Origin of the sequence: Bradyrhizobium sp. NAS80.1 (assembly GCF_001908205.1) — a bacterium.
Classification (GTDB): domain Bacteria; phylum Pseudomonadota; class Alphaproteobacteria; order Rhizobiales; family Xanthobacteraceae; genus Bradyrhizobium.
Genome location: NZ_LGHL01000155.1, coordinates 1 through 40376, shown reverse-complemented (window position 1 = coordinate 40376; position 40376 = coordinate 1). Strand labels below are relative to the sequence as shown.

37 protein-coding genes and 2 pseudogenes are annotated in these 40376 nt (G+C 64.3%); 17 read left to right on the top strand and 22 right to left on the bottom strand.

Features of this window, described 5'->3' with window-relative positions; genetic code table 11:
- Positions 1 to 103: 103 nt before the first annotated feature.
- Positions 104 to 2113 (bottom strand): pseudouridine synthase, encoded by a 2010-nt coding sequence (locus tag AC629_RS31605; protein ID WP_084808739.1) that lies wholly within the window; start codon positions 2111 to 2113, stop codon positions 104 to 106.
- A gap of 118 nt (positions 2114 to 2231) precedes the next feature.
- Here AC629_RS31605 and AC629_RS31600 point away from each other — a divergent pair, with 118 nt between their 5' ends.
- Complete coding sequence (locus tag AC629_RS31600) at positions 2232 to 2690, top strand: nucleoside deaminase (RefSeq protein ID WP_084808738.1); 459 nt, start codon at positions 2232 to 2234, stop codon at positions 2688 to 2690.
- Here the strand turns inward: AC629_RS31600 and AC629_RS31595 are convergent.
- From AC629_RS31595 to AC629_RS31575, 5 genes and pseudogenes are all read right to left on the bottom strand, one after another.
- Complete coding sequence (locus AC629_RS31595; RefSeq protein WP_084808747.1) at positions 2687 to 3592, bottom strand: alpha/beta fold hydrolase; 906 nt, start codon at positions 3590 to 3592, stop codon at positions 2687 to 2689. The two genes, AC629_RS31600 and AC629_RS31595, sit on opposite strands and share 4 nt — an antisense overlap.
- A gap of 214 nt (positions 3593 to 3806) precedes the next feature.
- On the bottom strand, positions 3807 to 5090 hold the full coding sequence (purD, locus tag AC629_RS31590) for a phosphoribosylamine--glycine ligase (protein WP_084808737.1): 1284 nt from the start codon (positions 5088 to 5090) through the stop codon (positions 3807 to 3809).
- A 224-nt stretch (positions 5091 to 5314) separates the two neighbouring features.
- On the bottom strand, positions 5315 to 5614 hold the full coding sequence (locus AC629_RS31585) for a winged helix-turn-helix domain-containing protein (protein ID WP_084808736.1): 300 nt from the start codon (positions 5612 to 5614) through the stop codon (positions 5315 to 5317).
- Positions 5614 to 6165, bottom strand: a complete 552-nt coding sequence (locus tag AC629_RS31580) for a hypothetical protein (protein ID WP_084808735.1) — start codon at positions 6163 to 6165, stop codon at positions 5614 to 5616. Before AC629_RS31580 ends, AC629_RS31585 begins: the two co-directional genes overlap by 1 nt.
- Positions 6162 to 7171, bottom strand: a pseudogene (locus tag AC629_RS31575) (alpha/beta hydrolase). Before AC629_RS31575 ends, AC629_RS31580 begins: the two are co-directional and overlap by 4 nt.
- A 120-nt stretch (positions 7172 to 7291) precedes the next feature.
- Here AC629_RS31575 and xseA point away from each other — a divergent pair.
- Positions 7292 to 8932 (top strand): exodeoxyribonuclease VII large subunit, encoded by a 1641-nt coding sequence (xseA, locus tag AC629_RS31570; protein ID WP_084808734.1) that lies wholly within the window; start codon positions 7292 to 7294, stop codon positions 8930 to 8932.
- 443 nt (positions 8933 to 9375) lie between these two features.
- On the opposite strand, the gene AC629_RS45790 is transcribed toward xseA, so the two are convergent.
- Both AC629_RS45790 and AC629_RS31565 read right to left on the bottom strand, forming a co-directional pair.
- Entirely contained in the window at positions 9376 to 9525 is a 150-nt protein-coding gene (locus tag AC629_RS45790; RefSeq protein ID WP_143198508.1) for a hypothetical protein, read from the bottom strand.
- Positions 9526 to 9872: 347 nt separating this feature from the next.
- Positions 9873 to 10703 carry a dienelactone hydrolase family protein gene (locus tag AC629_RS31565; protein ID WP_084808746.1) on the bottom strand — a complete coding sequence of 277 codons (831 nt, stop codon included), beginning with the start codon at positions 10701 to 10703 and terminating at the stop codon, positions 9873 to 9875.
- 287 nt (positions 10704 to 10990) lie between these two features.
- Here AC629_RS31565 and AC629_RS31560 point away from each other — a divergent pair, with 287 nt between their 5' ends.
- The gene (locus AC629_RS31560) at positions 10991 to 11218 is read left to right on the top strand and encodes a DUF2093 domain-containing protein (protein ID WP_074122672.1); all 228 of its coding nucleotides are present in this window, start codon (positions 10991 to 10993) and stop codon (positions 11216 to 11218) included.
- Between the two features lie 16 nt (positions 11219 to 11234).
- Here the strand turns inward: AC629_RS31560 and AC629_RS31555 are convergent, their stop codons facing one another.
- The gene (locus AC629_RS31555; RefSeq protein ID WP_084808745.1) at positions 11235 to 11540 is read right to left on the bottom strand and encodes a hypothetical protein; all 306 of its coding nucleotides are present in this window, start codon (positions 11538 to 11540) and stop codon (positions 11235 to 11237) included.
- 373 nt (positions 11541 to 11913) lie between these two features.
- On the opposite strand from AC629_RS31555, the pseudogene AC629_RS31550 reads away from it, so the two are divergent.
- Positions 11914 to 13159: pseudogene (locus AC629_RS31550) on the top strand (ABC transporter substrate-binding protein).
- Between the two features lie 319 nt (positions 13160 to 13478).
- Here AC629_RS31550 and AC629_RS31545 read toward each other — a convergent pair.
- Both AC629_RS31545 and AC629_RS47185 read right to left on the bottom strand, forming a co-directional pair.
- Positions 13479 to 15113: an ATP-binding protein gene (locus AC629_RS31545; protein ID WP_168195621.1), complete on the bottom strand. Its 1635-nt coding sequence runs from the start codon at positions 15111 to 15113 to the stop codon at positions 13479 to 13481.
- The gene (locus AC629_RS47185) at positions 15044 to 15430 is read right to left on the bottom strand and encodes a hypothetical protein (protein ID WP_168195620.1); all 387 of its coding nucleotides are present in this window, start codon (positions 15428 to 15430) and stop codon (positions 15044 to 15046) included. The genes AC629_RS31545 and AC629_RS47185 overlap by 70 nt, the downstream gene beginning before the upstream one ends.
- 367 nt (positions 15431 to 15797) lie before the next feature.
- On the opposite strand from AC629_RS47185, the gene AC629_RS31540 reads away from it, so the two are divergent.
- Complete coding sequence (locus tag AC629_RS31540) at positions 15798 to 16781, top strand: AraC family transcriptional regulator (protein WP_168195619.1); 984 nt, start codon at positions 15798 to 15800, stop codon at positions 16779 to 16781.
- Between the two features lie 130 nt (positions 16782 to 16911).
- Here the strand turns inward: AC629_RS31540 and AC629_RS31535 are convergent, their stop codons facing one another.
- Complete coding sequence (locus AC629_RS31535; protein WP_084808744.1) at positions 16912 to 17310, bottom strand: hypothetical protein; 399 nt, start codon at positions 17308 to 17310, stop codon at positions 16912 to 16914.
- A 400-nt stretch (positions 17311 to 17710) separates the two neighbouring features.
- Here AC629_RS31535 and AC629_RS31530 point away from each other — a divergent pair, with 400 nt between their 5' ends.
- Complete coding sequence (locus tag AC629_RS31530; protein WP_084808731.1) at positions 17711 to 18097, top strand: cupin domain-containing protein; 387 nt, start codon at positions 17711 to 17713, stop codon at positions 18095 to 18097.
- Positions 18098 to 18213: 116 nt separating this feature from the next.
- On the opposite strand, the gene lpxK is transcribed toward AC629_RS31530, so the two are convergent.
- From lpxK to AC629_RS31500, 6 genes are read right to left on the bottom strand one after another with little or no spacing between them, the layout of a single operon-like run.
- A complete protein-coding gene (gene lpxK / locus AC629_RS31525; protein WP_084808730.1) occupies positions 18214 to 19230 on the bottom strand; it encodes a tetraacyldisaccharide 4'-kinase in 1017 nt (338 codons plus the stop codon).
- A complete protein-coding gene (locus AC629_RS31520; RefSeq protein WP_143199586.1) occupies positions 19223 to 20569 on the bottom strand; it encodes a 3-deoxy-D-manno-octulosonic acid transferase in 1347 nt (448 codons plus the stop codon). The genes lpxK and AC629_RS31520 overlap by 8 nt, the downstream gene beginning before the upstream one ends.
- Entirely contained in the window at positions 20532 to 21245 is a 714-nt protein-coding gene (locus AC629_RS31515; RefSeq protein ID WP_084808729.1) for a lysophospholipid acyltransferase family protein, read from the bottom strand. Before AC629_RS31515 ends, AC629_RS31520 begins: the two co-directional genes overlap by 38 nt.
- Positions 21242 to 21490: a DUF4170 domain-containing protein gene (locus AC629_RS31510; protein WP_084808728.1), complete on the bottom strand. Its 249-nt coding sequence runs from the start codon at positions 21488 to 21490 to the stop codon at positions 21242 to 21244. Before AC629_RS31510 ends, AC629_RS31515 begins: the two co-directional genes overlap by 4 nt.
- Before the next feature lie 60 nt (positions 21491 to 21550).
- Positions 21551 to 22369: a 3'(2'),5'-bisphosphate nucleotidase CysQ gene (locus AC629_RS31505; protein ID WP_084808727.1), complete on the bottom strand. Its 819-nt coding sequence runs from the start codon at positions 22367 to 22369 to the stop codon at positions 21551 to 21553.
- Positions 22356 to 23753: a TldD/PmbA family protein gene (locus tag AC629_RS31500; RefSeq protein ID WP_084808726.1), complete on the bottom strand. Its 1398-nt coding sequence runs from the start codon at positions 23751 to 23753 to the stop codon at positions 22356 to 22358. Before AC629_RS31500 ends, AC629_RS31505 begins: the two co-directional genes overlap by 14 nt.
- 250 nt (positions 23754 to 24003) lie before the next feature.
- On the opposite strand from AC629_RS31500, the gene AC629_RS31495 reads away from it, so the two are divergent.
- Complete coding sequence (locus AC629_RS31495; RefSeq protein ID WP_084808725.1) at positions 24004 to 24522, top strand: DUF6101 family protein; 519 nt, start codon at positions 24004 to 24006, stop codon at positions 24520 to 24522.
- 118 nt (positions 24523 to 24640) lie between these two features.
- Here AC629_RS31495 and ubiA read toward each other — a convergent pair whose 3' ends face one another.
- Both ubiA and AC629_RS31485 read right to left on the bottom strand, forming a co-directional pair.
- Positions 24641 to 25597 carry a 4-hydroxybenzoate octaprenyltransferase gene (ubiA, locus tag AC629_RS31490; RefSeq protein WP_084808724.1) on the bottom strand — a complete coding sequence of 319 codons (957 nt, stop codon included), beginning with the start codon at positions 25595 to 25597 and terminating at the stop codon, positions 24641 to 24643.
- A 156-nt stretch (positions 25598 to 25753) separates the two neighbouring features.
- Positions 25754 to 26413 (bottom strand): hypothetical protein, encoded by a 660-nt coding sequence (locus AC629_RS31485; protein WP_084808742.1) that lies wholly within the window; start codon positions 26411 to 26413, stop codon positions 25754 to 25756.
- 212 nt (positions 26414 to 26625) lie between these two features.
- Between AC629_RS31485 and AC629_RS31480 the strand changes: the two genes are divergently transcribed.
- The 6 genes from AC629_RS31480 to AC629_RS31455 all read left to right on the top strand — a co-directional run bounded on the left by AC629_RS31480 (position 26626) and on the right by AC629_RS31455 (position 32708).
- Positions 26626 to 27441 (top strand): 16S rRNA (uracil(1498)-N(3))-methyltransferase, encoded by an 816-nt coding sequence (locus AC629_RS31480; RefSeq protein ID WP_245332051.1) that lies wholly within the window; start codon positions 26626 to 26628, stop codon positions 27439 to 27441.
- A 102-nt stretch (positions 27442 to 27543) separates the two neighbouring features.
- Positions 27544 to 28695, top strand: coding sequence for an ATP phosphoribosyltransferase regulatory subunit (locus AC629_RS31475; protein WP_084808741.1), 1152 nt, complete (start codon positions 27544 to 27546; stop codon positions 28693 to 28695).
- 3 nt (positions 28696 to 28698) lie between these two features.
- Positions 28699 to 29676 (top strand): ATP phosphoribosyltransferase, encoded by a 978-nt coding sequence (gene hisG / locus AC629_RS31470; protein ID WP_084808723.1) that lies wholly within the window; start codon positions 28699 to 28701, stop codon positions 29674 to 29676.
- A gap of 86 nt (positions 29677 to 29762) precedes the next feature.
- Complete coding sequence (locus AC629_RS31465) at positions 29763 to 30809, top strand: glycosyltransferase family 2 protein (RefSeq protein WP_084808722.1); 1047 nt, start codon at positions 29763 to 29765, stop codon at positions 30807 to 30809.
- Positions 30806 to 31651 (top strand): ChbG/HpnK family deacetylase, encoded by an 846-nt coding sequence (locus AC629_RS31460; RefSeq protein ID WP_084808721.1) that lies wholly within the window; start codon positions 30806 to 30808, stop codon positions 31649 to 31651. The genes AC629_RS31465 and AC629_RS31460 overlap by 4 nt, the downstream gene beginning before the upstream one ends.
- A gap of 220 nt (positions 31652 to 31871) precedes the next feature.
- Positions 31872 to 32708, top strand: coding sequence for a DUF2076 domain-containing protein (locus tag AC629_RS31455; RefSeq protein ID WP_084808720.1), 837 nt, complete (start codon positions 31872 to 31874; stop codon positions 32706 to 32708).
- 167 nt (positions 32709 to 32875) lie between these two features.
- Here the strand turns inward: AC629_RS31455 and AC629_RS31450 are convergent, their stop codons facing one another.
- Complete coding sequence (locus tag AC629_RS31450; protein WP_084808719.1) at positions 32876 to 33673, bottom strand: L,D-transpeptidase; 798 nt, start codon at positions 33671 to 33673, stop codon at positions 32876 to 32878.
- 314 nt (positions 33674 to 33987) lie between these two features.
- Between AC629_RS31450 and AC629_RS31445 the strand changes: the two genes are divergently transcribed.
- On the top strand, positions 33988 to 34767 hold the full coding sequence (locus tag AC629_RS31445) for a protein phosphatase CheZ (protein ID WP_084808718.1): 780 nt from the start codon (positions 33988 to 33990) through the stop codon (positions 34765 to 34767).
- A gap of 195 nt (positions 34768 to 34962) precedes the next feature.
- On the opposite strand, the gene AC629_RS31440 is transcribed toward AC629_RS31445, so the two are convergent.
- A complete protein-coding gene (locus tag AC629_RS31440) occupies positions 34963 to 35484 on the bottom strand; it encodes a hypothetical protein (protein ID WP_084808717.1) in 522 nt (173 codons plus the stop codon).
- Between the two features lie 315 nt (positions 35485 to 35799).
- Between AC629_RS31440 and AC629_RS31435 the strand changes: the two genes are divergently transcribed.
- From AC629_RS31435 to AC629_RS31425, 3 genes are all read left to right on the top strand, one after another.
- Positions 35800 to 36096 (top strand): co-chaperone GroES, encoded by a 297-nt coding sequence (locus AC629_RS31435; protein WP_074122688.1) that lies wholly within the window; start codon positions 35800 to 35802, stop codon positions 36094 to 36096.
- A gap of 164 nt (positions 36097 to 36260) precedes the next feature.
- Positions 36261 to 37892 carry a chaperonin GroEL gene (groL, locus tag AC629_RS31430; protein WP_084808716.1) on the top strand — a complete coding sequence of 544 codons (1632 nt, stop codon included), beginning with the start codon at positions 36261 to 36263 and terminating at the stop codon, positions 37890 to 37892.
- A 258-nt stretch (positions 37893 to 38150) separates the two neighbouring features.
- Positions 38151 to 39362 carry a hypothetical protein gene (locus AC629_RS31425; protein WP_084808740.1) on the top strand — a complete coding sequence of 404 codons (1212 nt, stop codon included), beginning with the start codon at positions 38151 to 38153 and terminating at the stop codon, positions 39360 to 39362.
- The last annotated feature ends 1014 nt before the right edge of the window (positions 39363 to 40376 follow it).

Below are 40376 nucleotides of genomic sequence, written 5' to 3'. Positions count from 1 at the left end.
TGCCACGAGCGAGGACCTCCTGGCTGGGGTACCCCCCTCCCTAACCCTCCCCCGCAAGGGGGGAGGGAACGAGAGAGCGCCGAGTGACGAAGCGCACTCCACCTCAGTCCTCCCGCGGCTTCAGGTCGCGCTTGCCGTGATAGCCGCGCTTGGGACGGCGCGGCGGGCCGTAGCCGCTGGCTTCAAGCTCATTGCGCTCGCGCGCCTCCTCACTGCCGGTGCGCTGCACCAGCACGCGTCGGCCCTTGCGATCGCTGATCACCGCTCGCTTGCTGGCGGGCTTCTTCTCGCGCGGTGCATCATCGTCGCGCGAGGTGGATTTCGAGGGCACGTCGAACTCGGCGCCCGACTTCTCGATGACCTTGTCGCCGAGTTGCTCGCGCAGCACGCGCGACCTGATCTCGTCGACCTGGCCTTCCGGAATCTCGCCGAGCTGGAACGGACCGTAGGACACGCGGATCAGCCGGTTTACCTCGAGCCCGAGATGGGCGCAGACATTGCGCACCTCGCGGTTCTTGCCTTCGCGGATCGCGAACACCAGCCAGACATTGGCGCCCTGGTCGCGCTCAAGCGTCGCCTCGATCGGACCGTATTTGACGCCTTCGACCTCGATGCCTTTCTTGAGCTCGTCGAGCTGCGCCTGGGTGACGTCGCCATGGGCGCGAACGCGATAGCGGCGCAGCCAACCGGTATCCGGCAATTCGAGCGTGCGCGCGAGTCCGCCATCATTGGTGAGCAGCAGAAGGCCTTCGGTGTTGAAGTCCAGCCGGCCGACGCTGATCAGGCGCGGCAGGCCTTCGGGCAGATTGTCGAACACGGTCGGACGCCCCTCGGGGTCGTCATGCGTCGTCATCAGCCCGCGCGGCTTGTGATAGAGGAACAGCCGCGTGCGCTCGCGCGGCGGCAACGGCTTGCCGTCGACAGCGACGACATCGTTCTGCGTCACGTCGAGCGCGGGCGAATTGATCACCCGGCCGTTGACCGTGACGCGGCCCTGCGTGACCATCTCCTCGGCGTCGCGGCGCGAGGCGAGGCCCGCGCGCGCCAGCACCTTGGCGATGCGCTCGCCGGCCTTCTTCGGCTTCGGCGCTTCTTCGCGGCGCGGACGCCCCTCGAAATCACGATCGCGGTCGCGATAGGCGCCGCGGCCGCCGAAGGCGGGGCGGCGGGTGAAGATCTGGCTGTCGTCCTCATTGTCGCGCCGCGGACGATCGTGGAAACGGCCTTCGCTGCGCGGATGCTCGTGCCAATCGGAGCGACCTTCGGAGCGCTCGCGTGGCCGATCGAATTTCGGGCGGTGGCCACCGCGTTCGACATCGCCGTCACGGCGGGGCCGATCGAATTTTGAACGCTCGCGGAACGGACGATCGCCCGAGGCGCGATCGTCGCGCGAGCGCGAGAAGCGCGGACGGTCCTCGCCGCGTCCGCCTTCGCGGCGGTCGTCGCGCTGACGCCAGGGCTTTTCCTCGCCGCGATCCCGGCCGCCGAAATCCTTGTCGAAGCTCTTGCGGGGCCGGTCGCCGCGCGGACGATCGTCGCGCTTCTGCCACGGCTTTGAATCGCCCCGCTCGCCTCGATCGCGCGGACGGTCGCCGCCCCGCGAAAACTTCCGCTCGCCGTCGCGCTCCGGACGGTCACCACGCGGCGCGTACGGCCGCTTGTCGCCAAACTTCCTGTCGCCGAACCGGCCAGCGGGGCGAGAGTCGTCGCGATCACGGCTGCGCGGTGGACGGTCGTCACGCCCATAGGACGGGCGATCACCGCGCGGCTTGAACGAGCGCTTCTCGCCATCGCGCGACCCGCGATCGGAAAACGGCCGGTCGCCACGCGGCTTGAAGCTGCGCTCGCCACGATCCTCGCGAGCCCGGTCGTCGCGCTTGAAGCGCGGACGGTCGCTGAAGTCGCGGCGTGGCGCATCGCCCTCCTCGCGGCGGCGGAACGGACGGCCCTCGCGGTCGCCGCGGGGCGAACGGCTGTCGCGGTCGCCCTTGCCCTCAAAGCCGCGCTCGCCGAATTTCTTCTCGGGGCCACGCGGCTTGCCGCTGCGGCCCTTGGAAGGGCCTCGATCACGCCGGCCGCGGGAATCGTTGTCTTTGTCGCTGTCGCGAGGCATGAATAATCTCACTTAGGGGTGGCTAGTCAGCATTGTGCGCGCTCGTTCCGAGCCGCATGCTCAGGCAAAATCGGTATCCACTCTTGCTGAAGGCGGAGCTAGTAGCAGGTTTCTGGCAATGATACGAGGCATGAAAGCCCCTTCTTTCATGGATTTGGCGCTCAAGACGGCCGAAAATGCCGGAAAATCGGGCGAAGTTCCGATCGGATGCGTCATCGTCCGCGATTACGAGGTCATTGCCACCGCCGGCAACCGGACGCTGAGCGACCACGACCCCACCGCCCACGCCGAGATTGTCGCGCTGCGCGAGGCCGCGAAAAAGATCGGCAGCGAGCGCCTCGTGGACTGCGACCTCTACGTGACGCTGGAGCCCTGCACCATGTGTGCGGGCGCGATCTCCTTTGCAAGGGTTCGGCGGCTCTATTACGGCGCGGCCGACCCCAAGGGGGGCGCGGTCGAGTCGGGCGTGCGCTTCTTCGCCTCACCAACCTGCCATCATGTCCCGGACGTCTATTCCGGGGTCGGCGAAAGCGAAGCGGCGCGGCTGCTCAGGGAGTTCTTTCGCGAGCGGCGCTAAGACGCCGAGAAGAACTCGCGCAGTGCCTTTGCGGTGACGTCGGGGTTCTCCTCGGTGAGGAAATGGCCGGAATCCACCGGCATGCCGTCCACGTTCGTTGCCCACTGCTTCCACGTATCGAGCGGGGTGGATGCGGCTTGCGCGATGCCGGCGTTGCCCCACAGCGCCAGCATCGGGACCGTGATTTTCTTGCCGGCCTCGAAATCGGCCTTGTCGAGATCGTAGTCGAAATAGGCGCCGGCGCGATAATCCTCGCACATCGCGTGCACGCGGGCGGGATCACGGAACGGGGCGATGTAGTGCGCGAGTGCGCGCGCATCGATCGCATCGAGCGTCTTCGACTTGGTCTGGCTCGCCATCTTGAAGCGGAGGAAGAACTCGCCATTGCTCGAGATCAGCGTCTCGGGCAGCGGCGCGGGCTGCGCGAGGAAGGTCCAGTGATAGATCTTCAGCGCATAGGCGCGGTTCATCCGCTCCCAGTAATTGTAGGTCGGCAGGATATCGAGCACGGCAAGGCGCGACAGCCGGCCGGGATGGTCGAGCGCGAGACGGTAGGAGACGCGGCCGCCGCGGTCGTGGCCGGCAAGCGCGAAGTGCACATGACCGAGGCTCTCCATCGCCTCGACCATGGTCTTCGCCATCGCGCGCTTGCTGTAGGGCAAATGCTGCGCATCGCTCTCGGGCATGTCCGACCAGCCATAGCCCGGCAAATCAGCGATGATCAGCGTGAACCTGTCCGCAAGCTGCGGCGCCACGCGGTGCCACATCACGTTGGTCTCGGAGAAGCCGTGCAGGAGCAGCAGCGGCGGCCCCTTGCCGCCGACGCGCGCGAAGACGCGACCGGAGGAGGTGTTGATCCATTCGGAGGCAAAGCCCGGATAGAGGTCGGCGTGATCGGACATCTTCTGCATCGTCATCTGGTCGGTCCCACGGCGCGCCCGACAAAAAAATGTCGAAAACAACCCCATGCAAAGTCGCACGGCGGCCACCTGTGAGGGTTGCTAACCCCAACCGCCGATTGCGCATTTTTGGAATGTCGATGTGGCGAGGCGGTGGCGGCGCCCAAACCTCGGGATTCCGGATCGACGCGTTTCGCGCGTCGTCCGAAATGACGAGCTAGTTCTTGGCCTTCTCTGCTTCCACCGCCTGCCAGCCGATGTCGCGGCGGCAGAAGCCCTCGGGCCAGTTGATGCGGTCGACGGCCTGATAGGCGCGGTCCTGCGCTTCCGTCACGGTCTTGCCAAGCGCGCAGACATTGAGCACACGGCCGCCATTGGCGAGGATCGCACCATCCTTCGCAACCGTGCCGGCGTGGAAGATCTCGACGGTGTCGACCTTCGCGGCCTCGTCGAGCCCCTCGATGCGCGTGCCCTTCTGATAGTCGCCGGGATAGCCCTTCGCCGCCATCACCACGGTGAGCGCGGATTCCGGATACCAGCGCAGATCGAAATGCTTCAACTCCCCGTCGCAGGCGGCAATGAACGCCGGCACGATGTCCGACATCATGCGCAGCATCAGCACCTGGCACTCGGGATCGCCAAAGCGCACGTTGAACTCGAACAGTTTCGGGCCCTGCGTCGTCAGCATGATCCCGGCATAGAGCACGCCGCGGAACGGCGTGCCGCGCTTCTTCATGCCGGCAACCGTCGGCAAAATAATCCTGGCCATGATCGCGTCGTGGATCGCCGGCGTGACCAGCGGCGTCGGTGAATAGGCGCCCATGCCGCCCGTGTTCGGGCCGACGTCATGGTCGAACACGCGCTTGTGGTCCTGGGCGGAGGCCAGCGGTATAGCGGTCTCGCCGTCGCAGAGCGCGAAGAAGCTGATCTCGCGGCCCGGCAGGAACTCCTCGATCACGACCTCGGCGCCGGCCTCGCCGAAGGCGCCCTCGAACATCATGGCGATGGCATCCTCCGCCTCGCGCACAGTCTTGGCGACGACGACGCCCTTGCCGGCGGCAAGGCCGTCGGCCTTCACGACGATCGGCGCGCCCTGGCTGTTCACATAATCGCGCGCGTCCCTGGCGTTGGTGAAGCGCTTGTAGGCGCCGGTCGGAATGCCGAATTCGGTGCAGAGCGCCTTGGTGAAACCCTTGGAGCTTTCGAGCTGGGCGGCCGCCTTGCTCGGTCCGAACGCCTTGATGCCGGCGGCGGTGAGGTCGTCGACGATGCCGGCCGCCAGCGGCGTCTCCGGACCCACGACCACGAGCTCGACCGCGTTCGTCTTGCAGAAGTCGATCACGGCGGCATGGTCGGCGACATCGAGCGCCACGCATTCCGCCTCGCGCGCGATGCCGGCATTGCCAGGCGCGCACCAGAATTTGGTGACCAGGGTGGAGGCTGCGATTTTCCATGCGAGAGCATGTTCGCGGCCGCCGGAACCGAGCAGGAGAATGTGCATCGAAGGCTCGAAAAGTGGGGTTTGCTGGACGCGTCGGTCGCACGAATCGGCGCGCGTCTCAAGGGGGCGCCCCTCCAATTCCCCGTCATTCCGGGGCGCGGCGAAGCCGCGAGCCCCGAATCCATAACCACCATCGTGAGCATGGATTCCGGGCTCGCGCCAAGAGGGTGCGCCCCGGAATGACGGCGGAGAGAGGGGGACGCCCCGGAATGACGACGACGGAGCTAGACCTGCTTGCCCGCAATAATCTCCTGCAGTGTCGCGACATGCCGCGCGAAGGCGCCGCGGCCGGCGGCGGTCGCCGTCACCGTCGTCTGCGGCTTCTTGCCGACGAACGCCTTCTCCACCGAAACGTAGCCCGCCTTGGCCAGCGTCTCGATGTGCGCGCCGAGATTACCGTCGGTCGCGCCGGTGAGTTTCTTCAGCCGCGCGAATTCCAGGCCTGTGGCCGTCGGCAACGCGTTTAATGCGGCCATGATCTTCAGCCGCAGCGGCTGGTGGATGATGTCGTCGAACTCGCCCATCAGATCCGCCGCATCCAGAGGCCGCCGAGGATCAGGCCACCGCCATTGACGAAGGCCATCCAGAGCGGGAATGCCTCGCCGATGTAGAAGAAGCCGATCAGCGTCAGCGCGGTGATGCCGAGACCGATCGCCACGAACGCGTAGCCGAACCAGAGACCGGCGAGCGTGTAGAACAGCATGAAATAGATCGGCCAGAATGCGCCGAGCTGACGCGGACCGAAATGACCGATCACGCTGGTACAGACGTAGCCGAAGGCGAAGAACAACGCGAACACCAGCAACAGCCTGATGTCGAAGGCCGCAGTATGAGTCTGCGGCGGATTGAGCAGGCGGAAAGCAACCAGGCCGCCGACACCCAGGATGTCGACGGCGGGCCACGCATAAACCGCGTAGATCGGCCAAAGCCAGGTCACGACATTACCGGCGAAGACCAGAGCGCCCCACCACAGCGCCGCAAGACTCGCCAGTTCATAGAGCTGCGATTGCCGCAGGCGCTGGACGATATCGTCGATATCGGCGAGCGCCTCGGCGGCCTCTTTGCTGTCGATCATGACTGCCCACTCCCGCGCGTTGCCACGTCTTCGGCGATGGTGGAAACCGCCTTCGGGTTGGTGACTATGCCCATGTGGTTGACGCCCTCGATCACCTTGACGTCGACGGATGGCTTAATGGCCTGCACGGTCTCGGCATATTTGTCGGAGACCATCATCTCGTCCTCGGCGCCACCGAAGATCGTGAGCGGATGCGTCACCGCCGGCAGATCGAGGCGGTAGCCGCGTGTCGCAAAGTTACGCATGAGGCGATCCGAATAGGTCGCGACCAGAAACCGCTCGGAGTTCGGGGGCACGGCGAAGGCGAGCACCGGAAGCTGCGAGCAGCAATCGATGCCGAGCTTGCGTAGTGTGGCGAGCCCGAAGAGGCGCGGCAGATCGGCATTGGCCCAGCCACCGGAATGCGGCCTGTTGGTCGGTGCGTCGTAGCGAGATAGGGCGCGACCAGCACGGTACGGACGAACAGATCCCGCACGATCGGCGTCGCGGCGACGCGGAGCGAGAAGCCGGCGCCGGCGGAATGGCCGATCAGGGTCAGCGGCAGATCGGGCGTGGCCTTGCGGACCTGCGCGACGAAGTCGACGAGGTCGTCCTCGAGCTGGCCGACATAGCCGATATCGCCGCGCGTGCCGGAGGCACCGTGGCCGCGCATGTCGAGCGCCCAGGTCTCGACGCCGCGCGCAGCGAGCGCCGCGGTCAGCGCGTGGTTGATCGTGCCGGAGGAGCCGGCAGAGCCATGGATGAAGATGGCACCACGCCCGGTGGCGGCGCCGCTCGGCGCGTAATGGCGATAACCGAGCCAGGTGCCGTCGCGGGCCTGGAAGCGCTCCAGCGCCGGCAGGGTCGACATGTCGACACCTTTCACGGAGGCCGATACGGAGCGCAGCTCCGCGGGCCGCTCCAGCGGCGTCGCGATCAGGGCGGTCAACAGCAGTGCCATGGCGCCGGCCGCGCACAGGCCCCATTTCAGCAAGCTCAGAGCACCTCGCAGGAACTGCATCGCCATGGCGCAAACTCCGTTGATCTTACCGCATATAGAGAACTCTATATCACAGAGTACTCTTTTGATCAATCCCGGGATTGGCGCCGCGCCGCGAAAATCCTTAACGTCGGGTCTGACCCCAAAATGCCGAATCGTTTGCCGATGCCGCCTGCGGAACAACTGCTCAACGCGCCCGAATTCACCGTTTCCGAGCTCTCGCTGTCCCTGAAGCGGACGGTCGAGGACGCCTTTGGCCATGTCCGGGTCCGCGGCGAGATCTCGGGCTTTCGGGGGCCCCACTCCTCCGGCCACTGCTATTTCGCGCTCAAGGACGAGAGCGCCAAGATCGAGGCGGTGATCTGGAAGGGCGTGCACAGCCGCATGCGCTTCAAGCCCCAGGAAGGGCTCGAGGTTATCGCGACCGGCAAGCTCACCACCTATCCGGGCTCTTCGAAGTACCAGATCGTGATCGAGGCGCTGGAGCCGGCCGGCATCGGCGCGCTGATGGCGCTGATGGAGGAGCGCAAGAAGAAGCTCGCTGCCGAGGGCCTGTTCGACGAGGCGCGAAAACAGCTCCTGCCCTGGCTGCCGGAGGTGATCGGCGTCGTGACCTCGCCGACCGGCGCCGTGATCCGCGACATCCTGCATCGGCTCGAGGATCGCTTCCCGCGCCACGTGCTGGTGTGGCCGGTCAAGGTGCAGGGCGAAGGCTCGGCCGAGCAGGTCGCAGCCGCGATCCGCGGCTTCAACGCGCTGCCGGAAGGCGGCAAGATTCCGCGTCCCGACGTGCTGATCGTCGCGCGCGGCGGCGGCTCGCTGGAGGACCTCTGGTCGTTCAACGAGGAGATCGTGGTCCGCGCCGCGGCCGAGAGCATGATCCCGCTGATCTCGGCGGTGGGGCACGAGACCGACATCACGCTGATCGATTTCGTCGCCGACAAGCGCGCGCCGACGCCGACGGCTGCGGCCGAGATGGCGGTGCCGGTGCGCAGCGAACTGTTCGTCGAGGTCGCCGACCTCGCACGGCGCACGCGCGCCTATTGGCAGCGCGCCCATGAGAGCCGCCGCAGCGAGCTGCGTGCGGCTGCGCGCGCGCTGCCGGCGGCAGGCGATCTCCTGGCGATCCCACGGCAGCGGCTGGATTCGGCAGGCGCTGCCCTGCCCCGCGGGCTCAAGGCCAATACGCATGCGCATTTCCGCAGATTCACCGCCGCCAGCGCAAAACTGACGCTGCGTGTGCTGCACGGCCAGATCGCGCAGGCCGATCATCGGCTCACCGTGTGCGGCGAGCGGCTCGGCCTGTCCGCACGCTCGCTGCTGCGGCAGCGGCGCGACCGCTTTGCCGGGCTTGAGATTCGCTTGCGCGCCTCAAAGCTCTCCAACGCGCAGGCGCAGCGCAACGCGATTCTCCGCCAGCGCGAGCGCACGCATCGTCTTGCCGAACGCGCCAGCCGCGCGCTTGTCACATTGCTGCAGCGGTTAGATGCCCGCGTCGAGAACAGCGGCAAGTTGCTCTCGGCCCTGTCGTATCGCAGCGTGCTCGCCCGCGGTTTCGCGCTGGTGCGCGACGAGGCCGGCCATTCCCTGCATTCGGCCGACGCGATCGGACCAAATGCGCGGCTCGAGATCGAGTTTGCGGATGGCCGCGTTGCGGCGACTGCTGATGCGGATCGCCCTGCCCCGGCCACGAAGCGTGCGCCATCACAATCGAAGCCGGCCGCGCAAGACGCCAAGCCCGCGCCGAAGCGCGCGGCCAAGCCGGTGGATCAGGGCAGTTTGTTCTGAGCTCGGCGGCGGCGCTCAGCTCTCGACATCATTCCCCGCCACCGGGTCTCGCCTTCGGCGAGCCCGATGACAGGCTCCGGCGAGCAATCCAGTACGCCGCGGCTTCTCAATGAATCACAGACGTCTCGGAATACTGGATCGCCCGGTCAAGGCCGGGCGATGACAGCCAGTGTGTGGGTGGTGCGGAGCGCTCTCCCGCACACGGGAAGATCGTAGCCCGCATGAGCGAAGCGATATGCGGGAACAATTGCCCCGGATATCGCTTCGCTCATCCGGGCTACGACACTGAGCATTAGCTCCGTCATCCTGAGGTGCGAGGCTTGCGATGCGAACGCATCGCAAGGTGAGCCTCGAAGGATGGACGGCCGAGGTGCAGCCGGGCCGTCGCCCTTCGAGGCTCGCTACGCGAGCACCTCAGGATGACGGGACTAGCAAGGCGCGCTTCAGCGGCAGGACAATCCCGCGTCGATCGTGGTCCAGAAGCCGCAATGCTCGGGCGCGCGCTGCGGAGCGCCGGCATGGGCTTCGAACAGGAAGATCGCGACGGTGAAAACGACCAGTGCGGAGGAGAAGAGGACAATGCGGTTGCGCATGTAGATTGCGTTTAATCGACATCGTGGTCGAACTATGGCGCGGCTAGATTCTTGTTTTGACGCGTTTTCTTTACGCTAACCGGTATCCACTTCGCTCGAAAACGCTCCGGATGTTGAAACCGGTTCGGCACGCCATCCGTAGATTGACGGTCGGCCATCATGTTCCGTGCAGGGCGGTGGTCGATGCGGGGCCGTCCGCCTGACGTTGTTCCTCGGGCGGCCCCGCTTCGCAACGTGTAGCCCGGATGGAGCGAAGACGCGTAGCCCCTATGAGCGAAGCGATATGCGGGACCTACCTTCCCGGATGTCGCTGCGCTCATCCGGGCTACGAGACCTTCAGCGCCCGGTCACCGCGCCAGCCACTCCGCGACTTCCTTCTGCGACTCCGCACGCGCGTCCGCATCGGTACCGAGATGGCCGTGCTCGGGCGCCGCAGCGTCGGTGCTTCCGGCGAGCGCTTGCAACGGCGTGTTGGCCCGATCGAAATCGTGATAGGCGCCGGGATAGACCACGATGCGCGCGAGCGCGCTGCGGCCGTATGCGCCGTCGACCATCTGGCGGCAGGCCGGCGGCGACGACACGTCGTCATTGGCGCCGATCAGCACCAGGGTGGGCACCCGCGTGCTCCAGCCGAGGCCGGCGGAAATCCGGCAGTCCGGATAGAACGCGATCGCGGCGCGGAAATCAGGGCTCGCATCGCGCGCGGCGCTCTGCGGACGCACGGCCCACAGCAGCGCGCTCGCGCCGTGTGCCCAGCCAATCAGGCTGACGCGGCTGCGCGCCACCCAGGTCTGCTTCATCAGCCAGGCGCGCGACGCCGCGATGTCGGCAACGCGCTCGCGCCTAGCCTTGACGCGCATCTCCTTGACGCGGCATTGCGGCCCGAGATCGCGCGAGCCGTAGCTGTCAGGCAGCAGCACGGCGTTGCCGGTCTTGAGCAGCCGCTCGACCCAGTCGCGATAACGCGGCAGCACCGGATCGGAATGGTTGCCGAGGCCGCCGCAGTCGTGCAGCGCGATCACGGTCGGAAACGGTCCGTCACCCTCGGGCTTGTAGAGCTGCGCATGCAGGATTCCGGACGCCAGCGGAATGTCGACCTGCTGCGGCGCAGGCGCGGGCGCGGCGCGCGCGGCCGACATCAGGAGTGTCAGGAACAGGGCGGTCAGTCGAAGGTGCATCGGACTCTGCCGTATGAGGAACCGGCCTGTGCAGGCGACCATTGTTTGAGCATGATCTTTTCGGAAAACCGCTGCGCACTTTGCGCTAACGCGGCCCTTCGGGTCCGGATCATGCTCCGGACCAACGATCCTTTGCTCGAGCACTATCATGCGGGAACGACACCAAAACATCACAAACCGGTTGGTTTACCGGGCGGACAAGCCACCCTATCTATGCTACATCCCGTCCAACACATCGTGCCCTCCAGGGTTTTCCACGGAGAGGCCTTCCACGGAGACTTTCGACCGTGCTGAACAAATTCGGCCCCTCGGGCCACGGCGAAGCGCAGGTGCAGTATCTCGACGGCGATTTCCGCGTGATCTCGCCGGGGACTTTCGTGCGCTGCGCGATCACCGACACGCGGATCCCGCTCGACGAATTGAAGTACTGGAGCGTGGACCGGCAGGAAGCCTACGCCACGCCCACCGCCGTGTTGCAGCGGCACTTCCCCGGCGCGCTGAAGCCGCAGCCGTGAGATCGCGCCCGCGCGGCTATTGCTGTTCCGTGCCATCCACGCCCACGCAGGTCTTGATGAAGTTCTTCCGGGGCTCGCCAACGACCTTCTGATCGACCGCCTGTTTCAGGCAATCGAGCCGCGCCTGCGCCATGCAGAGCTGCATCTGGTCGCGTCTGTCCTGTCCCTTCAGGTTTTTCGTCGTCGCCAGACAAGTCACGCGCTTGGTCGCGGGAACCGGCACCGTGCCGGTTGGAGCCGCCAGCGGCGTCGTTTGCGCAAACATGGGCGCAATGATCAGACACACGAGGCTGGCGGCGACGGCCGCGAACGGCAGTTTCATCGAATTCTCCTGATCGTCCGAGATCGATAGGAGTCGTGCGATGAACGTCGCCTGAATGGCAGGCTGCCGGCGGGGTGGCATGCGGAAAGCGTGTCCACCAATTCCGCCATCTCATGAAAGCGCAATGTCGTTCTGTGGCCGACGGGGTCGTCGCTCGTTTCCCAAAAATGTCATCCTGTGCCCGATCGGAGTCGTATCGATTGTCTTCGAAAATTAAGGTCAGCCATGTTGACGAGCGGACGAACTGACACGCGCGTAAGCAACACTCATAAAGGTCGACAACCTCAGATAATGGGTGTTCAGTATTGAAGAGGAGACGATAGGTCGCCTCTACTTCGGCAGACACCTTCAATAATTCATAGGGAGAAGCGAAATGTCATTCGTCGCCCGACGATTGGCGGCGTTTTCGACCGCCATTATTTTATTGGCTGCCAGTCATGGCAGCGCACTTGCACAGAAGAAAATATGATACCGGTGCCACCGATACCGAGATCAAGATCGGCAACATCGTGCCGTATAGTGGACCGGCATCGGCCTACGGCATCATCGGCAAGACGATGAGCGCCTATTTTCGGATGATCAACGAGAGCGGGGGCATCAACGGACGCAGGATAAATTTCATCTCTTACGATGATAGCTACAGCCCCCCAAAGACGGTGGAGCAAGCTCGCAAGCTGGTCGAGAGCGATGGGGTTTTTCTGATCTTTGCTCCACTCGGGACCGCCACCAACGCCGCCATCCAGAAGTACATGAATACGATGAAAGTGCCGCAACTGTTCGTGTCGAGCGGCGCGTCGCGCTGGGGCGACCCCGAGCACTTCCCATGGACCATCGGCTGGCAGCCGAGCTACCGTGCCGAAGCGCGCGTCTACGCAAGCTACATTCTGGAGCACCATCCGACGGCTAAGATCGGCGTGCTTTACCAGAACGACGATTTTGGCAAGGACTACATACTGGGTCTAAAGGATCGGCTTGGTGACAAGTACGCCAGCATGGTCATCATGAGCGCGCCCTTCGAAGTCGGCACGCCGACCGTGGACTCGGAGGTCGTGGCGATCAAGACTGCGAATCCTGACATCTTCATCAATATCGCTACGCCGAAATACGCAGCGCAGGCTATCAGGAAACTCGCTGAACTCGACTGGCACCCGGTTCACATCATGACCAATGTCTCCAGCTCTGTTGGCGGGGTACTGAAGCCTGCAGGGCTTGAGAATGCCAAGGGCATCCTGACCGCTCTCTACAATATGGATGTCACGGACCCACAATGGGACAGCCACCCGGGCATGCAGCACTTCCGCGCTTTCCTGGCAAAGTACTACCCGGAAGCCGACAAATCCGATAGCGGTACGCTGGCCGCCTACTCACTCTCGACCGGGCTGGTCGAAGTCCTGAAGCGCTGCGGTGACAATCTCACACGCGACAACGTAATGAAGGTGGTCGCCAATCTTGATTTCGAGGTCGAAACCCTACGTCCCGGAATCCGCGTTAAGACCTCTCCGACCGATTTTTACCCGATCGAACAGCTGCGAATGAGCCGCTTCGGTGGAGAACATTGGGATGCGTTCGGCCCGATTATCGACGCGCATGTCGAGCAGGTGGCGCTTTCCGCAAAATAGACGTTTGCAGGAGAAAGGCAGAAGATAACGCCTTACGGCGGGGCGCATCCAGATGACCATTTGATGAGAGTGGGATGCCCCCTCCGGCGGACAAGTCGCTTTGCCCAGCTTACGGGATCACCGCGTGCTGAAAGTTGCCTGAATGGCAGGCGGCCGTCGGGTGGCAAAGCGCGGGGTGGTTGAGGCTTTTTGGCCCGTCAGCGCAGCGGCGGCGAGCCTGATCGAGTTCCACTCAGTGCAGCGCAGGAGGCCAGAGTTGGTCACGCTGCTAATTGGCATTTCAATCCAACAGCGGCCGACAAAACGACACCGCTATCACTCAGGAATGACGGAGGGCTGGCAGGCTGAACTGAAACGTCGCACCGCGCCTCGAATTGTTGGACATCCAGATGCGTCCGCCGTTCCCTTCTACGATCGTGCGGCATATTGATAAGCCCAATCCCATGCCGCTGGATTTGGTGGTGAAGAACGCCTCGAATAACCTATCAGCGTGCTCCGGATTGATGCCGACGCCCGAGTCCTGCACTGAAACGAGCGCTTGGCCGGTTTCATTTTCGCGCGATCGGATCACGACTTGACGCGGCCGGTCGTCCACTGTCGCCATGGCCTGAGCGCCGTTAATAATCAAATTGATGATGACTTGTAGCAACTGAACCTTGTCTGCAAGCACAGTAAGCGGTCTCGGCGCCAGATCGAGCAAAACCTCGATCTGCGTCGACTGAAGCTCATAATGGACACACTGCAACGCCTCTACGATGACCTCGTTGAGCGCCAATGAGGCCCGCTGCGGTGAGCGCCTCGATGCAAGGCCGCGGATACGCGCGATCATTTCACCGGCACGGCGTGCATCGGCAACAACGCGCCGCATCGCCTCAGATGCTTCGGCAATATTCGGCTCAGCGCGGTCAAGCCAGCGCAGACCGGCGTCACCGTTCATGGCGAGGGCAGCGAGAGGGTGGTTGAGCTCATGCGCGATCGACGCGGCAAGCTCACCAAGAACCGAGAGCCTGGCAGCATGAGCGAGCTCGGCCTGCGACTCCTGGAGTGCGGCATACGCCTTGGTCTGCGCCGTAACGTCCATCACGGCACCTACGAACTGTGTGCTCACCGTCTCGTCCGGCTTGCCCGCGATCCATTCGGTCAGCGGACGTGCGCGCAGATGTACGGTCTTGATCGTACCGTCGGGCATCAACAGGCGATGCTCGATGTCGACATCGCTCTTCTGTGTCGCCGTCCGTTCGATCGTGCTCGTTACGAGAGCCACATCGTCTGGATGCACGCGTTCCATGACCGAAGCGATCGAAGGCTTCAGAGTCACCTCGTAGCCGAAAATATGGTAAGTTTCCTCAGACCAGAAGATATCACTGCTAGTCACGTTCCAGCCAAAGCTACCAGTCATGCTGAGGCTCTGTGCCTCCGCAAAGTAAGCCGCTTGGATTCGACGGAGTGCCTCTTCGGCCCGCTTGCGTTCAGTGGTGTCCGAGTTGATCTCCAATATTCCCAACGGTTCGCCGTAGCGGCCTTTCTGAAGGGACCATCGACTGGCGACGAAAATGGGCGTGCCATCCCGTCGCATATGATGGAGCTCGCCTTCCCAGTGCCCGGTAGCCAACACCAGCCGCCTGATCTCATCGAGCGGCGCCGGGAATTGTGTTCTTAAGAGCTCGTGCTCTATCTTCCCAACCGCCTCGTCCCGGCCCCAGCCATAAAGCTTTTCGGAGCCCCGATTCCAATAGGCGATAACGCCGTCGAGACTGCGGACGAAAACCGCGTCATGAGTAAGGTCGAGGAGCCCGGTCTGTTCATGGTGCGCCGTGGCTAGATCGCGGAGATGTCGGACAAGCCCGGTGACGAAGAGCGACGCAAACAAGAAGGTGATGCACGTCAGAACATCTCGGGTATTTTCGATCTCGAACGAGAAAATGGGATAGGCGAAAAAAAAAAGGCGATGCAACCGATGGCGATCGCCGAGAAAATGATGGAGGACAGGAAGCTGCCTCCCAACAAGGACAGCACAATGATGACGATCAGATAGACGAGTGCGACGGCGCCGGGGTTGAGGCCAAGCGCGAAGCACACCGCAGTGGTCACGCCCAGAGCCGATGCGCCGACGAGCCAATGAGCCAGAAGGGTTGGCAGCTGCGGGAAGTCTCCACTCCAAACGCGTCGCAGCAACGCGTCGACATGAGACCAATAGCGGCGCGCCATTCTTCGAATGCCCCGGATTGCAGATCCTGAGCCGGGAATGCTTGCATCGAGGTCGCGAGTCATGCGCTGATCATCCGCGCTGCCTGCCGTTCGAGCTGGGTCGGAGACGCATGCCGAACAGGTGTTGTCCGAAGAATCCCGCCTCAAGCGCCAGACGCCTCCTCCCGCTGGGCCTCCATGGGAGGCCCAATCCGGCCGCCAAATGCCCTTATGATCGTGCCATTCCAGCCCTCACCGACCAGTCGCAGGCGAGACGACGTGACCTTGGCGACTATTTTATTCAAGCAGGGGGTCCAGAGTGTGGCTAGACTTATGGTTCTGTCGGCCACATCGCTGGCAAACCGGGCCAACACAGAGGCCCAGGAGCGGTCAAATGAAGCCTGGGCAACCATCACCGCCAACGGATCGGCGTACGAGCGCTGCATTCTGGGTGACCGGCGTCGCAAACGCGTTGGCCGCCGAGCAACTCGACGCGCCCGAGCTGTTTCGCGATTCGGGCCTCGATATCACAATGCTCGGCGATCCCGACGCCCGCTTCCCAACCGAGCAGGTCAGCTTGCTCTGGGAGCTGGCCGTAGCGCGGTCCGGCAATCCTGCGGTTGGGCTGATCGGCGCTGGGGGCGCCAAGCCCGGGTATTTCGGCGTAGTGGCCTACCCGTTGATGTCTGCACCCGACCTGCTCGGAATCCTACATCGGATCGTTCGGTACATCGCGATCGTTAGCGACGCAGCGATTGTCTCCCTGCACAAGCACGGAGATAGCTATCGCCTGGCCTTGGTTTTGAATGCGGGATCTCGTTCGGTGCCCCACGAGCGCTTCGCCTTCGACTTGCTGCAGTTCCTCTCGTTCTGCCGCTGGGTGACCGGTATCGACCTAAACCCCGTTGGCGTGGAGCTGAGCCATCGCGGGGATTCCAGCGCCGTATTCGAGGCGGCATTTGGCTGTCGACCCCGGTTCGGGGCGGCGGAGAACGCGATACTGTTCTCGTGCGCGAATGTGAATCGGCCGCTTCCGACTGCCCATCCTCGGCTGTCGGCTGTCCATGACCGCATCGCGACCGAGCAGCTGGAGCGAGTTTCAGGTTCGCAGTTCACACCTCGCGCGCGGGCGGAGATCGTGCGTTGCCTGCACGACGGCGCTCCGACACGGGCCGCCATCGCTCGCGCGCTGGCAGTGAGCGAGCGGACCCTGCACCGCCGCTTGAACGAGGAAGGCACATCGTTTCAGCGCCTGGTCGACGACACCCGTCGAGAGCTGGCGGAAAACTATCTGGCACGCCGAGACCTATCCGCGGCCGAGGTCGCCTATCTGCTTGGGTTCAAGGATCAAGGCAGCTTTTTCCGCGCTACACAGCGGTGGTTCTCTATGACGCCCCAGAATTATCGTTTGCGAGCCGCATCAGCCGCCGAATGATATGTTCGGCGCACCAGACGTGGCACAGTCGGGAGGCGCGGTGAAACTGGATTTCCGCTGTTAGACCTTGAGCGGAAGTCCTGTCTTCGGCGCCATGCAGACGTTCTACGATCCTCGCAAACCTTCGACGTCACATCGGGCAGCGAACGTACAGCATTTCCATGGGCACAGGCCCCTTGGAGCTGAGCGTGATATTGTTCTCTCCGGTGAACTTCACGTCGAATGTGATATCTGAAATCGCGACGCCGTCCGAACACGACGCAATCACTCGCTTATCCGGCCCGTCATCGTGTATCGATTTGACGGTGCATTTCTGCATTGTGCCGGTTATCTCCCTTCCCTGAACGATCAAACCGCCCGCGTTGAGATCAGCATCTTTCTTGAACGCAAGCTTGTTGTTTTCCTTGGTAAACATATTACCACAGGCAGAAGCGTCTATCGTCCATGCTCCGTTCAAATCCGCGGCCTGCGTCGAGGCCGATAGCGTAACGAGGAGTGTTAGCGACAGCAACGGGTTGAAGGTTTTCATGAAACTCTCCGATGAGATAGCCAATGAGCTACTGGAGCCCGTTCGAGTGAACGTGGAATTGTAGAAGCTTGGCGTGCAAGGGATTGGCACACCTCTCGTTGATCTAAGTCAATCCTTTGATCTGGATCAATTCAGGGCTGCATTGCCCGGCTTGTTTCACCCCCGATCTTCTACCGAAGGCCCCGCTACCAGGAAATTGCGTGAGGGTGCTTAAAGGCGGCTGGCATCTTTGCGATCTCGACTATTGCCGCCGCTATCGATCCGCCGTGCCCAATGCCAAGCTGATCGACACCAGCGCGAGCCGCATCGCAAGATCGATAGATCTTGAGTTGCGCGCCCCTGCTCAGGCTTAATCGAGCGTCCGCGCGATCGCAGATTTTGTGAAGTGGGGAGGATACGGATGAAGTTCTTGCCTGCAATTCTATTTGCGTCACTTTTCGCGTTTGCAGCGAACGCCCAGGACTCGCCGTTTCGAAAGGAGTTGAAGCGAGCGGATTTGACCGGCACGAATATGGAAGTCGTCACCAGTATCTCCGAGATCAAGCCCGGTGATACCTCGACGCTGCATATCCATCACGGAGAGGAATCATTCTACGTCCTGGAAGGTGGCACCATCGAGCTTCCAGACGGCAAGCAGGTACCCTTCCCTGCCGGTAACGCTGGCGTAAATGTTCGCAATGTACCGCATGGCGCCTTCAAGGTTGTCGGCGACAAGCCGATAAAGCTTCTGACGGTACATATCGTCGACAAGGGCAAGCCGCTCTACGACAAGCCACCGCCAAAGTGAGATTACGGGTTGGAGGCGCTCATCGCTCGCTAAGTGGATGGTGCGCCTCCACCTGATCACGTGAACGTCTCTTTTCATTGTTGGTGGGCACGCTACGCTTTGCCCACCCTACGGGATCATCGCCTGCTGAAGCGTCGCTCGCGTGCCTTGTAGAGATGATCGCTGATCAGTTCTCGCAGCTTTATCGGATCGTCGAATTCGAGCTGGACCGCGAACGGCACGATACCGTCAGGCACACCCTCAGAGCCGCGCAGGCGCGCGAGATCCTTTTCCGTCGTCACCAGCGTGAGCTGCTCGCGCTGTGATTCCGCCGCGAGCGCGGCGATCTCATTGTGCGAAAACACGTGGTGATCGGCGAAGGGACGTGTGCGCGCGACCTCGATGCCGCAGGCGCGCAAGCTGCGGAAGAAGCGCTCGGGATCGCCGATTCCGGCGAAGGCGAAAACCCGCTTGCCGAGGAGCTGCGCGACCGAGGCCGCATCCGGCTTCAGGCGCGCGCGCAGCTCCGGCTTGTTGCGCTTCGCAATCTCGGCCGCGACATCGTTGGCGGCATGACCGTTGCCGATCATCACCAGCGCATCGGTACGCGCGAGCTGCGCCTTCAGCGGCGCGCGCAGCGGGCCGGCGGGAAACACCTTGCCGTTGCCGAGGCCGCGCTCGCTGTCGATCACGATCAGGGAGGCATCCTTCAGCAGGGCCGGGTTCTGGAAACCGTCGTCCATCAAGATCACGGTCGCGCCTTGCGACTTCGCGAGCGCCACGCCGTCGAGGCGATCGCGCGCGACCGCGACCGGCACGTCGCGCACCATCATCAGCGGCTCGTCGCCGACTTCGGCCGCGGTGTGACGCTCGCGATCGACCATCACCGGGCCCATCAGGCGTCCACCATAGCCGCGGCTGAGCACCACCGGCGTCTCGCCGAGCTCGCGCAGGAGCTTCGTCAGCGCCAGCACCGTCGGCGTCTTGCCGGCGCCGCCGACATGGTAGTTGCCGACGCAGATCACCGGGATGCCGGCGTCAACGCCCTTGAGCGCCATCCGACGCGCCGTGAGCGCGCCATAGAGCGCACCCAACGGGCTCAGGACAAGCGACTGCGGGGAACGTGGCCGGTACCAGAAGGCCGGCTCACGCATTTGCGGCCCCCATCTCGATCCGCAGCTGCAACAGATAGGGCTCAAGCGCGGTCATCGTGCGATTCAGCGCGCCGCCGAGCTCCTCGACCACGCTGCTGCCTGCGCGCTGCATCCTGTCGCGCACGGTGGAATCGGCCAGCAACTGGCCGAGCTGCTTGACCAGCACTTCCTGCGTATCGGCCTGCCGTGCTCCACCGCTGCCGTCGAGCGCCTCGTAGACGTCGGCGAAGTTGAAGACGTGCGGGCCATGGACGATCGCGGCGCCGAGCTTGATCGCCTCGATCGGATTCTGGCCGCCATGGCGGATCAGCGATCCGCCCATGAACACGATCGGCGAGAGGCGGTAGAACAGGCCGAGCTCGCCCATGGTGTCGGCGACATAGACGTCGGTCGCGGCTGTCGGCAGCTCCTCGCGCGAACGCAAGGCCGGCTTCAGGCCGGACGCGGTGATCACGCCTGCGATCGAGGAGCCGCGATCAGGGTGCCGCGGCACGATCACGGTCAGGAGCTGCGGGAAGAAACCGACGAGGCTGCGATGTGCCGCGACCAGCATCTCGTCTTCGCCCGGATGGGTCGAGGCCGCGACGATGATCGGACGCCCGCGCGTCATCGCCATCAGCCGTTCGAGCTTCGCGGGATCTGCGGGGGGCGCCGGCACGTCGAGCTTGAGATTACCCGTGGTGACGACGTCGCGGCCGCCGAGCGCGGAGAAGCGCTCCGCATCGGTCTTCGACTGCGCGAGGCAGATGTCGAAGCGCGAGAGCAGCGCCGAGATGGTACCGTACATGCGCCGCCAGCGCGGGAAGGAGCGCGGCGACATCCGTCCATTGATCAGCACCATCGGCACCCGGCGCGCACCGCCTGCCAGGATCAGGTTCGGCCACAGATCGGATTCGATGAACAGCGCCAGGGACGGCTTCCAGTGGTCGAGGAAGCGCGCGACATAGCGCGGGGAATCATACGGCACGTATTGATGGATGACGTCGGGCGGAAAGCGTTTTGCAACGACGGCGGCCGAGGTGACCGTGCCGGAGGTGAGCAGGATGCGCAGGTTGAGATCGCGCAGGCGCTCGATCAGCGCGGCCGCGGCCAGAACCTCGCCGACACTGGCGCCGTGAATCCAGACCAGCGGGCCGTGCGGCCGCACGTCCTGACTGAGACCCCGCCGTTCGCCGACCCGCGCGGGATCTTCCTTGCCCTGCTTCAGCCGCCGCTTGATCAGCGCAGGCGCGAGCGGCACCAGGCCGCTGGCCAGACGCCGATACACTCGCAGCGTCATCGGCAGCGAATTGGACGGCGAATTAGACATCTTCGGGCCCCGGGCGGCCGAGTTGCGCATAGGCGCGGCGGGTCGCTTCGTTCAGCGTCTCTTCCAGCTCCAGCCGCAGTGCTTCCATGGTGGCCGCGTCAGCGTCTGGCGGGACGTGAATTTCCTTGATGCCGACCAATGCGCCTCGCCCGAACGGCAGGTTGATGGTGCTGCGGTCCCAGTTCTTGAGCCGGATGAAGCGGCTGGTCGCCATCGCGAAAGGCATGATCGGCCGTCCCGATTCCCGTGCCAGCATGATAATGCCGAGTCCCGCGACGCGCGAGCGCTTCGGGACATCGGCGGTCAGCGCGACATTACAGCCGTCCTCGAGCGTCCGCACCATCTCCTTGAAGGCGCCGACCCCACCTTTGCGGTGGAAAGCTCCGCCATGGTCGCCGGAACCACGAATGGTGCCGATGCCGAGCCGTTCGGCGGCGATCGCATTGAACTCGCCGTCGCGATGCCGGGAGATCAGGACCCTGGCCTTGTACCAGTCCTTGTTCTTGATGAAGGGGGTGAGGAAATGCTGGCCATGCCAGAAGGCGAAGATCGCCGGGATCTGCGGCTCGACGCGCTCATAGACGTCAGGCGGATCGAACGTGAATTTGTTGGTCCGCCAGACCAGACGCAGATATTCGGCCGCCAGGATCCCGACGGCACGCTGAAACCAGCTGCTTCGCAGCGTATTGCGAAGCAGTTTTTTCAACGCGCCGGCTTCGGTTCTTGATTCGGGTCGAGCAGCCGGTGGAGATGGACGATGAAGTAGCGCATCTGCGCGTTGTCGACCGTGCTCTGCGCCTTGGCCCGCCAGGCGGCGTGAGCGGACGCATAGTTCGGATAGAGGCCGACGATCTCGACGTCGTCGAGGTTCTTGAAGGTGTTGTGCTCGAGATCGAGCAGTTCGCCTCCAATGACGAGATGGAGCAGTTGTTGCGGGGCACTATCTGGCATGGGTTCTGTTCCTAAGGGGCTGCCCGGCAAAGCAGTGTTCGACAAGCACGACGAAAGCGCTTACGGCAAGGGACGGCTTCGAAAATGCGCGACAATGCTCGCATGACGATCGCGCCCCGCTGCCACCAGCACCCCGTGCGTCACTTCCCGGCGGTTATAGAGGATGGGATCTCCGGAGAGGTCGCTCATTCTACCATCCGCTTCCTGCACGATCAAATCGGCCGCCGCAAGGTCCCAATCATGGCTGTTGCCGCCCGCAAAAGCCGCATCCAGCACGCCATCGGCGACCCGGCAGAGGCGAAGCGCCAGCGAACCGATTCGCGAGTGTAGCCTGATGTCACCGCCAGAGCTATTGAGTCGCTCGACCATCGGTTTCGGGCCGGCGACGCGGGAGAAGTCGAGCGCGGATCCACCCGCCGCGTGCACGGCCTTACCGTTGAGGGTCGTGCCCCGACCGCGGACCGCGAAGAAGAACTCATCGCTCGTGGGCGCGAACACCGCGGCGAGGACGGGCGAAGCATCCTCGACCAGCGCGACGCTGACGCACCATTCGTCATGGCCGTTGAGATAGTTGCGGGTGCCGTCGATGGGATCGACCACCCATGTCAGCCGCCGCGACAGCCGCGCCGCATCGTCGGCGCTCTCCTCCGACAGCCAGCCATAGTCGGGCGTCGCAGTGCGCAAGCGCGCTTCGAGGAGGTCGTTGACGGCGATGTCGGCTTCCGACACCGGCGAGGACACGCCCTTGATCCACTTCTTCAGCTCGGTACGAAACATCGACAGCGCGAGCGCGCCCGCCTCCCGCACCGTGTCTCTCAGCAGCGCCGCATCACGTGTCAGGATGGTCTCATCGATAGATTTCGCGTCAGCGTCCGCCAAGCGTCAAACCCTCGATGCGCACGGTCGGCGCATTGATGCCGTAGCGGAACTCGAGATTGTTCGCGGGCTGCATCGACTTGAAGATCTCGAACAGGTGCCCTGCGATCGTCACTTCGCTCACGGGATAGGTGATCTCGCCGTTCTCGATCCAGAAGCCGGAGGCGCCGCGGCTGTAATCACCGGTGACGCCGTTGACGCCGGAGCCGATCAGATCGGTGACGTAGAAACCCTGCTTGATGTCGGAGATCAGCTCAGCCGGCGTCGGGGTGCCGGCTTCAAGATGCAGATTGTAGGGCCCCGGCGACGGCGAGGAGGAGACACCGCGATGGGCGTGGCCGGTGGTGGTGAGGCCGAGCTCGCGGGCGGTGGCGCAGTCGAGCAGCCAGGTCGTCAGCACGCCTTCGTCGACGAGAGCGATCCTCTTCACGGCAACGCCTTCTGCGTCGAAGGTCTGCGAGCGCAGCCCCCGCTTGCGCAGGGGATCGTCGATGATGCGGATATTTTTCACAAAGAGCTGCTGGCCGAGCTTGTCCTTCAGGAAGCTGGTCTTGCGCGCGATCGAGGCGCCGTTGATGGCGCCGACGAGATGACCGACCAGGGAGCCCGCGACGCGCGGATCGAACACAACCGGCACCTTGCAGGTCTCGACCTTGCGCGGATTGAAGCGCGCCACGGTGCGCTCGCCGGCGGAACGGCCGACGACTTCCGGCGACAAGAGGTCGGCACCGTGCGGCGCCGAGGTGAAATCGTAGTCGCGCTCCATGCTGGTGCCTTCGCCTGATATGGCGGTGGCCGAGATGCCCTGACTGGAACGCAAATAGGAACCATGGAAGCCGGTGCTGGTGACGAGCACCATGCCGCCCATTCCGGCAGACGCCGATGCGCCGCCGGATTTGGTCACGCCCTTCACGGCAAGTGCTGCAGCTTCGGCCGCGAGCGCGCGGCGCTCGAGCTCTGAGGTCGTGGGCACGTCGGGATCGAGCAGGTCGAGATCGGGAAAGTCGCGCGCGAGAAGCGCGGGATCGGCAAGGCCGACATATTGGTCGACGGGCGCGACCCTGGCCATCGCGACCGCGCGCTCGGCAAGCTTGGTCACGGCATCGCCGCTGACGTCGTTGGTCGAGACTACCGCCTGCCGCTGGCCGACCAGCACACGCAGGCCGACATCGTCGCCCTCGGAACGCTCGGATTCCTCCACGCGCCCGTCGCGCACCTCGACGCCTTGCGAGACGCCGCGCACCGCGACCGCATCGGCCGCATCCGCGCCGGCGCGCTTGGCCGCCTCCACCAGCCGCTGCGCCAGATCCGACAGCGCGGACTGATCGAACAGGTCGCGGTTATCAGCGGGAGAAAGCGTTGAGCTTGCGGATGGTGAAGCGTTCACGAACGAAATCCTGTTGGGGGCGAGGTTCGGGCTTTGAGGGCGACCAAACCCACCAGATGTGCCCGATTGGCACGGACTTCAAGCATTTTCAGCCCGCAAAAGCTCAGATTCGCAGTTTGCGCGCAACGTCTTGTCAATCATGCGCGGCGGTGAGGTTGGATTAACCAGCCTTCTTAAGCGGTTTCAGAAAGGCGCGCGCTAAGGTCCTCGCATCGACCGGGAACATAATCCCGGCGGGGAGACTAAAGCCGTGAGGCGTCAAACAGCAACATGCGGGGTCGCTCCCGCCGGGTCGAGCCGCTCCTTGCGGCTCGACCCTCTTTCCCTTCCGGTCCGCTTCGATGCGCACGATCCGCGCGCCGACGGATATGTCCGGCAGATCGAGCTTCATCGCGAGCGTGTCGTGCTGCGCCGTGCCGTCCGCGGCATGCAAATGGCAATCAACGTCCGCGTCAGTGACTTCACCGGCGTCGCGCTGCGCGGCAATGACGAGGCGCAGGCCCTCGTCCTCGTACATCGCGATCCCTCGCTCTCCGTTCCGCTGCAGGTCAGCGCCGACGGCGAGGAGCTCACGGAGGCCTGGGCGATCTGGAGCGAACTCTTCGCGCTGCCGCAGCTCGACGAAGGTGCGCGCAAGCCCACACCGCGCCGTCGCCGCTGCAACGCGATCCGCGCCCGCCGTCCGAAATTCCTGATGCGCCGCCGCGCCGGCATCGCGCGCGAACTTTCGGTTCATCAGGGCGAACGCGAGATCATCGCGCGGAATTGAGCGTGATTCCAAATCCGTAGGGTGGGCAAAGCGAAAGCGTGCCCACCTCTTTTGTCGCAATCTTGGAAAGATGGTGGGCACGGCGCGAGTGCGCCTTTGCCCACCCTACGAGTTCGCGTCAGGCCGCCCGCATCACTGCGTCGACGAGCAATCCCGCAAACAGCAGCAGCCCCGCATCGCGGTTCGATTTGAACAGTCGCAGGCAGAGTGCGGGATCGTTGATCCTGAGCCGCGCGATCTGCCATGCCAGATGCAGAGCAAAGACGGCGAGCCCGAGCCACGCCGGCCAGCGCGCATCGCCTGACGCCAGCGCGACGCCGATCAGCATGACCGCAAGGCCATAGAACAGGATCAGGGCCTGGTGCGTATGCGCACCGAACAGGCGCGCGGTGGACTTGATGCCGATCAGCGCGTCGTCCTCGGCATCCTGATGCGCATAGATCGTGTCATAGCCGATCACCCACGAAATCGAGCCGGCATAGAGCACGAGCGCGGTCAGGTCGATGCGTCCGAAGGTGACGGCAAATCCCATCAGGGCGCCCCAGGAGAAGGCGAGCCCGAGCACGATCTGCGGCCACCAGGTGATGCGCTTCATGAAAGGGTAGATCGCGACGATCAGAAGCGAGGCGATGCCGGTCAGCACCGCGAAGCGGTTGAACTGCAGCAGCACCGCGAGACCGATCAACGCCTGCGCCACCATGAAGACCAGCGCCTGCTTCGTGCTCACCTGCCCCGACGGCAGCGGCCGCGAGCGGGTGCGCTCGACCTTGTCGTCGAGGTCGCGGTCGGTGATGTCGTTCCAGGTGCAGCCCGCCCCGCGCATCACGAAAGCGCCGATGAAGAACAGGACGATGGTGAGCGGCAGGCGGCGGACGTCGTGCGCCATGCCGGCGGCGAGCGCCGCCGACCACCAGCACGGCATCAGCAGAAGCCAGGAGCCGATCGGACGATCGAAGCGCGACAATCGCAGGTAAGGCCGCGCCCATTGCGGCGCGAGCGTATCAACCCAGTTGCCAGTGGAGTCGGCAACGCGGGCGGATGGGCTAGTGCCCAGTTTTCGAAGTTCGTATTCCATTGCGATACATTCCGGTACGAACTTCGAAAACTATAAGAGCACTAGCAAGAAGAGCACTAGCAAGAAATTACAGTCCACGTGCCGCTTGTCGATTTGAAGTTCCTATGAGGAGCGCGCGGCAGACACCGGAGGAACTTCAAATCGGCGGCACGTGCCTCATCGGGTCAGGACGTTGCCGTTGAGCGTGTCGAAGGTGCTGCCGCCCTTCTTGCCCGCATTGGCTTCGGGCGCCGAGCCCGAACCCAGCACCTCGCTCAGCGACGGACCAGCCGGACCGCGCGGCTGGTTCTGCATCTGCTGTGCAACATTGCAGACCTTCGCCTGCATGGCCTCGGTGTTCTTGTGGCCGGCCTTCAACTGGTCGCCGACCTGCGCCGGGATCCCGCATTTAGAGGCGTTGGCCTCGATGTACTTGATCATCTTCGACTCAGCCTGGCTGAAATTGCGGATCAGCTTGCAGGCCTCGTCCGGTTGGGCATGACGGTCGCTCGCCGCCTTGATCAGCTTGCCGCGCTTCTCAGCTTCCTCGCGCAGGGGCATGAACTGCTTCATGCAGTCCTCGCCTGGACCACCTTGCGTCGGCGGGGCCGCGCTGAAAGCGCCGGCGCCACCGACGGGCGCAGCACCGTTCACGGGGAATGACGTTTGCGGCGCCGCGCCGACAGACGCGACCGGGGCAGAGCCGTTCACCGGCGGAAATGCGGAATCGGTCTTAGCCTGGCCGGGCAGCGGCGCGGGGAAACCCTGCGCGTAGGCGCCCGCGGCACCCATGGCGACCATGGCGGCAGTGATCGGAACCATCAAATGACGGATCATCAAGGCAGTTCTCTCCGGCAGGAGCTTACGGGGTTCGGCGTCTTCCCAATTGAAGCGCAACCAGCGTGCTCGCGTTTTTACGATTCCCGCCGGGGCTTAACAACCCGTTGAATAGGGCAAGAGCGCGGCGCGGAGACGCACCGGGTTGGCAATATTTACCCCTGAAACGGCTGCTTTCGGTTAAGAACGGCGGCAAATCGGACCTTTAAACGATGCCCTCGCACGATTTTCGCGCCCCGCGCCTGTTTGTCGACGCTCCCCTTGCCCAGGACGCCAGGGTCGCGCTCGACCGCGACCAGGGCAATTATCTCGGCAATGTGCTGAGACTTGCCGCCGGCGCCCCGGTTCTGGCGTTCAACGGCCGCGACGGCGAGTGGCAGGCCGCCATCGAAGGCCGCAAGCGGCCGGACGGGCTGGTCATCCTCCAGCAGACCCGGCCCCAGGACCGGTTGCCCGACCTCACTTACGTCTTCGCCCCGCTCAAGCATGCGCGGCTGGACTACGTGGTGCAGAAGGCCGTGGAGATGGGCGCCGCCACCCTGCAGCCGGTCCAGACCCGCTTCACCCAGGCCTCCAGGGTCAACACCGAGCGGATGCGCGCCAATGTCGTCGAGGCGGCCGAGCAATGTGGCATCCTGAGCCTTGCCGCCGTGGCCGAGCCGGTGCCGCTGGAGCGCTTCCTCAGCCAGCGCGCCGCCAACCGCCTGCTGGTGTTCTGCGACGAGGCGGCGGAGGTCGAAAACCCCATTCAGAGCCTGCAAAGCGCGCGCGAGGCTCATCAAGGCATCGACGTGCTGATCGGCCCCGAAGGCGGCTTCGCCGAGGAAGAGCGGGCGCTGCTGCGGCGGCAGCCCAAAATCCTGCGGCTGGCGCTGGGCCCGCGGATCCTGCGCGCTGACACGGCCGCCGTGGCGGCGCTGGCGCTGGTGCAGGCGGTGCTGGGCGATTGGGGGGGCAAGACTCCCTGGCTTCAAGACCAGCTTCAAGACCACTTGGCTACGCCGATTGGCGGGCCGTTAAGCGATTGATCCTTTGGAGGTCGAAACCGCTTTCAGGCCATGCTAAGGGCTGCGCCAATTCGAGTGCCTCCCCTTGCCCTGCCCGGTTCCACCGGGACGATGGACCCCGAGATGACCGCGACTGCCACCTCAAATGCTGCCGGCTCTGCCGCCTGGGCGGATACGCTGCTCTTGTCGTTCGCGCAGGCCGGCTATGTCAGGGCCGAGCCAGCCATCCTGCAGCCGGCCGAGCCGTTCCTTGACCTCTCCGGCGAGGACATCCGCAAAAGCCTGTACCTGACCAGCGATCTCTCCGGCGAAGAGCTCTGCTTGCGCCCGGATCTAACCATTCCGGTAGCGCGCGATTACCTCGCGTCCAGCCGCGCCGGCCAGCCGGCCGGGTTCAGCTATCTCGGCCCGGTGTTTCGTTACCGTAGCGGACGGGCCAGCGAATTCCTGCAAGCCGGCATCGAATCGTTCGGCCGCCAGGACCGCGCCGCAGCCGACGCCGAGATGCTGGCGTTGGCGCTGGAGGCGACCGCCGCCTTCGGCGTCCGCGATGTCGAAATCCGCACCGGCGACGTGGCGCTGTTCAACGCGCTGCTCGACGCGCTTAACCTCTATCCGGTCTGGCGCCGACGCCTCGTCAAGGATTTCAACCGCAAGATCAGCCTGGAGCAGGATCTGGAGCGGCTCGCGCGCACGGCCACCGCGACCCGCAGCGAGTATGAGGGCGTGCTCGCCGCGCTCGCCGGCTCCGACCGCAAGGCCGCGCTCGCCTTCGTCACCGATCTGATGTCGATCGCCGGAACCACCAATGTCGGCGGCCGCACCACGGCCGAGATCGCGGACCGCTTCCTCGAGCAATCGACGCTGAAGGGCGGCGCACTGCCACGCGAAGCAATCACCGTGCTCAAGCGCTTCCTGTCGATCTCGGGCAATCCCGACGACGCGATCGCCGAGCTGCGAGCGCTTACGGCTGATGCGAAGCTCGATCTCGCCTCGGCCATAGACCAGCTCGAGAGCCGGGTGGGCTTCATGGCCGCGCACGGCATCGACGTGAAGCAGTCGCGGTTCTCCACCGCGTTCGGACGCGGGCTCGACTACTACACCGGCTTCGAATTCGAACTGCATCACAGGGACAACGGCACCGAGCCGCTGGTCGCCGGTGGCCGCTATGACGGGCTGATGACCCAGCTTGGATCTGCCGAGCCGATTCCCGCGGTCGGCTTCTCGGTCTGGGTGGACGCGCTGACCCGGATCGGCCGCAAGGTGGGAGCTTAAGTCATGAGCGCGCCATTCGTTCTGGCCGTTCCCTCCAAGGGCCGCCTCCAGGAAAACACCGAGGCCTTCTTCGCCCGTGCGGGCCTCAAGCTGTCGAAGGCCGGCGGCGCCCGCGACTATCGCGGCACGATCGCAGGCCTCGACAATATCGAGGTCGCCTATCTGTCGGCGAGCGAGATCGCCTCGCAACTGTCCCGCGGTTTTGCGCATCTCGGCGTCACCGGCGAGGATCTGGTGCGCGAGAACATCGCGGACGCCGACAAGCGCGTATCGCTGATCGAAGGGCTCGGCTTCGGCTATGCCGACGTCGTGGTCGCGGTGCCGCAGGCCTGGATCGACGTCCGCACCATGGCCGACCTCGACGACGTCACCACCGGCTTCCGCGAGCAGCATCACATGCGGATGCGGGTCGCGACCAAGTTCATCAACCTCACCCGCGCGTTCTTCTCGAACCACGGCATCACGGATTACCGCATCGTCGAAAGCGCGGGCGCGACCGAAGGCGCGCCGGCGGCAGGCAGCGCCGAGCTGATCGTCGACATCACCACCACCGGTGCAACGCTCGCCGCCAACGGGCTGAGGGTGCTCGATGATGGCGTGATCCTGCGCAGCCAGGCCAACCTGGTTGCCTCGAAGGGGGCTGACTGGTCGCCGCAGGCGCGGGAGACCGCGCGCGTCATCCTCGATCACATCGCGGCACGGGCGCGGGCCAACAAGTATCGCGAGGTCCGGACCCGCTTCAGGCAATGCGACGAGGCCCTGCTCGGCGAAGCCCACAGCCGGTTCGGCGTCGAAGCCCCGTTCGGCGGGCCGACCTCGTCAGGCATGCTCACGCTGCACTGCCCACCGGGGCAGCTCTATGCGCTGGCGAGCTTCCTGCGCGAGCATGGCGCCGAGACCGTCTCGGTGGTTTCGCTCGACTACGTGTTCGACCGGGAGAATCCGCTGTTCGCCAAGCTCGAGGCGTTCCTGCGGCGGTGAGCCTCAGGTTCGTTCAGCGTAGCGACAGCAATTGGCAGCTACCATATGCTGTTGGAATGACCTAAACGCCTCTGGAACCTTGATCGATGACGCTGGGCTCTGACGTTTCCGGCCTGACGACCACCGCGGCCGGCGCCGCCGCGAAGGGACTGTCGATTGTCGTCCCCGTCTATAACGAGGCGGCGGGCCTCGCTGCCCTGCACCAGCGCATCTGCGATCTCGCGAAGACCTTGCGGCCGCGCTATCGCCTCGCCTGCGAGGTCGTTTATGTCGACGACGGCAGCGCGGACGCGACGCTGTCGATCGCACGCGGACTGCCGGCCGACGCGATCGATGTTCAGGTGGTGTCGCTGTCGCGCAATTTCGGCAAGGAGGCGGCGCTGATGGCCGGCCTCGACCATGCCCGGCTCGGCGCCGTGATGTTCATGGACGGCGACGGCCAGCATCCGCCAGCCCTGGTCGAGCAGCTCGTGGGGCACTGGATCGATGACGGCTATGACGTCGTCTATACCGCGAAAGCGCATCGCGACAACGAGACCTTCCTGCGGCGACTCGCCGTGCACGGGTTCTACGCGCTGATCAATTGGGGCGCGCGCCAGAAGATCCCGGAGGATGCCGGCGACTTCCGCCTGCTCTCGCCGCGGGCGGTCGCAGCGCTGAGGCAGCTGCCGGAGCGCAACCGCTTCTTCAAGGGGTTGGCGAGCTGGATCGGCTTCCGCCAGATCCGCGTCGACTACGAGCCCGCGCCGCGCGCCCATGGCGTCACCACCTTCAACGCCGCACGCCTGCTCGGCCTGTCGATCGAAGGCCTGACCTCGTTCTCGGTGGCGCCGCTGCGCTTTGCCAGCCTGCTCGGCGTGGTGCTCGCCGGCGGCGCGTTCCTGTTCGGCCTCTCGATCCTCTGGGAGGTCTGGACCACCGGCAAGCAGGTGCCGGGCTATCCCTCGCTCGTGGTCGGCCTGATGACCATCGGCGGCGTGCAGCTCATCATGATCGGCATCGTCGGCGAATATATCGGCAAGATCCTCTCCGAGCTGAAGGCGCGCCCGATCTACTTCGTCGCCGAGCACAGCGAAAAGCACTTCGAGATCGATAAGGCCGATGAGGCCTCGAAGAGGACGGCCGCCGAATGAGCGCGGCCGCGACGCCGCGGCGGATCTGGCTCTGCGCTGACGATTACGGCATCAGCCCGGGCGTCAATCGCGCCATCCGCGACCTGATAGAGCGCGGCCGTCTCAACGCCACCTCCGTGATGATGGTGGGCCCCGCGATCGAGCGCAGCGAGATCGAAGCGCTTCAGGCTGCCGCGAAAGCGAGCCCGCGCTGCGCGATCGGATTGCACGTGACGCTGTCGGCGCCGTTCCGGCCGCTCACCATGCATTTCCGCCCGCTCGACGGCGACATGTTCATGCCGTTTCCAAAGCTGCTGCGTGCCGGCCTTGCGCGGCGGCTCGACCGCGAGTTCTTTCGCAACGAGGTGAAGGCGCAGCTGGCCGCCTTCGCGGAAGCGTTCGGCCGTGCGCCTGACTTCGTCGACGGCCATCAGCATGTGCAGCTCTTTCCGCAGGTGCGCGACGGCTTCGTCGATGCGGTGAGCGAAGCCGCGCCGAACGCCTGGGTGCGCCAGGGCGGCCGCAACCTGCCGCTGGCGCAGCGGCTGGCCTCACCCAAAGCCATGGTGCTCGATATCCTCAGCGCGCAATTCCGGCGGCGTGCCGCCGGCGCCGGCCTCAGCTTCAATCCCGGCTTCGCCGGCGCCTATGACTTCACGCGGGCGGCCGATTTCGGCGAGCTGATGCGGCAATTCCTGGAAGACCTGCCGGATGGCGGCCTCGTGATGTGCCACCCCGGCTTCGTCGACGACATCCTTGCCGGTCTCGATCCGATGACCGACGTCCGCGAGCGCGAGCACGGCTATCTCGCCGGCGATGCCTTCGCGCGCCTGCTGGGTGACAGCGACGTGACGTTGGGATGAAACCGGCGCAAGCTGGAGCCTTCCGTTCCGATGGAATCGGAACGGGGCTCTAGATTCTTGTTTTGACGCGTTTTCTTCACGCGAACCGGTATCCACTTCGCTCGAAAACGCTCTACGAGGCAGCTTGTCGCATAACGAAATTTAATCCGCCCGCCACTGTTGGGGCCACAATGGAACCCTACATCCCGGTGGCGCTTGTTTCGCGCAAGGGAGACTGACCATGACGCCCCAGGAACGCCAGCTCGTTGACGAGCTTTTCGACCGGCTTTCGAAACTGGAAAATGCACCGCGCGATCCCGACGCGATCGCCGCGATTTCCGACGGCCTCCGCAAGGCGCCCGGCGCGATCTATGCGCTGGTGCAGACCGTGCTGCTGCAGGACGAAGCGCTGAAGCGCGCCCATGCCCGCATCCAGGAGCTGGAGGCGGAGCACGCGCCCGAGCAGGCCCAGTCCGGCGGCTTCCTGGATTCCATGCGCGAGTCGCTGTTCGGATCGAGCCCGTCGCGCGGCTCGGTTCCGAACGTACCGCCGCGTGACTCGCGGCCGGTCTGGAACAGCGGCCAGGCAATGCAGCAGGCCCAGCCAGGCTATGGCCAGCCGCCTTACGGTCAGGCTTATGGACAAGGTCAGGGCTATGGCGCTCCGCCGGTCGGCGGTGGCGGCGGCTCCTTCCTCGGCACGGCGGCGGCGGCCGCGGCCGGCGTCGTCGGCGGCTCGCTGCTGCTCTCCAGCATCCGCGGCATGATGGGCGGACCGCATCAGCAGGCCTTCGGCGACACCAACGCCTTGGGCGACCACAGCTCGGGCGACCGCAGCCCGTGGGGCGGTAGCGACCAGTCCGGCGGCTCGCTCGCGCGCGATGCCGGCCTCAACGACATCGGCTCGAACCGGGATTCCCGCCAGAGCTTCGCCGACCAGGCGTCGAACGACGATCGCAACAACAACGATCAGAGCTATAGCGATCAGGACTACGACGATCAGGACGACGACAACATCGACATGGCCGACGACAGCGATTTCGGCGGCGGAGACGATGGCGGCAGCGATTACGCGTGACGCTCATCTTCTCCCTCTCCCCGTTCTTACGGGGAGAGGGTCGGGGTGAGGGGCTCTATCCGCAAAGCCGGTAAGCGTTGAGCTCGTGGAGACTCCCCCTCACCGGGAATTCGCGCTTCGCCCGAATTCCGGCCTCTCCCCGCAAGCGGGGAGAGGCGAAGTAAGTCTCACATCACGACAACCTTGGTGCCGACATTGACGCGGCCGTAGAGGTCGATGACGTCCTCGTTGCGCATTCGGATGCAGCCGGAGGAGACGTTGGTGCCGATGGTCCAGGGCTCGTTGGAGCCGTGGATGCGGTAGAGCGTCGAGCCCAGATACATCGCGCGCGCGCCAAGCGGATTTTCAGGACCGCCCTCCATGTGCCTGGGAAGGTCGGGCCGGCGCGCGATCATTTCCGCCGGCGGGGTCCAATCCGGCCATTCGCGCTTGGCCGTGATCGACTTCACGCCGGACCAGGTGAAGCCGGGACGGCCGACGCCGATGCCGTAACGCGTCGCTCTGCCATTGCCCTCGACGAGATAGAGGAACTTGTTCGGCGTATCGACCACGATCGTGCCGGCACTTTCCTTGCCGCTATAGTCAACAAGTTGTTTCTCATACTTCGGATCGAACGGAAGCGACCGCGGGTCGACCATCTCCTGCTGAACCGCTCCCTGCATCTGCGGCTCGCCCATCGGCGGAAGGCGACGCTGGTCGTAATAGCCTGGCTGCTGCTGATAGATCGGCTGCTGCGGAGCGTAAGCCGGACCGCGGCCGGGCCCGTCGCCAAACAGGAACTCGATGAAGCCGCCGCCCATGTTTGCATTGGAGGCGACACGCGCCGTCGCCTGCGGCACCTGCGGCCGGTAGAGCACCACGGGCGGATCGTTCGGCACCGAATTGTCGAAGGCGCTAGCGTTGTTCGCGCCGGCAATGAAGGTGCAAGCGCTGCCGAGCAGCGCGACAGACATTTTCTTGAACATCGACGTACTCTGTACTGTTTCGTCTAGATCACATTCGTCGTGGAGAGCTGATGGCTGATCCGCGCTCGCGACGTGGTCAATAAAAAGCAAAAGCCGTTTTGTTTGGTAAACGGACGCCGCGTTTCGATTCACCACGAAGCGAGCGACGCGGCAATTTGGCGATCAGCGTTTATTTTCGATGAACGCCGCGCGCCCATGGTTAATCGCGCGTTTTCACGCCGTCGCGCGCGGCCGCACAACGGTTCCCGCTGTGAACCTCGTGTTAAATCGCTTCTGTCTACAAAGACGCGTGAGTGAGGTGGGGGAGTATCCTGATGGCTGTTCACCGCAAGCGTTTTCGTGCCGAGGACATCATCGGCGGCGAAATGCCAATTCTTGACGAAGCCGACGAGACAATGCCGATGCATAGCGAGATCATGGCAGAGCTGCGCGCGATCCGCGCACAGATGGCGAAGGGCGCTGTCCCGCTGTCCGGCAGCGCGGCCATGGCAGCGATCGACGCCTCCTCGGCTCAGCAACTCTCCGAAGCGCGCACCATGCTCGAGACCTATCGGGCACAGATTGAGCAGTGCGAGAAGCTGAAGGTCGAGCTCGACCTCATCCATGACGCGATCGACCGCACCAAGCGCGAGATCGCGGTGCTGCATGGCAAGAGCTTCAACGGCGAAGAGATGGCCAAGGTCAACGGCGAACTCGGCGCCGTGGTCGGCGGCACCGAGCAGGCGACCCAGCAGATCCTCGAAGCCGCCGAGTCGATCGATCAGGCAGCCAGCGCCCTCGCCAAGGTCGACTCGGTCGACCAGCAGAAGCGCCTCGCCGACGACATCCAGGAACGCGTTATCTCGATCTTCGAGGCCTGCAACTTCCAGGACCTGACCGGCCAGCGCATCAGCAAGGTCATGACCACGATGAAGTTCATCGAGCAGCATATCAATGCGATGATGGACATCTGGGGCGGCGTCGACGCGATCAAGGCTCACGTGCCGGCGCACGTCGACACCCGCGACGAGGACGAAAAGCTGCTCAACGGCCCCAAGCTCGCCGGCGACGTCGGTCACGCCTCGCAGGACGACATCGACGCGCTGTTCGACTGATCGGACGCGGCAGAGAGAAAAACAAAACGCCGGCGAAAGCCGGCGTTTTTTTTGTCATTGCGAGCGAAGCGAAGCAATCCAGACTGTCTCTGCGGAGGCGGCCTGGATTGCTTGGTCGCGGAGCTTGTCATCGGGCCGCGCTTCGCGCGGACCCGTTGGCTCCTCGCAATGACGAGTGATTAGGTCAGCGCCCGTTCACGCCCGCGGCGCGCAGCGGACGTAGACCATGTTGCCGTAGCGGGTGGCGGCGTCCTTGTCGATGAAGCGGGTGACCAGGACGCGGCCGTCGAAGGAGACTATCTCGCGGTCCTGCTCGCCGGGGGTCGGACCGGCCGGCCCGATATAGTTCTTGCCGCTGGGCGAGCCCTTCAGGCGCAGTTCCTGCGGCGTCGCCTGGTCGGCGAGATGCATGATCACGCCGCCGGAGGAACCGGCGGTGATCACGTAGGGGTTCTTGCACTGGGCCCGGGCGGCAGCCTCGGTGCGGGCGCGGTCGGCCGGGTTCTGGTACGAGGCGAGCCCCCAGCGGCCGACGATCTCGTCGGAGCGGATGGTGGCCGGCATTTCCGGGCCGGTGCCGGGCTCGGCTTCGGGCGGCGGCGAGGATGAAGAGAAGGACGGCAGGCTCATACCGCCGCCGCAGGCGCCGAGCAGCAACGCCAGGCAAGAGGCAGCCGCCAGATTGGCGACCGTGCGCGCGTGAGCTGAACTGATCATGGCATTCCCCCGAACAAGACCATGGCCGCACCCCTCCCGCAACCAAGCGCAAAACCGTCGCCGGAGCAATGACGTCCTTTGATCCGCCAGTACCCCGATCGAGTTTCCAATGCCAGCATCCTATATCCGCCTCACCAATCGCTTAACCACCTTTGCTTGACAGGACCGCGGCCAAGCCATATTTCCGGGCGCACTATTAGCACTCGGAAAGGCCGATTGCTAAGCGTGCCGTTCGATCCTCGCAACGAGGGTGGACGGAAGCGCCGCCCCACCCACTTCCACTACTTCCGAAGCGAGCCTCCAAAGGGAAACGTCATGGCTAAATCCAAATTTCGTCCGCTGCATGACCGTGTCGTGGTCAAACGTATCGACGCCGAGGAAAAGACCAAGGGCGGCATCATCATTCCGGACACCGCCAAGGAAAAGCCCTCCCAGGGCGAGGTCGTCGCCGTCGGCTCCGGCGGTCGCGACGAGACCGGCAAGCTGATCCCGATTGACCTCAAGGTCGGCGACCGCGTGCTGTTCGGCAAGTGGTCGGGCACCGAGGTCAAGATCGACAACGAAGAGCTCCTGATCATGAAGGAGTCGGACATCATGGGCGTGATGGCCTAAGGCCGAACGCCTGAACAGCCGCTGAATACCCTTAACTGTCATGCCCGGGCTCAACCCGGGCATCCATCATTTTCGAAAGCGGATGGATTGCCGGGTCAAGCCCGGCAATGACGAAGGACAGTGCGGCGCCCCAATCCATCCAAGGTTTTTCAGGAGCATTAGAAATGGCTGCCAAAGACGTCAAATTTTCCGGAGACGCGCGCGATCGCATGCTGCGCGGCGTCGACGTTCTCGCCAACGCGGTCAAGGTGACGCTCGGCCCGAAGGGTCGCAACGTCGTCATCGAGAAGTCGTTCGGCGCGCCCCGCATCACCAAGGACGGCGTCACCGTCGCCAAGGAGATCGAGCTCGAGGACAAGTTCGAGAACATGGGCGCCCAGATGGTGCGTGAGGTCGCCTCCAAGACCAACGACCTCGCCGGCGACGGCACCACCACCGCGACCGTGCTGGCCCAGGCCATCGTGCGCGAAGGTGCCAAGGCGGTTGCCGCCGGCATGAACCCGATGGACCTCAAGCGCGGCATCGACACCGCGGTTGCGGCCGTGGTCAAGGACATCGAGAAGCGCGCCAAGCCGGTTGCCGCCTCCTCCGAGGTCGCCCAGGTCGGCACCATCTCGGCCAACGGCGATAGCGCCATCGGCAAGATGATCGCCCAGGCGATGCAGAAGGTCGGCAACGAGGGCGTCATCACCGTCGAGGAGAACAAGTCGCTCGACACCGAGGTCGACATCGTCGAGGGCATGAAGTTCGACCGCGGCTATCTGTCGCCCTACTTCGTCACCAACGCCGAGAAGATGACCGCCGAGCTCGAGGACGCCTACATCCTCCTGCACGAGAAGAAGCTCTCGGGCCTGCAGGCCATGCTGCCGGTGCTGGAAGCCGTGGTGCAGTCCGGCAAGCCGCTCGTCATCATCGCCGAGGACGTCGAGGGCGAGGCGCTGGCCACCCTGGTCGTCAACCGCCTGCGTGGCGGCCTCAAGGTCGCCGCCGTCAAGGCGCCGGGCTTCGGTGATCGCCGCAAGGCCATGCTCGAGGACATCGCGATCCTCACCGGCGGCCAGCTCATCTCCGAAGAGCTCGGCATCAAGCTCGAGAACGTCACGGTGAAGATGCTGGGACGCGCGGGCAAGGTGGTGATCGACAAGGAGAACACCACGATCGTCAAGGGCGCCGGCAAGAAGCCGGAGATCGAGGCCCGCGTCGGCCAGATCAAGGCCCAGATCGAGGAAACCACCTCGGACTACGACCGTGAGAAGCTCCAGGAGCGTCTGGCCAAGCTCGCCGGCGGCGTCGCGGTGATCCGCGTCGGCGGCGCGACCGAGATCGAGGTCAAGGAGAAGAAGGACCGCGTCGAGGACGCGCTCAATGCCACCCGCGCCGCGGTGCAGGAAGGCATCGTCCCCGGCGGCGGTGTCGCGCTGCTGCGCGCCAAGAAGGCAGTCGGCCGCTTGTCCAACGACAACGCCGACGTGCAGGCCGGCATCAACATCGTGCTGAAGGCGCTGGAAGCTCCGATCCGCCAGATCTCCGAGAACGCGGGCGTGGAAGGCTCGATCGTCGTCGGCAAGATCCTGGAGAACAAGTCCGAGACCTTCGGCTTCGACGCCCAGACCGAGGACTACGTCGACATGGTTGAGAAGGGCATCATCGATCCCGCCAAGGTGGTGCGCACCGCGCTGCAGGACGCCTCCTCCGTGGCCGGCCTGCTGGTGACCACCGAGGCCATGGTCGCCGAAATGCCGAAGAAGGAAGCTCCGCCCGCCATGCCGGCCGGCGGCGGCATGGGCGGCTTCTAAAGCCCATCCTCACCTTACAGCGTTGCGAAGGCCGCCTCCGGGCGGCCTTCTTTTTTGCAGATTTGTTTTTTTGCAGACTTGGGCCCGTGCTTTCCAATTCAACCGACGGCCAAAACCCACTACGGTGACGCGCAGATTCTAGGGCGCGATGGAACAGGAACCAATCGTCATCGCGCTTTAGGTTGTTGTTCGGGCATGATCTTGTCGGAAAGCCGCTGCACACTTCGGATCATGCCCTATTGCTCGAGGATTTCGTCGATGCGCGCGCTTCTGGTTTGCCCGACAGCTCTTTTGGCGGCCCTGTTCGCCATGTCACCCGGATTCGTATCCGCACAGATGAAACTGTCGCCGAAGGCCACGGCGCCCGGCGGCGTCGAGACGCGCTATTTCACCTCGATCGATGGGCTGATGGACGGCAATGCCGACGTGATCCTGAAAGAGACGCGCCAGGGCAAGACGGTCACCGCGGCCGTGCTCGACGTCTGTTATCCCGTCGCAAAAAATTCGGACCGCAAGGATCGCTTCGTCGTCAACCTCCAGGTCGCGGGCCAGAACCTGACGGGCACGACGCAGAGCCTCGGTGAGAAGGCGCCGGTCAGCGTCAAGCTGCTGCGCAAGCCGACCGGAGACACGTTCGAATTCCGCGGCCAGATCGCGATCGGCCAGGCCGTGACCGAAGTCGCCTCGCCCGACAATTCCGATCTCAGCGAGAAGGAATTTCAGGACAACCAGACCTCCGACGACGGCATCACGCCGCAGCCGAAGGATTTCACCGACGTCTCGCCGGAGGCGATCGCGGTCAAGGTCAAGCTCGATGCCGCAACCGACTTCCTGAAGAGCCTGAAGGGCCAGGAGGTCGAGGTGACGCTGGCGAGCCTTAACGTCGGTTGCGACGCGCTGCGCGCCGGCGAGCGGACCATCAACATGTCGGTCGATCCGGAGCGCGCCGGCGCGCTGCTCGCAAAATTCAAGGCGATGCCGGGCGTCACCGCGGCGGGCTGGACCGCGGGCATGACCGAGATGGACCGCACCATCCGCTTCCCCGCCGCCGACTGGCGCGAGGGCGACAAGATCAACCGCGACAAGCTCGCGAGCGCGGTGGCGGGCGTGCTGAGCAGGACGCTCGCAGCAAAGCCGGTCTCGCAAGGCTTCAACCCGGCCAACGGCAGGCTCAAGCTGGTCTTCAAGCGGCCGAACCAGGATTTCCCGGCGCTCGAGCTCACCGACACCATCGAGGTCGCAGGCCTGGTCTCGCCCGACAAGCCAGGCACGACCGACAAACTGATGCTCTGGATCGGCAGTCCCTCGACCACGATCTCCGACGAGAGCAGCGGCGCCAAGCTCAATCTCTCGGATGAATCTGCGGTGGACGAGGAAGGCGACCAGCCTGATGACAACGGTTCGATCGAGGCGCTCACAAAGGAGCTGAAAGGCCAGCGCTGGGACGCCGACAAGTCGACGTGGAAGTAGTCAGGCGCTGCCGCAGTCGTTTGCATGATCGTTAAGATTCGATTCAGTTTAGGCGGCCATCATCGGGTAGCCGAACGTGGGTCGCATCATGCAAGACCACGAGCCGAGTACCCTTGAAAACATCTGGTTGGGGAATGTGGCTGGCGACCGGTTGCCGAGGCAGCCAGTCGGGCTGCGGAATCTGTTAAGCCACGATCGCGACGAAGTGCTCGTGCTACGAGACTCGCTTGGTGTTCGAGTTCGCAACTTTCTGCTGTACACAATTGCGCTGACGGCAAGCTTTGGCCTGGGATGGGCCGGGGGCCTGAATTGGCCTGAGCTCGCAAGCATGATCAGCCTCCGTCCGATAGCCCAGAAACATACGGCTTCATCGCAAATTTCTGAAACGAGATCCGGGGGCAAGGTCGAAGGCGTTCGAAAAACCGCATCTCACCCGGATCTGCAAACAGCGGCACCCGCCTTTGTAGGAAGCATTCCCAAGCCGTCCACCACATCGCCCGCCCGCTTGCCCAATGGCTTGGTCTCTCAGGCGAATACGAGCCTCTCGGGGCCAGCAGCTGCCATGAGGCAGCCTCTGGCGCCGGCGCCGGAAACGAGACCGACAACCATTCCCGGGTGGACCGTTGTTGACGTCCGGGACGGAACTGCCGTTCTCGACGGACCTGACGGAATTCGGATGGCCGCACGCGGTGACACAGTTCCCGGACTCGGGCGCGTCGACTCCATCGTGCGCTGGGGCAGCCGCTGGATCGTTGCCACCGCCAACGGGTTGATCGCGACGCCGTAAAGGAGCTGAAGGGCCAGCGCTCGGACGCCGACAAGTCGGTGTGGAAGTAGGCGGAGCTATCGTGCCCCCGGCTCACAGCGCGGAGCGCTGCGAGCCAGGCCCAGAGGCCAAGGGCTCGGTCGCGGAGAGACTGGGTCCCTGTGTCTTGGAAGTCTGTCAGGATAGGGTGGGCGGGAAGCCGTTGGGTCCTTGGCGCTTGACGCCGTGAGCCGGCTCGGTCTCCCGCC

Bases quoted from the DNA above. Each gene is read 5' to 3' on its own strand.
- AC629_RS31605 (WP_084808739.1), bottom strand. From the start codon at position 2,113: ATGCCTCGCGACAGCGACAAAGACAACGATTCCCGCGGCCGGCGTGAT.
- AC629_RS31600 (WP_084808738.1), top strand. From the start codon at position 2,232: ATGATACGAGGCATGAAAGCCCCTTCTTTCATGGATTTGGCGCTCAAG.
- AC629_RS31595 (WP_084808747.1), bottom strand. From the start codon at position 3,592: ATGTCCGATCACGCCGACCTCTATCCGGGCTTTGCCTCCGAATGGATC.
- purD (WP_084808737.1), bottom strand. From the start codon at position 5,090: ATGCACATTCTCCTGCTCGGTTCCGGCGGCCGCGAACATGCTCTCGCA.
- AC629_RS31585 (WP_084808736.1), bottom strand. From the start codon at position 5,614: ATGGGCGAGTTCGACGACATCATCCACCAGCCGCTGCGGCTGAAGATC.
- AC629_RS31580 (WP_084808735.1), bottom strand. From the start codon at position 6,165: ATGATCGACAGCAAAGAGGCCGCCGAGGCGCTCGCCGATATCGACGAT.
- xseA (WP_084808734.1), top strand. From the start codon at position 7,292: ATGCCGAATCGTTTGCCGATGCCGCCTGCGGAACAACTGCTCAACGCG.
- AC629_RS45790 (WP_143198508.1), bottom strand. From the start codon at position 9,525: ATGCGCAACCGCATTGTCCTCTTCTCCTCCGCACTGGTCGTTTTCACC.
- AC629_RS31565 (WP_084808746.1), bottom strand. From the start codon at position 10,703: ATGCACCTTCGACTGACCGCCCTGTTCCTGACACTCCTGATGTCGGCC.
- AC629_RS31555 (WP_084808745.1), bottom strand. From the start codon at position 11,540: ATGAAACTGCCGTTCGCGGCCGTCGCCGCCAGCCTCGTGTGTCTGATC.
- AC629_RS47185 (WP_168195620.1), bottom strand. From the start codon at position 15,430: ATGACTCGCGACCTCGATGCAAGCATTCCCGGCTCAGGATCTGCAATC.
- AC629_RS31535 (WP_084808744.1), bottom strand. From the start codon at position 17,310: ATGAAAACCTTCAACCCGTTGCTGTCGCTAACACTCCTCGTTACGCTA.
- AC629_RS31530 (WP_084808731.1), top strand. From the start codon at position 17,711: ATGAAGTTCTTGCCTGCAATTCTATTTGCGTCACTTTTCGCGTTTGCA.
- lpxK (WP_084808730.1), bottom strand. From the start codon at position 19,230: ATGCGTGAGCCGGCCTTCTGGTACCGGCCACGTTCCCCGCAGTCGCTT.
- AC629_RS31520 (WP_143199586.1), bottom strand. From the start codon at position 20,569: ATGCGCAACTCGGCCGCCCGGGGCCCGAAGATGTCTAATTCGCCGTCC.
- AC629_RS31510 (WP_084808728.1), bottom strand. From the start codon at position 21,490: ATGCCAGATAGTGCCCCGCAACAACTGCTCCATCTCGTCATTGGAGGC.
- ubiA (WP_084808724.1), bottom strand. From the start codon at position 25,597: ATGGAATACGAACTTCGAAAACTGGGCACTAGCCCATCCGCCCGCGTT.
- AC629_RS31485 (WP_084808742.1), bottom strand. From the start codon at position 26,413: ATGATCCGTCATTTGATGGTTCCGATCACTGCCGCCATGGTCGCCATG.
- AC629_RS31480 (WP_245332051.1), top strand. From the start codon at position 26,626: ATGCCCTCGCACGATTTTCGCGCCCCGCGCCTGTTTGTCGACGCTCCC.
- AC629_RS31475 (WP_084808741.1), top strand. From the start codon at position 27,544: ATGACCGCGACTGCCACCTCAAATGCTGCCGGCTCTGCCGCCTGGGCG.
- hisG (WP_084808723.1), top strand. From the start codon at position 28,699: ATGAGCGCGCCATTCGTTCTGGCCGTTCCCTCCAAGGGCCGCCTCCAG.
- AC629_RS31465 (WP_084808722.1), top strand. From the start codon at position 29,763: ATGACGCTGGGCTCTGACGTTTCCGGCCTGACGACCACCGCGGCCGGC.
- AC629_RS31460 (WP_084808721.1), top strand. From the start codon at position 30,806: ATGAGCGCGGCCGCGACGCCGCGGCGGATCTGGCTCTGCGCTGACGAT.
- AC629_RS31455 (WP_084808720.1), top strand. From the start codon at position 31,872: ATGACGCCCCAGGAACGCCAGCTCGTTGACGAGCTTTTCGACCGGCTT.
- AC629_RS31450 (WP_084808719.1), bottom strand. From the start codon at position 33,673: ATGTTCAAGAAAATGTCTGTCGCGCTGCTCGGCAGCGCTTGCACCTTC.
- AC629_RS31445 (WP_084808718.1), top strand. From the start codon at position 33,988: ATGGCTGTTCACCGCAAGCGTTTTCGTGCCGAGGACATCATCGGCGGC.
- AC629_RS31440 (WP_084808717.1), bottom strand. From the start codon at position 35,484: ATGATCAGTTCAGCTCACGCGCGCACGGTCGCCAATCTGGCGGCTGCC.
- AC629_RS31435 (WP_074122688.1), top strand. From the start codon at position 35,800: ATGGCTAAATCCAAATTTCGTCCGCTGCATGACCGTGTCGTGGTCAAA.
- groL (WP_084808716.1), top strand. From the start codon at position 36,261: ATGGCTGCCAAAGACGTCAAATTTTCCGGAGACGCGCGCGATCGCATG.
- AC629_RS31425 (WP_084808740.1), top strand. From the start codon at position 38,151: ATGCGCGCGCTTCTGGTTTGCCCGACAGCTCTTTTGGCGGCCCTGTTC.